The following is a 55,907-nucleotide window of genomic DNA, read 5'->3' as shown; positions in this document are numbered from 1 at the left end:
CGCCCCGTGAGGTGTCCGTGGCCGCTGCTACTGCCGGGGATTCGGATCCCGCCGCGAGCGCCCGCGAAGGTCCATAGCCTGGCAAGCGGAGGCACATCGGGACGTTGACGGAGGACACCGTGACCAAAGCCGTCAGGGAAGCGCTTGAGGGCGTCAACGAGGTCGAGCTGACCGTGACCGGCCGGAAGACCGGACGGCAGATCTCGCGCCCCGTGTGGTTCGTGCAGGAGGAAGAGAGCATGTTCCTGATGCCGATCACCGGCTCGGACAGCCACTGGTACAAGAACGTACGGCAGACACCGATGGTGCAGGTGGCCGCGAACGGAATGGCGTTGAACACGACCGCCACACCGATCACCGAGCCGGACCGGGTCCACCACGTGGAAGCGATGTTCCGCGACAAGTACGGCCCGGATCAGGTGGAGCAGCACTACCCGAAGCGCGACGTCGCAGTTCAGCTCTCACTCATGTAACCGCTCACCTGCGCACCCCTTCGACGTCCACCGGGAGCGTTCGGGAAGGCGCGGCTGGCGTCGCCGGCATCAGTTCAAAGTGGACCGTACGACCGGTCCTGCTTCGCCCGAGCCGGTGCATCGCGGGCACGAGCACCCCGTGCAGCATCGGGTGCTTGCGCACCAGCGCCCGGCTGGCGGCGTCGTACTCCGCTCCGGTCAGCCGGCGGGCGGTGGCCTCGATCGCCGGGCCGGTCGGCGTGCCGCGCCCGGTCGACGGCGCCACGGTGACCCGGGGGTTGTTGCGCAGACGCCGGGTCTTCCAGGCCTTCTCGAAGCTGCGTACGTACGCCCGCTCGCCCGCGACGGCGATGCTCACCGGCGTGGCGACCGGGGTGCCGTCGCGGCGGAACGTGGTCAGCGCGACGGTCTTCTGCCGGTTGAAGGGCGCCCAGGCCGGCGAGGACGCCGGGTCGACCTCGCCGACCACCCACCCCCGCTCCCGGAGGCGGATCACCAGCGCCACGAGGGCGAGCAGCGCCGACACCCCGACCACCCAGGTCTGCGCCGGGCTGCCGCCCAGGTCCGCGTCAACGGCGTGCGTCACCGTGTGGGCGATCCCGCCGACCAGGTAGCCGGCGAGGGCCACCGCGAGCGCGTCCGTCCAGATCGTGGCCAGCAGCAGGGTGGCCCCGATGCCGAGCTGGAAGGCGCCGACGTCGTGCACGAAGTGTTCGTGCGGCGGGAAGTTGACTGCCGTGCTGAAGGATTCCGGCCGGAGCAGCGCCCAGACCCCGATGACGACGGCCACCAGGCCGAGCAGGACGGCGACGGCACGAACGATTCGTCTCATGCCACCGAGACGGGACACGATCCGGTCATGTGACGCGCTCGCTTCTGCTGCAGCGTGGCGAGGCGATCAAGGGCGAGCCGCCCGCCGGCGCAGAACGAGCCGGCTCTTGCGCTCCCGAAGCTCCCGCGCCGCCTGACCAAGCTCGAACGCGATCCGGGCGGCATCGTACGCCTCGGCGGCGCCCGGCTCCGCCATCCGGCGCTCGCGCAGGTCGTCCCACTCGGCGTGCTCATCCATCACTCGGCCCCCTCGACCCTGCCGCCCTGCCAGCCATCACTCCTGAGCCCAACGACGGTCGGCGCGCGTGGTCATGTGTGGCCCTGGTCACGTCCTGGTCACATCCTTCTGCGCCATCAAGGACCACATCCGCGGGCTCCGGAAGCAGAGGCTGGATCGACTCTGACGGGCTCGCTTCAGACCAGGTCGCGTCGTTCTGCACTCACCTCGTCAAGGAAGCGGGCGAACAGCCGCCTGACCCTCGGGGAACGAGGTCAGCGCAGCCCGGTCCAGGCAGGCCGGCACGTCGTTGACGTGGAACGGCCGTTCGCTCGGCTCGATGCCGGCGAGGAACATGGCGAAGACGGCGGCGAGGCGCAGCGCGGCGACCGGGCGGAGCAGCGTGACCGCCCGCTCCGGGTCGCAGCCGGGCACGTCCGCGCGCCACCGGGCGGCCCAGGCCTCGAGCAGCGGCCCGGCCGTCGCCGGGTCGAGGGTCTCGGTGAGCCGCAGGATGTCGAACGCCGGGTGGCCGACGAACGAGTCACCCCAGTCGATGATGACCCGCCGCTCGCCGTCGCTCCGCACGTTGCCGGGGTGCAGGTCGCCGTGCACGAGGGTGTCGGGCAGCCCGAAGCGGCGTACCTCCTCGAGGCGGGCGTCGAGCCCGGTCAACAGGTCCGCCACGATGGAGGGATCGTGCGGGGCGAGCGCGGCGCGGATCCAGCGGGCCAGCGCCGAGCCCCGCCGATCGGGTAAGCCGGCCGCGACGAGCCGCGCCACGTCGCCGGCGGCGCGGAGCTGGATGGCGTGGTGGTCGGCGGCGATGGCGGCCCGCTCGTCGCTGCCGGCCTCGTACCGGTCGTCCCCGGGCACGTGGTCGAGCAGCATCCGGCCGGATCCGTCGTCGGCGAGCAGGGTCGGTGCGGTGCCGGGCACCGCGTGGCCGAGCCAGCGCAGCACGGCGGCCTCGTGCCGGAGGAACGCCGGCACCTGCTTGAGCCAGGCGCTGCCGCCGTCGCCGTCGAGCCGCCAGATGGCGGACAGGTTCCAGGCTCGCTGCTGCGCGACGACGGTCGCCGGCCGGCCCAGTCGGCGCAGCTCGGCGGTGGCCCAGGCGAGGCTGCGGGCCGGGCCGCCCGGCTCGGCCCAGGGGGCGCGCAGCGGTTCCGGCGACAGGTCCACCGACACCGGATCCAGCGGCACGGACGGCCGCCCGGGCACCTCACCCAGGTAGGTGACGTGGCCGCCGGGCGGCTCGGGGCGGTCGGCGGCGAGCAGCCGTAGCACCGCCACGTCGAGGCCGTGCCGCCGCCGGGCCTCGGCGACCACCGAGGCCACCTCCTGCCACCAGGGCTCCGGCAGGTCGTACGGCGGGAGGGCACCCAGCGGCACGCCGGCGTGGTCGACCAGGACGAGGGTCACGGTGCGGGACACGGCCGGGACGGTAACGCTGGGCGGCCGACGTGGCGAGCGGTTAACCAGCGGCCGGGCCGGCGGAGGCCGGCGTTCCGAGTCGGACGGGAACCCGTGGGACAGGCCCGGTCAGGCGTCGTAGACGTCCTGCTTGGTGCCGCCGTGGCCGCCGCAGGGTTGGGTCCCCATCCCGGTCATGCTGACCAGGCCGTCGTTGCACAGCACCATGTAGCCGTTGCCTTCCCAGAAGGTTTCGACGCAGGCGAAATAGCTGCACACGTCCGCCTCTGGGTCGTAGATGCGGGACCCGCCGCAGTAGTTGTAGTTGTACGGGTTCTCCGGCGCGCCACAGCGGTCCGCCGGGATCGGGCTCGGCGAGCTGGCGGAGGGGCTCGGCTGGGGGTTGCCGGTGTCGCCGGGATCCGGCGGCTGGGGAGGACTGAAGGAAGGGCCGCCCCTGCCCGGGTTCGGCTCGCCGGAGGCGCCCGGGCCGGCAGTTGGTGCGGTGGTACCCGGATCGGGACGACCGGGCACCGGGGTGCCGGTGGCCCCGGGGCTGATGGTGGGGGTGGAGCTGACCGGCGTCCCGAGGCCGGTGGACGGCGAGGGCTCGCCCGGGTCGGTCGGATCCCCATCGACACCGCCGTCCATCTCCATCCCGACCACCGGCCGGTCCAGCGCGGACCAGCGGACCGCGCCCGCGGTCGCCGCCAGGGCCACCAGCACCGCGACGGCGGCGACCAGCACCGGGCGGGCGAGCCGGGCAGCCGCCGGGGCTTCGGCCGGCGTGGCCGGAGCCGGCACCTCGGGTTGCTTGTGCCAGTGCGCCACCACCGCCTCGTCGAGCCGGTCCAGCAGCGCCTCCCGCTCCCCCACCGCCTCGGCGTACGCCAGGGTGAGCCGCAGCCGGAAGGCGGACGCATTGGCGTGCGGGACCGCCACCCCCTGGATCCTTCCGCGGCCGTGCGGGTGCAGCAGGCTCAGCGGCAGCTTTGCGTGGTGCGCCACGCCGGCCAGCCACTCGTACGGCCACTCTCGGATGCCGCTGCGCCCGACGAGGATCAGCCGGCGGTCGGTGATCACCGCCATGCCGGCGTCGACCACCATGACGCCCTTCGGCAGCCGGGGCGGGCGGCCGGTGTCCTCGACGGGTACCACGGTCAGCTCGGGCGCGGGCAGGCCGGCGGTGTGCCTCGCGGTGACCTCGACGAGTTCCGCCGAGGGCTGCACGGCGACCAGGACCTCGTCGTCGTCCAGTGGCAGCGGCAGCGCCGCCGCCGGCTCCGCCGGCTCCGCCGGCTCCTCGGCCCGCGCGTAGATCCGGCGCAGCTCGTCGTCGCGTCGCCGCCACTCCTGCAGGGCGGCCTCGTACGCCGTGCGCCGCCGCTCGTTCTCCCGTTTCACCCACCGGGCACGCCAGCCGGTAGCCGTCCCGTCCGTCGCCGTCACCGGGTCGCCTTTCATCGCAGAGGGGTTCCGCGTCCACCGTGTACAACCGCCCGGGCCGGCGAAGGTCACGCCGCGGTCACAGAGCAGTTCGGTCGATTCATCGCGGTCGAACGGCGGATGCGGGCGGGTGGGCGTCGGGTACCGGGCGCGGGGAGGCAGGCCGTCAGGTCCAGACGGTGCGGCGGACGCCTTCGTGGCCGGCACAGGCCTCCGGCTGGCCACCGGTCAGGCTGACCACCCCGTCCCGGCACTGCACCAGATAGCCGCGGCCGGACCAGAAGCCGGCGCCGCAGTGGAAGTAGTCGCAGATCCGCTTGGCGGGCTCGCGGATCCGGGAGCCGCCGCAGTAGTCGTACCCGAACGGGTTGACCGGGGCGCCGCAGCGCCGCTCACCCACCGGCTGCGGCTCGGACGTCCGCTTCGGCGGCGCGGTGGTCCGCCGGGGCTTCGGCGTGGTGGTGGCCTCGACCTTGACCATCGGGGCGACCGGTCGGGGCGGGGGCGTCGCGGTGCCCGCCGGGGTGGCCGCGACGGCGACCTCCGAGCCGGGCCGCACCGGCGGGTCGGATTCGAAGAGCATCGCGGGGACCACCAGCGCGAGCGCCGCCGCCACCGCGACCGTGCGCCGGCCGCCCGGCACCAGCGCGGAGCGCCGGGCCTGCGCCGGGCTGACGATGCCGGGCCGGAACGGCCGGGTCTGCGCGTGCTCGGCGATCAGCTCGTCGAGCTGGGCGATCACGGCGGCGCGCTGCTCGATCATGTCGGCGAAGGCCAGGGTCAGCGTGAACCGGAAGTCGGCGACCGCGTCGGCGGGCAGCAGCAGGCCGGAGGTGCGCCGCCGGTCCAGGACCTGGATCAGCGTCACCGGAGCCGCCGGGTCGTGGGCGAGGCCGCGCATCCGCCCGTACGCCCAGTCGCGCCGGCCGCGCCCGCCGAGCAGCAGCAGCCGGCGGTTGGTGAGCACCGCGAGCCCGGCGTCGGTGACCTTGAGCCCGGCGGGGCGGCGCGAGCGCACCGCCGGCGGGCCGGGGTCGACGGTCAGCTCGGGGGCCGGCAGGACGGCGGTGTGCCGCGCCTCGACCAGCTTCGCGCCCGGCAGCGACCAGAAGACGACCTCGCCGGGAGCCAGCTCCAGGGGCAGGCCGGTGCCGGCATCGGCCGAGCCCTGGAAGGACTCGGCGAGGGTACGCAGCCGGTGCAGTTCCTCGCCGCGGTGTCGCCACGCCTCGTCGGCGTCGCGGAAGGTCCGCCGGCGCAGTTCGTTCTGCCGCTGCGCCCACCGGTAACGCCATGTCGAACCCGTCGAATCAGTCTTCGCCACGCCGACTCCTCCGCCGCGCGAGCCACCAACCGGGTGTCATCCACATCAACCGCGGCGGGAGGCCGACAAGAAACGCGCAAGTTGCAGATCTGACCATTCGGTTGATTGGCCGACACGATAGGCGGAATCCGCCGATCGTCGCTACGCCGTGCGAGCGAGCCTCACTCTGGGTAACGTCAGCCAGAGCCGGGGTGCGCCGTCTCCCTCGGCCACCCGCGAGGAGGTGGGCCGGTGAGCGACACGACCACTACCGTCGTGGTCGGCGTGGACATCGGCACCACCAGCACCAAGACGGTCGCGTACGACACCGATGGGCGGCAACTCGCCGCCCACGCGGCCGGCTACCCGCTGGACGAGCCGCACCCGGGCTACGCCGAGCAGGATCCGCAGCGGATCCTCGCGGCCGTGTGCGAGTCCATCCGTGCGGTCGTCGCCGAGCTGCCCGGCCCGATCGCCGGGCTGTCGTTCAGCACCGCGATGCACAGCCTCATCGGCCTCGACGCCGACGGCACCCCGCTTACCCCCTCGCTCACCTGGGCCGACTCGCGCGCCAGCAACCAGGCCGAGCGGCTGCGCGCCGCCCCTTCCGGGCTGGCCCTGCACCGGCGTACCGGCACGCCGGTCCATCCGATGGCGCCATTGCCCAAGCTGGTCTGGTTCGCCGAGCAGCAGCCGAGGCTCTTCGAGCGGGTCGCGCACTGGGTGGGGATCAAGGACTACGTGCTGCTGCGGATGGCCGAGGCGCTGGTCACCGATCACTCGGTCGCCTCCGCCACCGGCCTGCTGAACATCCACCGGCTGGCCTGGGACGCCGAGGCGCTGGGCATCGCCGGCATCACCGAGGAGCAGCTGCCGCAGCTGGTCCCGACCACCACGGTGCTGCCTGGGCTGACCCCGGAGACGGCCCGGGCCGCCGGCCTGCCGGCCGACACCCCGATCGTGGTCGGCGCCGGCGACGGTCCGCTGGCCAACCTGGGCCTCGGCGCGGTGCATCCGGGCGTGGTCGCCTGCTCGATCGGCACCAGCGGCGCCATGCGGGTGATGGTGGAACGGCCGGGCGTCGACCCGCTCGGCGGCGTCTTCTGCTACGCGCTGACCGAGGACCGCTGGGCGGTCGGCGGCGCGATCAACAACGGCGGCATCGTGTTGCAGTGGGCCGGCGAGGCGCTCGCCCCGGAGCTGGGCGAGCACGCCGAGAGCGAGCTGCTCGACCTGGCGGCCCAGGCACCGGTCGGCTCCGGCGGGCTGATGATGCTGCCGTACCTGCTCAGCGAGCGCGCGCCGCACTGGAGCGCGCTGCCCCGCGGCGCGTACGTGGGGTTGACCCACGGCCACCGCCGCGAGCATCTGGTGCGGGCGGCGCTGGAGGGGGTCTGCCAGCAGCTCGCCCTGGTCCTGGCGTCGGTGCGGGCGGCCGGCAACGAGGTCCGCGAGGTGCGGGCCAGCGGCGGCTTCGCCCGCAGCCCGCTGTGGCGGCAGATTCTCGCCGACGCGCTCGGCATGCCGGTCCGCTTCCCCGCCGGGCACGAGGGGTCGAGCTTCGGCGCCGCGCTGCTCGGCATGCAGGCCCTCGGACTGATCGACTCGATCGAGGTCGCCGCCGACCTGGTCAAGATCGAGAAGACGATCCGCCCCGACCCGGCGGCCGCCGCCACCTACGCGGCGCTGCTGCCGCTCTTCTCGGAGCTGTACGACGCGCTCGTCCCGACGTTCGCGTCGCTGCGACGGCTGGCGCCGAGCCTGCCGCCGGAGCCACCACCCACCGCTCCACCGATGTGATCGCCCGTCGCGAAGTCACGGGCGTCTACCGAAGGTTGTGATAGCTGTGGTCACTCTGCTCGCCGCACCGGCGGCACCGCTCACCAACGCCGGTGACGCTCAACTGATCACCGCGGCCGTGCTGGGCATCGCCGCGGTGGTGCTCTTCATCGCCTGGGCCAAGGTGCACCCGTTCCTGTCCCTGATCCTCGGCGCGGCCGTGCTCGGCGTGGTCGCCGCCGTACCCGTCGACAAGATCGTCACCTCGTTCAGCTCCGGCGTCGGGTCCACCGTGGGCGGGGTCGGCCTGCTGATCGCGCTCGGCGCCATGATCGGTGGCCTGCTCGCCGAGTCCGGCGGCGCGGACAGCCTCGTCGAACGGGTGGTCGCCCGGGTCGGCGGCTCGGCCCTGCCCTGGGCGATGGCCGGGGTGGCCGCCCTGATCGGCCTGCCGCTCTTCTTCGAGGTCGGGGTGGTGCTGCTGGTGCCGATCGTGCTGCTGGTCTCCCGGCGGGTGGACGTACCGCTGATGAAGATCGGCATCCCGGCGCTGGCCGGCCTGTCCGTGCTGCACGGCCTGGTGCCGCCCCACCCCGGCCCGCTGGTCGCGATCGACGCCCTCGGCGCCAACCTCGGCCAGACCCTCGCGCTGGGACTGCTGGTCGCCATCCCGACGGTGATCGTCTCCGGCCCGATCTTCGGCAACTTCATCGCCCGCTACGTGCCCGCCGTCGCCCCGGAGGCGTTGCTGCCGACCCGGCGCCCGCTGCTGGTCGCCGGTGGGCGCGGACCGGCGGCCACCGGTCGCGGGCCCGCCGACGCTGACGGCGACCTCGTCGCCGAGGACGACCTGGTCAACCCCGGCACCGGCCGCCCCGGCGAGCCGATCGACGAGCGGGCCACGGCGGAGGTACGGGCGCGCCGCGCGCCCGCCCTGTGGGCCGCGGTGACCACCGTCCTGCTGCCGGTGGTGCTGATGCTGCTGCGCGCGATCGGCGAGCTGACCCTCGACAAGGGCACCGCGGGACGCAAGGCGCTGGACATCATCGGCACCCCGATCATCGCCCTGCTGGCCGGCGTCATCTTCGCGATGATCTTCCTCGGCTACCAGACCGGGTTCAGCCGTACCCAGGTCTCCGGCTTCCTCGGCGGCTCGCTGCCGCCGATCGCCGGCATCCTGCTGATCGTCGCCGCCGGCGGCGGCTTCAAGCAGGTCCTGGTCGACGCCGGCGTGGGAAACCTGGTCGCGGAGTACGCCAAGGACGCCAACCTCTCGCCGCTGCTGCTCGGCTTCCTGGTCGCCGTCGGCATCCGGGTGGCCACCGGCTCGGCCACCGTCGCCACCATCACCGCGGCGGGCATCGTCGCGCCGCTGGCAGCCACGCTCCCGGGACCGGAGGTGGCGCTGCTGGTGCTGGCGATCGGCTGCGGGTCGCTGTTCTTCTCGCACGTCAACGACGCCGGGTTCTGGCTGGTCAAGGAGTACTTCGGGCTGACCGTCGGGCAGACCATCAAGAGTTGGTCGGTGATGGAGACGGTCATCTCGGTCGTCGGCTTCGCCGGCGTCCTCATCCTCGACCTGTTCCTCTAAAGCCCCGCCTCCAAGCCCCGCGCGTCAGGCCCGGCTGATCGCGTTGGCGTGGATGGCCTCGCTCAGGTGCGCGGCCATCCCCGGCCGGATCTTCTCGTAGTGCGCGGTGAACCGCGGGTCGGCCAGGTACATGTCGGCCAGCCCGGTGTGGATCTCGTACGAGCAGTCGTAGAACCAGCGGCTGATGATCTGCCGGTGCTCCTCGGCCAGCGCCATCGCCTCCGGCGAGTCGGCCGGCGCGCCGGACTCCATCACCGCGACGAAGCGCCGCCCCCAGTCCTCGTTCTCCGCCTTGATCCGCAGCCAGTCGTCCTTCGAGTAGCTGGCGGCCCGCCGGCTCGACTCCCGGTACGCCTCGGTGCCACCCCAGCGCTGCTCCGCCTCCTCGGCGTGCGCGTCCGGGTCGAAGTCGCCGAAGACCTCGAACCGCTCCTCCGGCGTGAGCCTGATGTTCATCCTTCTCGCCTCCAGCGCGAGCTCGATCGCCGCGACCATCTCCTGGAGCTTGCCGATCCGCCCGGTGAGCAGGTCGTGCTGCCGGCGCAGGTGCGCCGCCGGGTCCGCGCCCGGGTCGTCGACGATCGCCGCGATCTCTTCCAACGGGAACCCCAGCTCCCGGTAGTAGCGAATGAGCTGCAACCGGTCCAGGTCGGCGTCGTCGTACCGCCGGTAGCCGGCCGCCGTGCGCCCGCTGGGCGACAGCAGCCCGATCTCGTCGTAGTGGTGCAGCGTCCGCACCGTCACCCGGGCGGCCTTCGCCACCTGTCCCACCGTGTACGCCATGGTTCCCTCCCTTCCGCGACCAAGGCTCCCGCCTACCGTTGCGTGAGGGTCAAGCCCGATTCTCCGGCCGGGTCGGGAAGGTGTCCGCAGAAAAGCGGCCGCCCCGGTCTCCTGAGGGGGTGCAGGAGACCGGGGCGGACGGGCCGGGGCCGGAGAAGGTCAGGCGGTGACGGGCTCCTTGACCTTCTTCTCCGGGGCGGCGAACGCCTCGCTGGCCGGGGTCCGCAAGGCGTGCACCAGGCCGGCGATCGACAGCAGCAGGAGCAGCGCCGCGCCGAGGTACATCGCCAGGGCGCCCTGCTCGGCCTTGCGGCCGAACTCGCTGAAGCCGTACGAGGTGAGCAGCATGCCGCGCAGCGTCTCGCCCTTGAAGACGGTCTCCCGCTGGGCGCTGACGTCGGCGAGCTGCTTCTGCAGGTCGGCCAGGTTCGCGGCCTTGGCCTGCTCGGCCTGGGCCACCTGCTCGCGCAGCGCGGCCTGCGGCTCGCCCAGGTCGGCGTAGGTCCTGCCGCCGCCGATCGACTTGAGGTGCAGGCCGATGAACTCGTTCGCGTAGCACTCGGCCTGTTTGCCGGTGGTCAGCGGCTTGCCGGCGTACTCCCGGAGGCAGTCCGACTTCTTCTCCTCGTCGGTCAGCTGGTCCGCCGGCTTGAAGCTGATGTGCTGGGCGCTGAGCTGGTCGTGCACGTAGTTGTTGGCGAAGTTGGCGTTCGTGGTGAGGACGATGCCCACGACGAGCAGCAGGACCGCGAGGCCCAGCCCGCCGATGCTGAACAGCAGGTCCAACGTCCGTCGCTTCATATCCGGCTCCTGAGGGGATGGTCGCGCTTCTCGGTGACGGTTCCATCGTCACCGTCGACGCCTTGCCACAGCAGGGCCGAACCCCCCGTCCTCGTCGGGACCTTCGACCCGATACGGCCGGGCCGGAAGGACTCAGCGCGCGACGTCGACCGGGGTCAGCGCGGCCAGCAGCTCGGGCAGGGCGGCCGGACGCCCGTACCGCCAGCCCTGACCGTGGACGCAGCCGATCGCGGTCACGGCCGCGTGCTGCGCCTCGGTCTCCACCCCCTCGGCCACCACGGCCAGGTCGAACGCGCCGGCGAGCCGGGTGACCATCTCCACCGTCGCGTACGCCCGGGGGGCCTCGGCGCCGAGCCGGGCCACGAAGGAGCGGTCGATCTTCAGCTCGGTGGCCGGGATCCGATGCAGGTAGCTCAGGGAGGAGTAGCCGGTGCCGAAGTCGTCGATGGCGATCCGGACGCCCAGCTCGCGCAGCTGGCGCAACCGGTCCAGCACCACGTCGCTCCCCTCGATCAACGCCGACTCGGTCAGCTCCAGGGTGAGCGCCCGGGGCGAGAGCCCGGCGTCGGCGGTGGCCGCGATGACCGTGGCGATCAGGTCCGGCCGGCGCAGGTGCGCGGCGGCGATGTTCACCGCGACGATGACCCCGGGCGCGTTCTGCCGCCAGGCCGCCGCGGCCCGGCACGCCTCCTGAAGCACCCAGCGGTCGATCGGCAGGATCAGCCCGGTCGCCTCGGCCAGCGGCAGGAACTTCGCCGGGTCGAGCATGCCGAGCCGGGGGTGCCGCCAGCGGACCAGCGCCTCGGCGCTGCGTACCGCGCCGGTGGCCAGGTCGACGATCGGTTGGAACTCCAGCTGCAGTTGCCCCTCGTCGACCGCGCGGCGCAGGTCGGCGATCAGCTCCGCGCGGGACACCGCCGACTCGCGCAGCGCGGGCGTGCACGTCCGGTACGCGGACTTGCCGGCCGCCTTGGCCGCGTACATCGCGATGTCGGCGTCCCGGAGCAGGTCGGTGTGGGAGGTGTGCTGCGGGCCGTACTCCGCGATGCCGATGCTGGCCGACGGGTGCACGCCGAGGTCCTCCTCGCCGGGCAGCGGCTGCAGGGCGGCGAGCAGCCGCTCGGCGAGAGGCTCGGGCGGCACTGGACGGTCGCCCTCGACGAGCACCGCGAACTCGTCGCCGCCGAGGCGGGCGATCATGCCGTCGGCGCCGACGGCGTCCCGCATCCGCTCGGCGATGGTGGTCAGCAGCCGGTCCCCGGTGGCGTGCCCGAAGCGGTCGTTGACCTGCTTGAACCCGTCCACGTCGAGCAGCAGCACGGCGACCCGGACGTCGTCGTACAGCGCCCGGCGCAGCCGCCGGTTGAAGGTCAGCCGGTTGGGCAGGCCGGTGAGCTGGTCGAAGTAGGCCAGCCGGCGCAGCCGGGCCACCAGCCGCAGGATCTCGTTGGCGGCCAGCCCCTGGCGCAGCGCCAGCATCCCGAGCAGGGTCATCATGGCGAGGAAGATCAGGTGCGGGGTCTGCCCGGTGGGCCGGCGGGAGAGCATCACCGCGACGATCGCCCCGCCGACCGGCAGGTAGGGCAGGGCAACCCGCCACCACGGCGGCTGCGGCGACTCGGCCGTCTCGTCCTCGCCGTCGCAGGCCGGCGGGGGTGGACACCTGGTGGCGGCGCCGATCAGCAGGAAGCTCAGCGCCCAGCAGACGTCGATCGGATGGCCCGGCACGTAGCTGTCGTGCGCGAAGAGCGAGACGTAGGTCGTGTCGGCCGCCGCCCGGATGGCCAGGCTCGCCCCGATCACCCTCAGCGGTCGCCACATCGGCCGGGACGGCCCGGCCACCACCACCAGGATGGTCAGCTGCATCAGGTCGAACATCGGGTAGAGCAGCCCGAAGGTGCGCAGCGGATCGGCGAGGGCGACGGCGGCGATGTCACGGAACACCACCACCCAGCCGATCGGGATCAGGGCCAGCCCGACGATCACCCCGTCGAGGAGGGTCCGGACCTGACCGACCAGGCTGCGCGGGGCGGCCAGCGAGCAGAGCAGCGCGGCCGTGCCGGTGACGATGCCCGCGGTGAAGACGACACCGAGCAGCGGCGTGTGCGGCAGCCGGTGGCCGTTCAGCTGTTCCACCGTCCACAGGATGCAGCCGAGCGCGGAGAGCGCCATGGTGACCGCCAGCAGCGACCAGAACCGGCGCAGCGGTGCCGGTTGCCGGCGGGCCACGCGGACGCAGGCGACCGTCGCCCAGGTCGCCACCGCCACCCCGCCCAGGTGGCTGACCAGGGCCGCGCCGGGCAGCCCGACCACCAGCCAGACAGCTTCCCCAAGTACGACGAACGCGGCCGCGACGAGACCGACGCGGCCGGACAGCGTGAGCCGGGCCGGTGCCACGGCGGCACGGCTCACGTGCTGGGGCAGCACAACTATTCGCTCCGGCTCTGTCTCAGACGTGCACCCTCGACCATGAGGACCGGTTGCGGACGGCGAACGGCGCAAGCGTAGTCATCGCCCGGTGCCGCCGCCAGAGCCGCACGGCCCCCGTCACCCTGCCCACTCAGGACGATGACGCACGGTCATCCTGCGGGGTGGCGGCCAGCAGGTAGAGCCGCCGGTCCTAGAGGTCGCGACCGATCGCGTCGGCGGACCGACGCAGGGGTTCGACGAAACTGTGCAGCCGGGACGCGCGCGGGGCGGGCACGCTGGTGGCCAGTGCGGCAACGGCGCGACCGGCATGGTCGCGGATGCACACCGCCACCGCGTGCACCCCGTGCTCCCGCTCACCCCGGTTGATCGCGTAACCGAGCCGGCGCACCTCGGCGAGCTCATCCCGAAGCAGATTGATGTCCGTCAGGGTTCGCTCGGTCATTCGGTCGAGCCCGTTCGGGTACAGCGCCTCGAGCTCGCTGGCCGAGAGCTCCGCGAGCAGCGCCTTTCCGCCGGCGGTCGCGTGCGCGGGTACCAGCAGACCCGTGCGCGCGGTGACCCGGAGCGTCCGGTCACTCTCCACGCCGTCGATGAAGTGGACCTCGGCACCCTCGAGCACCAGGAGGTTCACCGTCTCGCGCAGCTCGGCGGCGAGCTTCTCCATGTGCTGGCGGGCCTTGCGACGGACGTCCAGCTCGCCGACCGCCGCCAGACCGATCTCGACCATCACGCGTCCCACCCGGTACGAGCGGGACACCGTGTCCTGCGCGACGAACCCGTGGTGCGCCAACGTCATGAGCAGGCGGTGCGCGGTGGACCGCGCGACGCCCAGCTCGTCGCTGACGTCGGTCACCCGGACCGTCCCCCGGTGGCGCATGAGCAGGAGCAGTCGCAGCGCCTTGTCGACGGACTCGATGGCGTACGGAGGGAGCGGCTGGGTGTCCCCGCGGTCTGGCATACGGGGACGGTACGGGACACCGGTTGTTCTGGCCAGCGGAATTTTTCCGCGAGGGATTCCTTCTCACGCAACAGGAGTCCTACGGTGGCGGAACTCACCAGCCTCACAAGGAGGAGCGATGCCCCGTTCCCTTCGCCTGGCCGCGTCAGCGACGGCGGCCGCACTCTCTCTGTTCCTGGTTGCCTGCGGTTCGTCGGGCGGTGGATCCTCGTCCACCGGGACGCCGGGCAGCGACGGCAAGCTGACCACCGTCAAGATCGCCGAGACGGCGGGTGTGCCCGCCGCCTTCCTTGAGTACGGCGAGCAGAAGGGCCTGTTCAAGGCCCAGGGGCTGCACCTGGACATCGACACGGCCGCGGGCGGCGCCGCCGTCATCCCTGGCGTGGTGAGCGGCACCTACCAGTTCGGCGGCTCCAACGTCGCCAGCGTGCTGCTCGCCGCGAACAAGGGTCTGCCGATCTCGCTCATCGCGCCCGGCACCTTCGCCACGGAAAAGACCGACGCCGACTTCTCCGCGGTGCTCGTGGCGAAGAACAGCCCGATCACCTCCGCGAAGGACCTGGCGGGCAAGAAGATCGCGGTCAACACGCTGAAGAACATCGGCGACATCACCATCAAGGCGGCCCTGGCGGCCCGCGGTGTCGACACCTCGGGGATCAGCTTCGTCGAGATCGGCTTCCCGGACATGCTGCCGGCCCTGGAGGCCGGTCGGGTCGACGCCGCGTGGGAGATCGAGCCGTTCGTCTCCATCGGCCTCGGGCGGGGATTCCGGCCCGTGCTGTGGCCCTACGTCGAGTCCAAGCCGGGTCTGCAGATCGGCTCCTACGTGGCCAACAAGCGGTATGCGAAGGAGCAGCCGAAGGTCGTCGAAGCCTTCCAGAAGGGCGTCGCTGCGACCGCCGAGGCCATCGCCGCTGACCCGGCCGCGTTCCGGTCGGCCCTGCCCACCCTGCAGAAGGTGACCCCCGAGTCCGCCCAGAAGATGATCCTCCCGGTGTGGCGGGCCAAGTCCGACCTGGGCTCCCTGCGCTTCATCGCCGCGGAGATGCGCAAGTACGGCCTGGTCAACGGCGAGATCGATGTGGATTCGATGGTGGCACCCGGGTCGGCGGCGTGACTCCGCAGGCGTCTCCCCTGCCCGCGGCACGACGCTGCGCGCTGGTCATCGTCGACGTGCAGAACGACTACTGCCACCCCGACGGAGCGCTCGCCCGCGCGGGTGGCGACCTGAGCGACGTCGAGCCGGCCGTGGCCGCCATCGAGGCGCTGCTCGAGGCGGCCCGGGCGGCCGGCGTGCCGTGCCTGCACGTACGGACCGAGCACTCGGACTGGACCGACACGCCCGAATGGCTGGCCCGCGGCGACGCCGGCGCCCTGCTCGACGTACGGAATCACCCGATCGTCCGGCAGGGGTCGTGGGGCGCGCAGCCCTACCGGATCAGCGCAGCCGAGGACGAGCGGGTGGTGGTCAAGCACCGGTACTCCGGCTTCGCCTACACCTCGCTGGAACTGTCCCTGCGGGCCCGCAACCGGGACGTGGTACTGCTCGCCGGAGTGACCAGCGACCTGTGTGTGCGGGCGACCGGACTCGATGCCCTGGCCCGCGGCTTCCAACCGGTACTGGTCGCCGACGCCACCGCGGCCACCGGCCGGGCTCGCCACCGGTCGGCGGTCGAGGAGTTCCGGTCCTATCTGGGCGCCGTCGTCACCGTGGCCGACGTCCGGTCCGGGTGGGCTTCCGCCCCGCGCAACTGATCCAACCTGTGTCAGGAGAAGAAGGAATGAGCGATGTCCGCGGCCGCGACGAGCGCGTGCTGATCGTCGGTGCCGGAATCGGCGGCCTGGTGCTGGCCCTTGAGCTGCACGACGCCGGCATTCCCTGCCGGGTCTACGAGGCCGTGCCGGAGATCCGCCCGCTCGGCGTGGGCGTCAACATCCTGCCGCACGCCTCCCGGGTGCTCTGCCAGCTGGGTCTGGAGGACCCGCTCACCCGGGCTTCGGTGACCACCCGGGAGTCCGTCTTCTTCAACCGCTTCGGTCAGCTCATCTACCGCGAGCCCAGCGGCCGGTACGCCGGGTACGACCATCCGCAGTTCTCCATCCATCGTGGTGATCTGCAACGGGTGCTGCTGGACGCGGTCCGCGAGCGGTTGGGGGCGGACGCGGTCGTCCTCGATCACCGGTGCACCGGCGTGACGCAGGACGACCGGGTCGCGCAGGTGCGGTTCCGCAGCTCCAGCACGGGTGAGACGCTGCCGGCCGTCGCGGCGGACGTCGTGGTCGCCGGTGACGGCATCCACTCGGCAGTTCGCGCACAACTGCACCCGAACGAAGGCCCGCCGCGATACTCCGGCATCAACATGTGGCGCGGTACGACCGTGGGGCAGCCGATCCTGACCGGAGCGAGCATGGTCCGAGCGGGGTGGCTGGACCGCGGAAAGATGGTCATCTACCCGATCCGCGACAATGTCGACGGGCGGGGCAACCAGCTGATCAACTGGGTCGCGGAGATCGAGACGCCGCGGCACGTCGAGCGGGACTGGGGTCGTCCGGGCAGGCTGGAGGACTTCATCGGCGCCTTCGAGGACTGGCACTTCGACTGGCTCGACGTTCCGGCGATGCTCCGCGGCGCGGAGCAGGTGCTGGAGTACCCGATGGTCGATCAGGATCCGCTGGACCGGTGGACCTTCGGCCGGGTGACGCTGCTCGGTGACGCCGCGCACCCGATGGTGCCGCGCGGCTCCAACGGCGCCGGGCAGGCCATCCTCGACGCGCGTGCGCTGCGTCATTCCCTGTCGACCATCGACGACCCGCAGGCCGCGCTCCAAGCGTACGAGAAACGGCGTCTGCCGGTCACCACGCAGGTGGTACGCACCAATCGCAGTACCCCACCCGACGTGATCATCCGCGAGGTCTGGGAGCGCACCGGGGACCAGCCGTTCGAGCGCATCGAGGACGTGATCAGCCGGGCCGAACTGGAAGCGATCTCGCGGCGTTACAAGGAGATCGCCGGCTTCGCGCCGGAGGCCCTGCGCACCGGCGACTGAACCGGCGGCAAGCGGTTTCAGTGCTCGGCGGCCGAGGCGGGGACCGTCGGAGACCGCAGGTCGGTGTCGGCGCCCCGGCGGCGGACCAGCACGGCGATGGCCACCGCGGCGGCCAGCGCCAGCGCGGCCATCGACCAGAGCACGGTACGCAGACCGCCGGTGAAGCCCGGGTCGGCGAGCCGGCCGGCGGTGGTGCTGGCCAGCACCGCACCGGCCACCGCGATGGCGACGGTCTCGCTGGTCAGCCGCGCCGTGTTGATCATCCCGGCGCCGGTCGCCGCCCGGGCCGGCGCGACGCTGCCGATCGCGATCGCGTCGAGCAGCCCGATGGAGAGTCCCACCCCGACGCCGATGGTCAGCAGCGGCCCGGCCAGCGTCGCGGTGTCCGCGTCCGGCCTGAGCACGGTGGCCCAGGCCGCGCCGACGGCGACCACGACCACCGAGACCACGGTGACCGCGGTGGCCGGGACCAGCCGGGTCAGCGCGCCGCTCAGCAGTGGCAGCACCAGGGTGGGGGCGGTGAGCAGGATCAGTGTCGCCCCGGCCGCGCCCGGACTCAGCCCGACCACCGTGGTCAGGTACGCCGGCAGGTAGACCAGCAGCGGCACCAGCACCGCGACGATGGTGGCCGCCGCCAGGCAGATGCCGAGGAACCGGGGGCTCGCCAGCAGGGCCAGGTCGAACATCGGTTCGGCGCGGCGGCGTTCCACCCGGACGAAGACCACCAGCAGCGCCAGCGCGGCGGCGAACGCGGCGAGGATGACCGGCGCCGCCCAGCCGTACTCGGGGCCCTGGACGAAGCCGAAGATGAGCAGCAGCAGCGCGGCGGTGAACGAGACCGTGCCGGCCCAGTCGACCCGCCCCGGGTGCGGCTGGCGGGACTCGGGCAGCAGCGGGACAAGGACGAGCACCAGGCACGCGGCCAGGGCCGGGACGGCGAAGACCGCCCGCCAGCCGAAACCCTCGATGAGCAGCCCGGCGATCGACGGACCGAAGGCGAGGCCGACGCCGATCGTCGTACCGAAGACGCCGAAGGCGCGGGCCCGGGCGCGGCCCTGGAACGCCCCGGCGAGCAGGGCGGAGGCGCTGGTCGCGGCGGCGGCCGCGCCGACACCCGCGAGGGCCCGGGCGACGTCGAGGAGCACGATGCTGTCGGCGATCGCGGCGAGCAGCCCGCCGGCGGCGAAGACCACGACGCCGACGGCGTAGACCCGGCGGCGGCCGAACAGGTCGGCAAGCGCTCCGGTGGCCAGCATGAAGCTGGCGAAGGTGGCGTTGTAGCCGTTCACCACCCACTGCACGCCGGCCAGCCCGGCGTGGAGGTCCCGGCCGATGTCGGGCAGCGCGACGGACGCGCCGGTCAGCGAGACCGGCAGCGACAGGGTGGACAGCAGTACGGCCACCAGCACGACGGCCGGGTGATTGCGCACGATTCTCCCCGTTCGGACGGCGGCCCCAGCCTAGTTGGCGCGAACAGGGATGGAGCCCGATCGGGGTCGAAGATCACAGGGCCGGCCGGGTCAGCGGTCGGCGGAGCGGTTCCAGGGGGAGCGGGGCGACCGGGCACCGGCGGACGGTCGGCTGCGGCGGCGGTGCCGGCGGCCGGGCGTGCACGGCGGCCGGGAGACGGTGTGCACCGGGGCCGGGGTGACCGGCCGCCGACCGATCAGCCAGTAGAGGAAGGGGGCCTGGTCGCGGCAGTTGCGACATACCTGGGTGACGACGCCGGACCGGTCGACCTTGGTACGCAGCCCGAAGATGAAGAACATCGCCCGGCAGTACCCAACCACGCTACGGATATCACTCCGAATTTCGCCGAGAAAATTTGGTATGCAGGTGTCCGGAACCGCCGACCCCGTTCGTCACCCAGGTGGAATCACGACACCGAGGAGCGAAGCATGAAGTACATGATGTTCGTCTGCACCGACACCGAGCCGGACACCGACCCGACCGCGGCGCCCGACATCGACGACTGGGTTTCGGAGCGGGACGCCCGGGGTCAGCGGCTGACCGGCGACGCGCTGGCACCGCCCTCGGCGGCCACGACGGTCCGCGTTCGCGGCGGCGAGCTGCTCGTCTCCGACGGCCCGTTCGCCGAGACCAAGGAGGTGATCGTGGGCTTCGACCTGCTCGAATGTGCCGACCTGGACGAGGCGATCGAGGTCGCGCGGAGCCACCCCATGGCCTACCGGGGTCGGATCGAGCTGCGCCCCTTCGCCAATCCGGATGCCTGAGTGACCAAGGCGGCCGACGCGGTGGCCGTCGCGGGCCGGGAGTCGTACGCCCGGATCGTGGCCGCGCTGATCCGCGTCACCGGGGACTGGACGCTCGCCGAGGACTGCGCCCAGGAGGCGTTGACCCTGGCCGTGGAGCGCTGGCCCCGCGACGGCGTACCCGCGAATCCGGGCGGCTGGCTGATGACGACCGCCCGGAACCGGGCCGTGGACGTGCTGCGCCGAGCCACCGTGGAACGCCGCAAGCTGCGGGACCTGGCGCTGCTCACTGAGCCGGAGCCGGCACCGGCCGGGACGGAGGGGGACGTGGTGGACGACCGGCTCCGGCTCATCTTCACCTGCTGCCACCCGGCGCTGGCCCTTGAGGCACGGGTCGCGTTGACCCTGCGCACGGTGGCCGGGGTGCCGACCGCCGACATCGCCCGCGCCTTCCTGGTCACCGAATCCACCATGACCCGGCGGCTCACCCGGGCCAAGACAAAGATCGCCACGGCCGGCATCCCGTACCGGGTGCCGACCGGATCCGCGCTGGTCGAGCGGCTGCCGGGCGTCCTGGCCGTGCTCTACCTGCTCTTCACCCGCGGGTACGACGCCGACGGCGAGCCCGCCTTCGCCGACGAGGCGATCCGGCTGACCCGGCTGCTCGATCAGCTGATGCCCGAGCAGCCCGAGGTGGCCGGGCTGCTCGCGCTGTTCCTCCTGCACGACTCCCGCCGGGCCGCCCGCCGCGACGCCGACGGCAATCTGCTCACCCTTGATGAGCAGGATCGCTCCCGCTGGGACCAGGCCGCCGTCGCCGAGGGGCTGTCGCTGCTCGACCGGGCCGGCCACGGCCCGTACGCCCTCCAGGGCCGGATCGCCGCCTGCCACGCCACCGCGCGGACCGCCGCTGACACCGACTGGCCGGCCATCGCCGGCTGGTACGACCAGCTGGCGCTGATCCGCCCCACCCCGGTGGTCCGGCTCAACCGCGCGGTGGCCCACGGGTTCGCGTACGGCCCGGCGACCGGCCTGGCCCTGGTCGCCGAGGCCCGCGCCGGCGGGGGGCTCGACGGCTACCCGCCGGCGCTGGCCGCGGAGGCCGAGCTGACCGCCCGCCAGGGCGACCCGGTCCGCGCCGCCGCGCTGTTCCGGGCCGCCGCCGACGTGGTGGGCTCTGCGGCGGAGCGATGCGCACTGCTCCGGCGCGCCGCGGGCCTGGCCGGTTGACGACCCCGCTGTCGGCTACCCCCAGCTCGCGGTCGCGGCCGATGACGGCGCCCCGGTCAGTCGTCGTCGTCGCTGTTGATCTGGCCCCTGATCTCGCCCCCCGTGCGCACCGCGGTGTGCACGTTGGCGTACGTGACGCCGGCCTCGATCGCGTCGACGAGCTCGTCGAACTCTCCGGCATCAATGCCCTGGTTAGGGGCGGTGACGACGTCAGCGGGGGTGATGGTCCCCGTGATCGTGGCTGGAGCGGGTGGGCAGGTCTGAGTGCCAGCCGGCCCGTTGCCGAGGTTCGTGCAGAGGAAGGCGACGATACCGCCGCTCTGGTGTCTCCCCCCGAAGTGGATGTGCGCCTGCTGGACAGCTGACTCGAGGTTCTCGTAGCTCAGTCGATACGAAATCTCCTGACGCTTTTCGTCGATGTGCGCCACGAACCGGCCCGTGCCCGGCGTCGAGATCGTCAGCGGATCCTCCTCGTAGCCGCTGAGCTCCGCAAATACGGTCTTCCCCTGCCGCGCGTCGTGAGAGTCGTGCGAGTCATGGCCTCCGTCGTCACCCATGGCCGCGGTGCCCACGGCGGCGCCGGCCACCGCCGCGCTGACCGCCACCGCTGCCGCCCACAGTCGAGAACGTCTCATCATCACTGCTACTCCTTCCTAGGTAAGGCCTGGGCCCACGCTCGGCGACGGCGATTGGCCATCCATTGGGGACACAGGCAGGAAGGCGCCGTTCAGCGAAGAACGAGAGTCGTGATGGCACTCGGGCTGAAACAGGCGCCCCTATGGCGAAATTGTCCCAGATTCGCCCGATGTCGTAGTCTTCTTCGCCGATCCGACCGCGAGAGATCTTCGGAACCCGTTGAGCGACTTCGACCAGCAACGGACCCCCTGTACCCGATTGGGTGACAGGGGGCCCTTACTGAGGTCAGCTGGTGGAGCCGGCGGTTGCCGGCATCTCCACCGAGAGCCAGATCGGCTGCCAGTTCTCGACCTCGTGGTAGCGGCGCAGCTCGGCCAGCCCGGCCACCGACCCGCTCCACGCCGCGTACGGCGGGCGGCCCTCGTCGAAGCCGCTCTGCACGAAGGTCAGCTTGGTCTTCCCGTCGGACTCGGCCAGCTCCCAGGTGATGATCCCGGTCGGCCCCCAGTCGACGGACACCTTGCGACCCGGCTCCAGGTCGATCACCTTGGCCGCGTACCCGGACTCGAAGCCGCCCATGGCGTACCGGCCGCCGACCCAGGGCTCGATGCCGATCGGGTGACCGAACCAGGCGCTGGCCTGGTCGGAGTCGGTCAGCGACGCCCAGACCCGATCCATCGGGGCGGCGATCAGCAGCTCGCCGCGCAGGTCGGACGAGGTGAAGTCGGTACGGGGCAGCAGCGGGCGGCTCTCCAGGTGGGCGGCGAGGTTGGCGATCGCCAGCCCCCAGAAGGTCTGCAGCACGCCGCGGATGCTGCTGCCGCTCATCGCCTCGGCGAAGTCGAAATGGCTCTGCCGCAGCGTGATGACGGTGGTCCCGCCCTCGGGCGTCAGCTCGACCTCGGTGGTGGTCTCCACGCCGTCGAGCAGCCAGGCGAAGCGCAGTATGTGCTCGTCGACGTGGAGCAGCCGCTGGTGCGGCGCGTCGCCCTCCGGGGTGAAGCGGCCCCAGAACGCGTACCGGTGCGGCAGCTCGACCTCGGCGTGCTCGGCCAGCCAGACGCGCAGCTCGGCCGGGTCGGTCAGGGCGCGGCGCACGGTCTCGGCCGGGGCGGCGAGCCGGGCGCGCAGGGTCAGCAGGTCACTCATGGTTCTCGCCTTTCGGGTAGCAGGCCACGGCGAGCTTGAAGGCGTCACCCTCGGCGCCGCCGTAGCGGGTGAACAGGTCCCGCAGGGTCGACTGCAGGTCGTGCAGGAACTCCTGGCGCCGCTCGGCCGGCACCCGGATCTCGCCGGAGACGCCGATCGACGGCAGCTCGGGCGCGTTGCGGTCGAGCGCCGCGACGTCCGCCTGGACCTCCTCCATCAGGTCCAGCAGGTGGCCGAGGCTCAGCTCGTCCCGCGCCCGGCGCAGGCCGCCGATCCGCCCGACGAGCCGGGGTGAGAGCCAGTACGACCGGGCGGCGGCCTGGTAGATGCCCTCGGAGATGCCGCGCACCCGGCGCTCGGACACCTGCTCGGCCAGGCCGGCGGCGACGAGCTGCTTGACGTGGTAGTAGACGCGCTGCGGCGTCTGCCCCAACCGGCCGGCGACCTCGGTGCAGGTGCGCGGCTCGGCCAGTTGCCGCAGCACCTCGATGCGCTGCGGCTTGAGCAGGACCTCGGCCTGCTCGCGCTCTTCCAGGTACAGGACGTCTCTCATGGCAAAATCAGTTTGTACGTACAAAACTTCTTTGTCAATGGGTTCGACGAAAGGCCGCGCCTCCGCGCGGCCTTTCGATCGGTCAGGGGGTCCAGTCCGGGCGCAGCGGGTAGCCGTTCACGCCGTCCGGGCCATCGTGGGTGGCCAGCACCTGGTGCAGCTCGATGTCGTTGCGCTCGAAGGCGAGCCGGGAGCCGGCCATGTAGAGGCCCCACACCCGGGCGGTGCCCGGACCCACCTCCGAGACGCAGAAGTCCCAGTGCTCGGCCAGGTTGCGGCACCAGCCGGCCAGGGTCAGCGCGTAGTGCTGGCGAAGGTTCTCCTCGTGGTGCACCTCGAGGCCGGCGTCGTGGATCTCGCTGATCAGCCGTCCCGGCCCGGCCAGCTCGCCGTCGGGGAAGACGTACCGGTCGATGAAGGCGCCGGAGCGGTGCGGGGCCCGGTTGTCCGCCCGGGTGATGCAGTGGTTGAGCAGCCGGCCGCCCGGGCGCAGCCGGTCCCGGAGTGCACCGAAGTAGGCCGGGTAGTTGCGCACCCCGATGTGCTCGGTCAGCCCGATCGAGGAGATCGCGTCGAACTGCTCCCGGGGGGCGTCCCGGTAGTCCAGGTGCCGCACCTCGGCGAGCTCGCCCAGCCCCTCCCGCTCGATCGCCGCCTGCGCCCACTGCGCCTGCGCCTTGGACAGGGTCACCCCGAGCGCCTTCACGCCGTACTCCCGGGCCGCGTGCCGGACCATGCCGCCCCAGCCGCAGCCGACGTCGAGCAGCTTCATCCCCGGCTTGAGCGCCAGCTTGCCGGCGACCAGGTCGTACTTGGCCGCCTGGGCCTGCTCCAGCGTGTCGCCCGAGCTGTGGAAGACCGCGCAGGTGTACGTCATGGACGGACCGAGCACCTTCTCGTAGAAGGCGTTCGAGACGTCGTAGTGGTGGGAGATCGCGTTGCTGTCCCGGGTGCGGGAGTGCCGCAGCCCGTTCACCACCCGCTTCCAGCGCGGCGCGGCCTCCTGCGGCGGGGGCGGCGGCGGCAGCAGCCGCTGCCAGCCGAGGCCGCGGACCAGGGCCAACGCCTCGGGCACCGACGGCAGCCGCAGCTGCAGCTCGTCCCTGAGCACCCGGAACGCCTCGTACGGGTCGCCCGGGTGCACCCCGCTCAGCGCGAGGTCACCGCTGACGTACGCGCGGGCCATGCCCAGGTCGCCCGGGGCGGTGAGCAGGTAGGACAGACCCCGCTCGGTTCGGATCGACAGGGTGATGCCGGCGTCGGCCGGGCCGACTGCGCTGCCGTCGTACCCGGTGATGCGGATCGGCAGGTCGCCGGCGGTGACCGCGCGGACCACGTCCGCCACGGTCTTGCCCGTGCGCCGGCCTCCCGCCGGCGGGCTGGACGGGGCGTTCGCCGCCCCCTGTTCACGGTCGGTCAGGCTCATTGTCGTGCTACCGCCTTCTCGTACAGTCCGGTGAGCCGGTGGTCCGGGTCGTAGCGGTCCTTCACGGCGCGCCAGGTCTCCCCGCCGTAGAGCCGGTCGAACGCCTCCCGGTCGTAGTACGCGTCGGAGTAGAGCGACTTGTGCCCGCCCGCCTCCGACACCGCGCGCTCGACCGCCCGGTTGACGTCGCCGTCGGCGGCGCCGTCGGCGATCGGCACGCTTCCCCAGAAGCCAATGTTCACATAACTTTCGCCCGGTTTGAGGGGATAAAGCGGCCAGGACCGGGCGGACCCCGGGCCGGCCGGCTCGCGCAGCCTCAGCGGGCAGAGCCAGACCGGCGTCATCCCCACGTGGCGGGCGAACCAGCGCAGGAACTCGGCGGTGCCGTCGAGCGGGATCTCCACGTCCTGCACCACCCGCTCCCGGGGCGGCTGGCCGCGCCAGCGGTCGATCCGGGCGGCCACCTGGTGCCGGTGCTCCAGCCGGACCAGCCGGTGGTAGACGTCGCTGCGCCGGTACCGCGCCGGCCAGAGCCGGCGGATGACGGGGTGCTGCACCCCGAACGCCGCGGAGCACCAGAACCAGTCGGTGTCCCAGCGCCACAGATAGTCGTACGCGGTGAGGGCGTCCCGGGTGCACTGGCGCAGGGATCGGTAGTAGATCTCCTGCCCGGTGTAGTCGCTGGGTCGCTCCGCGTCGTCGGTGAACGTGCCGAGCACCAGGTACGCCTCGCCGGGGCTGAACATCACCCCGTCCATCGCGTCGACGGGGTCGCCCGCCCAGGAACCCTTGGTGATCACCTCGCCGATCGCGTCGGTCAACTCCTCCAGCCGGGTGAACCGGATGTTGCGCAGCGCCACGTACCGGCGGACCGGCTGGAGTTCGATCCGTAGCCGGGTGGCGTAGCCGAGGCTGCCCAGCGAGTTGGGGAAGGCGCGGAAGAGGTCGGCGTGCTCGCCCTGCGGGCGGGCGGTCACGATCTCGCCGGCGCCGGTGAGCAGGTCCATCTCAAGCACCGACTCGTGCGGCAGGCCGTTGCGGAAGGAGGTGGACTCGATGCCCAGCCCGGTCACCGCGCCGCCCAGAGTGATGGTGCGCAACTGCGGCACCACCAGCGGCATCAGCCCGTGCGGCAGGGTGGCGTCGACCAGGTCCTCGTAGCTGCACATGCCCTGCACGTCGGCGGTCCGGGCAGCCGGGTCGACGGAGAGCACTCCGTCGAGGCCGCTCACGTCCAGCCCCGGGGTGCGGGGCGCCGACCTCGGGCGGAACAGGTTGGAGGTGCGTTTGGCCAGCCGTACGGGCTCGCCGGCGGGCACCGCGGCGTACGACCGCCGCAGCGTGTCCACCGCTTGATCATGGTCAACCGGATGATCCACACGCTCCGCGCGCATGTGATCACCTTACGCCTCGCCCATGACATTCGTGGGATGTCCACGGTGGCCATTTCGCGTCCGGCGGCAGCACTGCGGGTTACCGTGGCGGTCATGTCGTCCCCCGCCCTCGCCGCCCTCGACGCCGCCGGACTGCCGTACCGGGTGATCCGGCACGGCCCGGTCCGCAGCCTCCCCGAGGCGGCCGCCGCCCGCGGCGTGGCGGTCCCCGACGTGGTCAAGACGATCGTCGTACGCCGGGGCGAGGACGACCACCTCTTCGTGCTCACCCCCGGCGACCGGGTCATCGCCTGGCCCAAGCTGCGCGCCCTGCTCGGGGTGAGCCGGCTGTCCATGCCGGACGCCGCGGCCGCCAAGGCCGCCACCGGCTACGAGCGCGGCACCATCACCCCGTTCGGTTCGACCACCGCCTGGCCGGTAATCGCCGACGAGCGGCTGCGCGGCCGGGAGATCACCCTCGGCGCTGGCGAGCGCGGCGTGGCCGTCGCGGTGGACGCGGACGCCGCCGTCGCGGCCCTGGGGGCCACGGTCGCCGACGTGACCGAGCCCGAGCCCGCCCCCTGAAGTGGTCGGCGCCGGCCGGGCGGCATAGCGTGGGGGAATGCCGAAAGCCGTCTGGAACGACCTGATCGTCGCGGAGAGCGACGACACCGTGGTGGTCGAGGGTAACCACTACTTCCCCCGCTCGGCGCTGCGCGACGACCTGATCCGCGACTCCGACACGCACACGGTCTGCCCGTGGAAGGGCACCGCGTCGTACTACACGTTGGAGCACGACGGGAAGACCAGCGCCGATGCCGTCTGGTACTACCCGGAGCCCAAGCCGGAGGCGGAGATGGTGCGCGACCGGGTGGCCTTCTGGAAGGACGTCCGGGTCGTCGACTGAGTCACCCGGGGCCGGGGCGGCTGGCCATCGACTCCGCTGGTGAGCCAGGATGCCCCCATGTCCGACCCCGAGCTGCGCACCGATCCGCCCGGCACCGTCTACGGCGCCCGCCGGGCGGTCCGCCCCACCCTGCCGCGGGACCCGCTGATGCGGATCGCGCTGGCCACCGCGCTGGTCGGCGTACTGCTGGGAGTCTTTTTCGCCACCGGTGTGCTGGGCGGCGAGGACGAGCCGGTGGTGCCCGCGGCGGTCGGGCCGACCACGGCGGCCAGCGGGCCGGCCCCGGCCGCGCCGACCACCGAGCCCGCACCCACCACCCCGGCCGAGCCGTCGCCGACGGCCGCGGCCACCACCCCGCCGGCACCGACCGGCGGACCGAAGGTCTTCCGGGCGGCCGCCTCCGGGCTCTGCGTCGGGGTGACCGACGACGATCCCGAGGGCGCGGACGCCGCGCTGGCCGACTGCACCGGCGGACCGGAGCAGCAGTGGATGGCGACCCCGGTCGCCACCGACGTGTTCACCCTGATCAACGCGGCCAGCGGCAAGTGCCTGGACGTGGACGGGCAGCGCACCGACGACGGCGTGGACGTGCAGCAGTGGTCCTGCAACGGGCAGCCCAACCAGCAGTGGCGGCTCACCCCGACCGGCGCCGGCCCGGTGCTGCTGGTCGCCGTGCACAGCGGCAAGTGCGCGCAGGTCGACGACGCCGGCACCGAGGCCGGTGACCAGCTCGAACAGGCCCCCTGCTCGGGCGCGCCCGAGCAGCAGTGGACGGTCGGCTGAGCGTCGCCTCAGCCCCGGTAGCTCCACGCCCGCCGACCGGCGGCCACAGGAAGCGCGACCGGCTCGACCGGCACGGTGAGCGGCCGGCGCCGGCGCAGCAGCAGGGAGAGCCCGGCCGCACCGATCGAGAGCGCGCCGGCCACGTACCAGGCCAGGGCGTAGTCGCCGAGCTGGTCCCGGACCAGCCCGGCCCCGGTGGCGGCGACCGCCGCGCCGACCTGGTGGGCGGCGAAGACCCAGCCGAAGACCACCGCTCCGGACGCGCCGAAGTACTCCCGGCACAGCGCCACGGTCGGCGGCACGGTGGCCACCCAGTCCAGGCCGTAGAAGACGACGAAGACCAGCATGCTCGGCTCGGCGGTGCCGGCGAAGAGGCCGGGCAGCACCAGCAGCGACGCCCCGCGCAGCGCGTAGTAGGCGCCGAGCAGGAGCCGGCTGTCCACCCGGTCGGTGAGCCAGCCGGAGGCCACCGTGCCGACGATGTCGAAGATCCCGACCAGGGCGAGCAGCCCGGCCGCGGTGGTCTCCGGCAGGCCGTGGTCGTGGGCGGCCGGCACGAAGTGGGTGCCGACCAGGCCGTTGGTGGTCGCGCCGCAGATCGCGAAGCCGCCGGCGAGCAGCCAGAACGGCCGGGTCCGCGCGGCCTGGGCCAGCGCGCCGACCGCCCGGGCCGCCGCCCCACCGGTCGGCGGCGCCGGGGCCACCACCTCGGTCGCGCCGTAGGCGGGCAGGCCGAGATCCGCCGGGTGCTCGCGCAGCAGCCACGCCGCCAGAGGTACGACCGCCAGCGCCGCCCCGGCGACGACGAGCGCGGCCACCCGCCAGCCGTGGTCGCGGACCAGGACAGCCAGCAACGGCAGGAAGACCAGTTGGCCGGCCGCCCCGCCGGCGGTCAGCACGCCGGTCACCAGGCCCCGGCGGCGGACGAACCAGCGCCCGGTCACCGTGGCCACGAAGGCCAGCGCCATCGAGCCGGTGCCCAGCCCGACGAGGACGCCCCAGCAGAGGATCAGCTGCCAGCTCGCGGTCATGAACACGGTCAGGCCGCTGCCCGCCGCCACCAGCGCCAGCGCCCCGGCGACCACGCGCCGGATGCCGAACCGGTCCATCAGCGCGGCGGCGAAGGGCGCGGTCAGCCCGTAGAGCATGAGGTTGACCGAGACGGCGGCGGAGATGGTGGCCAGTGGCCAGCGGAACTCGGCGTGCAGCGGGTGCAGCAGCACTCCCGGCGTGGCGCGGAAGCCGGCCGCGCCGACCAGCGCCACGAAGGAGACCGCGGCCACGGTCCAGGCCGGATGGAGACGGCGGTATCGGGTCACGGTCCGAGTCTCGGCGGCCGGAGGGCGCCCGACGAGTGGCCGGAAAGCCATCATGCGCAATAATCGGGCCATGGCCCTCGTCCCGCACCGGATCGCGGTGCTCGCCCTCGACCAGGTCGTCGGCCTGGACCTTGGCACCCCGTCCCAGGTCTTCGGCACCGCCCGCACCGAGGACATGCAACAGCTCTACACGGTCGACACCTGCACCGCCGGCCGTCTGCCGGTGCGCAGCACCGCCGGTTTTCAGGTCCTCCCCGACCACGGGCTGGAGCTGGTCGAGGCCGCCGACACGGTGGTCGTCCCCGGCATCCACGGCGGTTCCCCGCTGGTCGACGGCACGGTCGACCCCGCCGTCGCGGCGGCGCTGCGGGCCGCCCACGACCGGGGCGCGCGGATCATGTCGATCTGCACGGGGGCTTTCGTGCTGGCCGCCGCCGGGCTGCTCGACGGCCACCGGGCCACCACCCACTGGGCCCACGCAAGCTCGTTCCGCCGGCTCTACCCGAACGTCGAGCTGGATCCGGAGGTGCTCTTCATCGACGACGGGGTGCTCACCTCGGCCGGGGTGGCCGCCGGCCTCGACCTCTGCCTGCATGTGATCCGCAGGGACCACGGCAGCGAGGTGGCCAACCGGTCGGCCCGGCGCTGCGTGGTGCCGCCGTGGCGGGAGGGCGGGCAGGCGCAGTACATCGAGCGGCCGGTCCCCCGCGGATCGGAGATCGGCACCGCCGCCACCCGCGAGTGGGCCCGGCAGCGACTGCACGAGCCGGTCGCACTGCGCGACCTGGCCGCGCACGCGCGGATGAGCATCCGCACCTTCACCCGGCACTTCCGCTCCGAGACCGGGCTCAGCCCGGCCCAGTGGCTGCTCCAACAGCGCACCGAGCACGCGCGACTGCTGCTGGAGACCACCGACCTGACCGTCGACCAGGTGGCCCGCCGCTCCGGCTTCGGCACCACCGCCGCCCTCCGCCAGCACTTCCAGCACCGCGTCGGCGTCGCCCCCTCGGCGTACCGCCGCACCTTCCACCCGCGCCCCTGACCCACTGCGGCTCGGGCTGCGACCCCCTGCTCGCTCCGGCTGCCACCGCCGCTCCGGGTCCCGCGCCCGCTGCCCGCTCCGCGCTGACTCACCGCAAGGAGCGATATGCCTCTCCGTCATATTTATGACTCACAGGCATATCGCTCACGAAGGCGATGCCGGGCACCAGCGTCACGGTCGGTAGCCGGCTCGGCCGGAACGTCTGCACGAGCAGGAGATCGGCGAGCCGGGAAAGCAAGCGTGGGGTCGTCGGCCCGCTGCTGCCGACCCCACCTCCCGCAGCAGGAACTGGAAGCTCGGCGAGGACGGGCCGACCGTCGGGCGGCGCCGGGCGGGAGCGGGTACGGACGGGCGAAAGCCGCCGGAGCAGACCCGCCCGCAGGCGCGACACGCCGCCGCGGGTGGGCGCGGCGCGCCACTTGACGGCGGCGGCGCTCAGGCGGGGTGCGGGTGAGGGCGGAGGGCGCGGAGCTGGGCGAGGTGCATCGGGACGTGGACGCGGGCGTGCAGGTCGAGGGTGCGGCCCCAGGGCATCGGCTCGGTGACGGTCAGGTCGAAGCCCTCGCGCAGGTGGGTGTCGACCGGGGTGGCGGCGGCCGCCGGGTCGAGGCGGTCGGCCAGCACGCAGAGCTTCTGGCTGGTGGCCCGGAGCAGGGTGGCCAGCGCGTCCAGACCGCCGCACTGGGAGACCAGCGCGTCTAGCTGCGGCCGGTGGATGGTCTCCAGGTCGTAGTACGCGAACGGCGACCCGGCCAGCACGGCCTCGGTCGCCTCGCTCATCAGCTCGTCGTTGGCGGCCAGGTGCGCGACGATCTGCTCGGCGCTCAGCTCCCCCTCCGGCGGCGCCCCGAACCCGCCCGCGTCCACCTCCGCGAGCACCTGGTCGTAGACCCGCCGCAACTCCCCGCTCTCCACCCCGGCAGTCAACCCCGACCACCCGCGTCGATCATGGAGTTATGGCGCCCGGTTCACCCGGATGGGCCGACTTCGTCCCCGATCACAACTCGATGATCGGCGGGCCGAGGCGGGGCGGGGCGAGCGGGGTCAGCGGCGGCCGCGGCGGGCGCGGAGGTAGTCGGCGACTACGTACTCGCCGAGGTCGTCCAGGTCGGGGGTGAACATCCGGCCCTGGGAGCGCCGGGCCACGGCGTCGACGAAGCGGCGCAGGCCCGGGTCGTCGCCGAGCATGAACAGGTTGAGCGTGGCACCGTAGCGGGTCAGCCGGTCCACCTCGCGGATGGTCGCCTCGACGGTCTCGGGCAGCGGCGGCCAGTGGAACAGCGCCTCGCCGTCGTCCGGGTCGAGGTGGGCGGTCGGCTCGCCGTCGGTGACCACCAGCACCACCGGCTCGGCGCCGGGGTGCCGGCGCAGGTGCCGCCCGGCCAGCCGCAGCGCGTGCTGCAGGTTGGTGCCCTGCTGCAGGTCCGGCTCCACCGCCGCCAGCTCCTGCTGGGTCAGCGGCAGCGCCTCCCGCCCGAAGCCGATGATCTGCAGGGCGTCCTGCGGGAACCGGGTCGCCACCAGATGCGACAGGGCCAGCGCCGTCTGCTTCATCGGCCCCCAGCGCCCCTGCGAGATCATCGAGTACGACAGGTCGACGCAGAGCGCCACCGCCGCCGACGCCCGTCGCTCGGTCTCCACCACCTCGAAGTCCTCGACCGCCAGCTGCACCGGCACGGTCGGGCCGGCCCGGCGTACCGCGCGGGTGAGGGTGCGCACCACGTCGAGGGGCTGCTCGTCGCCGTACTCCCAGGGCCGGGACCCACCGCTGACCTCGCCGGCGGCGCCCGCCGAGCGCAGGTCGTGCTGGCCCCGCGGCCCGGCGGTCAGGTCGGCGAAGACCCGGCGCAGCGCGGTGCCGGCGAGCCGGCGCAGCGCCTTCGGGCTCAGGGTCAGCCCGTCCGCGTCCCGGCTCACCCAGCCCTGCCGGCGCAGCTCCCGCTCCAGCTCCTGCAACCGGCGTACGTCGTCGGCGGCGTCCCGGCCCAGCGTCCGGGTCACCGCGTCGACGTCGATGTCGTCCAGGGTGGCGCCCGCGTGCTCCTGGTCGAGCTGATCCAGCAGCTCGTCCAGCTCGGCGAGCTCGCCGAGCGCGCCGGTCGCCTCGCCGTAACCGAGCGGCTGGTCCCCACGGACCCGGTCGCCCCGCTGCCAGTTCAGGTCGGGGCGCAGCGCCCGCAGGTGCGCGTCCAGCGCGGACAACTCGCCGGCCAGCTGCTCGCCCAGCGACTGGCGCATCAGCCCAGCCAGCTCCTCGCGTTGCCGGTCCGACAGCGACCGCATCAGCCGCTCGCCGGCCGCCGCCCGACGGGCCAGCACGTCGACCAACTCGTCCACGTCCTTCGGCCGCTCCGGGAAGAACTCGCCGTGCCGGCGCATGAACTCGGCGAACGCGTCGGTGGTGTCCTCGGCCCGGGCGTGCCGGGCCAACAGGTCGTTGAGGTCCCGCATCATCTCGGCGAGCTGCCGCTGGGCCGCCGGGTCGGCGGCGGCCCGCGCCGCGTCCCGCAGCCCGGCGAAACGCTGCTCCAGCACCTCGCCCCGCAGCCCGTCGAGGATCCGCTGGTACGTCTGCCGCGCCTCGTCGCTCGCCCACCGGTACTCGGCGAGCTCCTCCACCGCGCGGGCGGTGGAGCGGGGCAGGTTGTCCAGCACCGCCTCGGCGAAGCGGGCGTCGTCGTCCTCGCGCCCGCCCAGCTCGTCCCGCTCGGCGGCGAGCGCCTGGTCGAGCAGCGCCCGCGCCCGGGTCACCGCGCCGTCCAGGTCGCCCCGGCGCAACGCCTCCCGGCGCAGCCGCCGGGCCCGGGCGGCCAGGTCGTCCAGGCCGCCCCGCCCCTGCGGGCCCCGGCGCAGCAGGTCGCGCAGCGCCTCCCGCAGGCTGCCGCCGGCCAGCACCTCCGCGCCGACCGCGTCCACCGCCGCGCGGACGTCGTACGGCGGGGCGAGCGGGTCGGGTCCGCCGCGCCACTGGCCGTACCGGAACCGGTTGCCGGCCACGGTCAGCCCCGGCCGCCGTAGACGGTCCGGCCCGACTCGGTGACGTCCTTGCCGAGCCGGCGGGTCAGGTGCAGCCCTTCCAGGACGAACTCGACCCCGGCCGCCGCCTCCTCCGAGGTGGGCGCGTCGCCCAGCCCGAGCCGGTCGAGCACCTTGGCCAGCCCCGGCACGGTCCCGACCTGGCGCAGCAGCTCGGCCGAGGAGACCAGCTCGCCGGTCTCGATCACCGAGCCCTCGGCGACCAGCCCGGTGAACCCGGAGAGGTCCAGCCCGGCCAGCCGGGCCCGGAACGTCTCGGCGGTGGCGGTACGCAGCAGGTGGGCGAGGATCTCGATCTCCCGCCCCTCCTCGCCGCTCTCGAACTCCACCTTGCCGCGCAGGGTCGAGGTGACCGAGACCGCATCCCCCACCCGCGCCACCGCCGCCTCGGGTGAAAGGAAGGGCCCCCTGTTAACGCCTTCGGTTGTATAGGGGCCCCCTGCTAACACGTCGCCCGGGGCGGAGCCCGCGGCGAGCAGGCCGGCGCGGCGCAGCGCGGCGGCGGCGACCGTCTCGGCGGCGGCGATGGCGAACCGGGCGGAGACCCCGGAACGCGGGTCCACCGACGGCGACTCGCGGACCGCCCGGGCGAACCGCGCCAGCACCTCCAGCACGTGCTCCGGCACCTCGGCGACCAGGTCGGCCTCCTGCCGGATCAGCGCCAGCTCCAGCTCCAGGTCGACCGGGTAGTGGGTGCGGATCTCCGCGCCGAACCGGTCCTTGAGCGGGGTGATGATCCGGCCCCGGTTGGTGTAGTCCTCCGGGTTGGCGCTGGCCACCAGGAGCAGGTCCAGCGGCAGCCGCAGCTGGTAGCCGCGGACCTGGATGTCCCGCTCCTCCAGCACGTTGAGCAGCGCCACCTGGATCCGCTCGGCCAGGTCGGGCAGCTCGTTCACGGCGAAGATGCCCCGGTTGGTGCGCGGCACCAGTCCGAAGTGGATGGTCTCCGGGTCGCCGAGGGTACGCCCCTGGGCGATCCGGATCGGGTCGACGTCGCCGATCAGGTCACCGACGCTGGTGTCCGGGGTGGCGAGCTTCTCGCCGTACCGCATCGAACGGTGCAGCCAGCCGATCGGCAACCCGTCGCCGGCGTCCGCGACCAGCGCGCGGGAGGCCGGGGTGAGCGGGTGCATCGGGTGCTCGTTGAGCGCCGAGCCGGGGATCACCGGGGTCCACTCGTCCAGCAGCGCGCCCAGCGCGCGGATCAGCCGGGTCTTGCCCTGGCCGCGCTCACCGAGCAGCACCATGTCGTGGCCGGCGAGCAGGGCCCGCTCGACCTCGGGCAGCACCGTGTCCTCGTAGCCGACGATGCCGGGGAAGCGCTCCTCACCGGAGCGCATCCGGGCGAGGAGGTTGTCGCGGATCTCCTGCTTGACCGTGCGGTAGTGGTGGCCGGACGCCCGCAGTTCGCCGAGCGTGCCGGGCAGGTCGACGGACGGGACCGGGGAAACCTGGGCAGTCACCCGGCCTACGCTAGCGCGGCCCGGTGACGATCCGCCCCTTTCCGGCCGCTCAGCCGGTCGGCACCACGAATCCCGACTCGTACGCGGCGATCACCGCCTGGGTGCGGTCGCGGACGCCGAGCTTGGCAAGCACGTTGCCGACGTGCGTCTTGACCGTCTCCACCCCGACCACCAGCTGCGCGGCGATCTCGGTGTTGGACAGGCCGGTGGCCATCAGCCGGAGCACCTCCGCCTCCCGCTCGGTGAGCCGGGCGGAGCGTAGCCCGTCCCCGCCCCGCCCGCCGTACGCGCCGACGAGCTGCCGGATCGCCGCCGGGAAGAGCAGCGACTCGCCGGCCGCCACCACCCGGATCGCCTCCACCACCTCGGTCGGGCGGGCCCGCTTGAGCAGGAAGCCGCTGGCTCCGGCGCGCAGCGCCTCGTAGACGTACTCGTCGTTGGCGAACGTGGTGATCACCAGGACCCGCGGCGGGTCCGCCGAGGTGGCGAGCAGGCGCCGGGTGGCCTGGATGCCGTCGATGGCCGGCATCCGGACGTCCATCAGCACCACCCGGGGGCGCAGCTTCGCCACCAGCGGCGGCACCTCGGCGCCGTCGGCGGCCTCGCCGACCACCCGCAGGTCGGGCTGGGCGTCGATGATCGCCCGCAGCCCGACCCGGATCAGCTCGTCGTCGTCGACGATCAGCACGTCGATGCTCACCCGGTCTCCTTCCGGGCCACCGGCAGCCGCACCCGGACCCGCCACCGGTCGTCCTCCGGACCGGCGGTGATCCGCCCGCCGAGCAGCAGCACCCGCTCCCGCATGCCGTCCAGGCCGCGCCCGCCGCGCCCCGGCCCGGTCGCGCCGCGCAGATCATTGACCAGCTCGATGTCCAGCCAACGACAACTCCGGCTCGGCACGGCCGGCGCCGCGGAGCGACCTGGAGCCGTCGCCTCCGGGGGTACGTCGACCCGCAGCGTCACCGGGCCCCGCCCGTACCGGGCGGCGTTGGTCAGCCCCTCCTGCACGATCCGGTAGCCCTCCCGGGACACCGCCGCCGGCAGCTCCCCCACCGCCCCGGTGACCTGCGACTCCACGGGCAAGCCGGCGGCCCGGGTCTCGTCGACCAGCCGCCCCAGCTGGGCCAGGGTGCGCTGCGGCGCGGTCCCGCCCGGCGGGCGGACGCCGCCGGTCCCCCGGCCGCCGGTCTCCCGGCCGTCGGTCTCGCGGAGCAGGCCGAGCACGTGGTCCAGGTCCTCCATCGCGTGCCGGCCGGTCTCCTCGATGGCTGCCAGCGCCCGCCGGACGAACTCCGGGTCGACGTCAAGCAGCTCGCGTGCCGCGCCGGCCTGGAGGGTGGCCACGGTCAGCGCGTGCCCGACGGAGTCATGCAGCTCCCGGGCCAGCCGGTTCCGCTCGGCGAGCCGGGTGGCCCGGGCCTCCAGGGCGGCGATCCGCTCGCCCTGGGACGGGCCGAGCAGCACCGGCGCCATCGAGGCGGCGAGCGCCCCCAGCCCGGCGACCGCATAGCCCAGCCCGACCAGCAGCACCACCCCGGTCAGCGTCATCCAGCGCGGGTCCCGGCCGGTCAGTGGACCGAACCCGGCGCCCTGCACCGGCCCGGTGTCGACGCCGAACTGCTGGGCGATGAAGACCAGCGCCATCGGGAACGCACTGATCGCCGCGAACAGCACCAGCCCACCGGTGACCAGGTGCAGGGTGATCCAGAGCGCGGACCGCAGTCGGGTCTCCCGGTCGATCCGGTGCCCGACGGCGGGCTCGGGCAGGTCGACCCCGAGCAGCGCGCGAGCTGCGGCGACCTCCAACGCTCGGCTACCGCCGAGGAACACCGGCACGGCCGCGAGCACCACCGCGACCAGCAACAGCCCGAAACCCACCGGCCGGGGCACCTCGGACCGGGTCAGCAGCTGCGCGAAGGCCGCTGCGATCAGCGCGTACGGCAGCGCGAGCACGCCGCCGAGCAGCAGGAACACGCCGCGCCGCCAAGTGCTCGCCCGCACCAGCGGCCCCAGCATCGCACGGACCCTCACCCCGCCATTCTTGCGCCGCCCAGCACCCCACCGACTCCCCCGGGCTGGGGAGATCCCACCCCGAGACGCTCACCCGACCCATTTCGCCAGCGCGGCCACCCCGCGCGCTGCGACAACTTCAGCGGTGCTCTTCGACGTACTTCTCGGGGTCCTTGTCCAGGAAGGGCAGATTCCGGCCGTTCTTGTGCTCGCCGTAGAACCTGAGCCAGCGCGCCCCCAGCTCCGCCCGCAACTCGACGCTGGCGTGCCGGCGGAAGTCCGGCAGCGCCTCGTCCTCCTCCTCGGCCAGGTGTTCGCTGTTCTCCCGGCGGGCCTTCCACACCGCCGCCCACCACACCTCCGAGCCGACCGGGTGCAGCTTCGACTCGGCGATCGCGTCCCGGATCTTGTTGTGGTCGCCGATGGCGTCGGTGGTCTCGTCCTCGCCCTCGTCGCCGTGCCGGACCAGGTGCGGGTAGAGGATCGCCTCCTCCGCCTCGGCGTGGATGTCCAGATGCAGCGCGAGCGCGTCCCAGACGGCGAGCAGCTCGGCGTCGTCGCGGGCGTCGTCGAGCCGGGCGAAGCCGCGCCGGAAGGCGGCGTGGTCGTCGAGGATCAGCGCGGTGATGTCGTCCATGTTCGTCACTTCCCTGCGCGGGCGCGGATCAGTCTGGGCACCGCGGCCAGGCCGGTGACCGGCGTGAACTGCCGGGCGGCGGTGGCCAGGGCCGCGTACTCGTCGTCGGTCAGGTCGATCTCGGCGGCGACCGCGTTGCGTTCCATCTGCTCCACGCTGGACGCGCCGGGAATGGCCACCACGTTCGGGTGGCGCAGCAGGTAGGCCAGGGCGATCTGGCTGGGGGTGGAATCGTGCGCGTCGGCGACCCCGCGCAGCGTCTCGATGAGTCGCGCACCGCGTTCCAGGTTCTCCGGCAGGAAGTACGGGTTGGCCCGGCGGACCGCCCCGCTGGGCCGATGCTTCGCGTCGTACCGGCCGGAGAGGAAGCCCTGCGCCAGCGGGCTGTACGCCATGACGATCCGGCCCTCCCGCTCCGCGTACGGAATCAGGTCCTCCTCGGGGCCGCGGTCGACCATGCTGTAGCGGACCTGGTTGCTCAGCACCCGCCGGCCGAGGGCGTCCTCGGCGGACCGCCAGCGGCGCAGGTTGTAGTTGCTGACCCCGACCTCGCCGACCAGCCCGACGTCCTGCAGGGCCCGCATGCCGCGCATGGTGGTGGTGTCGGGGACCACCGGGTTGGGCTGGTGCACCTGGTAGAGGTCGATGCTGGTGACGCCGAGCCGGGCGGCGGAGGCCACCGCCCGCTGCTGCACCACCGGGGCGATCGGCAGCACCGGGAAGATCTTGCTGGCCACCACCACCTTGGCCCGGTCGTCGCCGAGCGCCGCGCCGAGGATCCGCTCGCTGCGGCCGAAGCCGTAGAGCTCCGCGGTGTCGAAAAGGGTGACGCCGAGGTCGAGCGCCCGCCGGACGATGTCCACCGCCCGGCGCTCGTAGTCGGCCCCGTAGCCCCACTCCTTCGAGCCGAACTGCCAGGTGCCCAGGCCGATCTTGGAGATCGGCTTGGGGGTGTCGAGCTGCACGAAGCGCATGGCCCTGAAGCTACCCGGCACGGCGCGACGCCACGCCCGTTCCGATCCCCCGGCACACTGGCCGCGCAGCTCTCCCCATCCCGGTTGATCATGAAGTTGCTGTCACGACTCGCCGGCAGGGGTGGCAACAACTTCATGATCAACGAGCATGGGGGGTGGGGGTGCGGTGGACGGTGGGCGGATAGGGTCGGAGCGTGAGTTACCTTGCCGCGGATGAGCGCTACGACACGATGACCTACCGGCGAAGCGGACGCAGCGGGCTACGACTGCCCGCCATCTCGCTCGGGCTGTGGCACAACTTCGGGCCCGACCGGCCGTTCGAGCGGCAGCGGGACATCGTCCGACGCGCCTTCGACCTCGGGATCACCCACTTCGACCTGGCGAACAACTACGGCCCGCCGCCCGGCTCCGCCGAGGAGAACTTCGGCCGGCTGCTCGCCACCGACCTCAAGCCGTACCGGGACGAGCTGGTCATCTCCACCAAGGCCGGGTATCTGATGTGGCCCGGCCCCTACGGCGAGTGGGGCTCCCGCAAGTACCTGATCTCCTCGCTGGACCAGTCGCTGCGGCGGATGGGGCTCGACTACGTCGACATCTTCTACTCCCACCGGTTCGACCCGGACACCCCGCTGGAGGAGACGATGGGCGCGCTGGACGCCATCGTCCGCTCCGGCAAGGCGCTCTACGTCGGCATCTCCAACTACAACTCGGAGCAGACCACCCGAGCCGCCGCCATCCTGCGTGACCTGGGTACGCCGCTGCTGATCAACCAGCCGTCGTACTCGATGCTCAACCGCTGGACCGAGAAGGACGGGCTGCTGGACACGCTGGAGGAGGTCGGCGCCGGCTGCATCGCGTACAGCCCGCTGGCGCAGGGGCTGCTCACCGACCGGTACCTCGGCGGCATCCCGGCGGACTCCCGGGTGCGCACCAGCGTCTTCCTCAACGAGAGCGACCTCAGCCAGGAGACGATGGCGACGATCCGGGGGCTGGGGGCGATCGCCGAGCGGCGCGGCCAGTCGCTGGCCCAGATGGCGCTGGCCTGGGCGCTGCGCGACCCGCGGATGACCAGCCTGATCATCGGCGCGAGCAGCGTCGCCCAGCTCGAGGGGAACGTCGCCGCGCTGGGCAACCTCGACTTCACCGCCGAGGAGCTGGCCGAGATCGACTTGGCCCTCACCCTGGGCTGACCTCGCTGTCGGAGCGCGCCGCCATGGTCCGTCGCCAGACGGCCGTGGCGGCGCGTGTTGTCCCACTCGCGTACCGCCGTCCCGGCCGCGACCGCAGCGCGGCAGGCCGGCGTCGCCGCCTGGCCACCCTCGGGCCCGCAGGCCGCCGCCCGGCTGCGCGGGCTGGTGGGCGCGCCGTGCGCGGCGGTGAGCAGCAGGGCCGCGACGGCGGCGAGCATTCGGCGTACGGCCATGCGATCGACCGCCCGGGCAAAGGTACGGGCGCCGGAGGTGAACGGTTGGACGGTGACGGAGCGGCGCGACATCGTGACCGGCCGGCTGATGGGACGGCCGATCCGTGCGGGGATAAATTTCCCTGGCTGGATGTCTCCCGAAGGTCCTCGTCGAGGGCAGGGAAGAGGGAATCCCATGTCACGCCCAGCCCGCACCCGTCTCCTGTCCGCTCTCCTGCTCGGCCTGGTCTCCGTCGTGATCCCCGCCGGCCCCGCGCGAGCGGCGGACCCCGTCGACCTTTTCATCTCCGATGTGAGCGACCGGCCGGACCCGGTCTTCGCCGGATCGACCGTCTCCTACTTCGTCTCGGTGGGGAACCGTGGCCCCGGTACGGCGACCGGTGTCCTCCTGACCGCACCGCTGCCCGTCGGGGTGTCGTTCCAATCCTCGGGCGGGGACGACCGGTGCAGCGCCACCTCGACCGCGGTGACCTGCGACCTGGGGACGATGGGTGCGCCGGGAGTGACCTCCCCGTTGATCATCCAGGTCACGCCGACCGAGGCGGGCACGCTGTCACTGACCTTCACGGTGTCCTCCGACGAACCGGACGCGGACCCGTCGGACAACACCCGGACGGCAACCACGACGGTGACGACACCCACGGAGGCCGACGTCGCCCTCCAGTTGAACGCGTCCGCTGGGCCCACCTACGCCGGGACGCAGTTCTTCATCTCCGCGGGCGCATTCAACTCGGGTCCGGCGCCCGCCACGGGAGTCACGGCACGACTGCTGCTGCCGGCCGGCCTCTCGGTCCTCTTCGGCGCGGCCTGCGTACCGGACAGGGTGGGTTCAGTCTGCACCGTCGGTCCGATGGAGCTGCCCTCGCCGGGAGGGTCGATCGCTCTGATCGCGCTGACCGCGTCCGCGCCAGGGGCCTATACGATCTCCGGGTCTGTCACGGCGGACCAGCCCGACCCGCAGCCGGCGAACAACAGCGGGGCCGTCACGATCACCGCCCTCCCCGCCGCCGACCTGGCCGTCACCGTCAGCGAATCCGCCGACCCTGCCGTCCCCGGCCGGCCGCTCACCTACACGCTGACCGTCACCAACCGCGGGCCGTCGCCATCCGTCGTCCACCTCACGGACGAGTGGTCCGGCACGGTTGCCGGTGGTCTCAAGCTGCTCTCCCTCGAGCCGTCGCAGGGCGGGTGCGGGTCGCCCACCGCCGGTCGAGTGGAGTGCGACCTGGGCACACTCGCCAGCGGCGCCACCGCGACCGTCGCGGTCAGCCTGCGACCTCAGGGCGTGGGCACGGTCACGAACCAGGTCCGCGTGACGGGCACCGAGTACGACGGCGAGCCGACGAACAACGCCGCAAGTGAGACCACCGCCGTGGGGTGAGCGATCAGGTCCACCGGCTCTCGGGGCGGCGGGCGACCCGCGCTTGGCCCTACAGTGACGGCACCCTTTGATCAAGGAGCGTTGCTGTGTCCGAGCCGCCATCGGCACCAGATTCCCCCCGGACCGCCCCGGTAACCGGGCCGGCAGGCGACGACGTCCCCGCCGACGCCCCGCCGCACCTGCTTGTCATGCCCGCCGTGGAGGGCGCGCCGCCCGGGATGGTGTGGCCGGGCCCGGAGGGCCAGCCCGCCTGGGCGATCCCGGTCTCCGTTCCGCCCGGCACCCGCGGGTATGCGCTGTTCATCCCGCTGGTGTCCGCCACCGCTGGCGGCGGACAGGAGGCGGCGAGCGCACCGGCCCCGGTGATCCCCGCCCAGGCGAGGGCCGGCACCGCGGCGGCGTCCGGCGCCGACCGCGATGTCCGAGAGGGGACGACTCCCGACACCTCGACTGCGACCGCCGGCGCGGACGCCGCAGCGGCTGCCGGCCCGTCCTCGACCACCGCGCAGCCCTCCACTGCCTCGCCGGACAAGATGTCGGCCGAGGTCCCCGCCGCCACCTCGGCCGAGACGGCCTCCTCCGGACCCGCACCGGCCGCTCCGCAGGAGGAGGCGACCACCGGTCCAGAGGCAGCGCCGACCGCTCCGCAGGAGGGCACGACGTCACGCCCCTGGGTCGCGCCGGGGACCCCGCAGCAGGGCTACTTCCCGCGCCAGCCCGACGCCGCACCGCCGTCGGCGCCGCACCCCGGCGCCACCGGTCCGGCTGCCGGCACCCCGCCGCCCTACCCTGCCCCGCAACCGGCGCCCGCCTGGGCCACGTTCCCGCCCCAGCCGGGCGCGACGTGGACGCCCCGCCCCCGCGAGCCTCGGACGAAGTTCCTCGGGGCGAGGTGGCCGGGACCGAAGCAGGCCAAGGGGCGGGCCACCCCGGCCGCGGTCCTCGCCGGAGCGCTCGGGATCGCCTACTTCGTGCCGCTGGGCCGTACCGGCATCGGCTGGTTCCTCGGCTGGCTCACCCTGACCATCGGCGTGCTCGTCGCGGTCCGCCGGAGCACGGCGGAGCTGCCCCGCGCCGAACGCCTGGCCCGGGGCGGCTGGGCGGTGGCGGCCCTGGCGCTGCTCTCCGTCCTCGCCTTCCGCAACGCCTGGTGGCTGGTGACGTTCTGCGTCCTCGGCGCGCTCGGCTGCGCGACCTTGGCCATCGTGGGCGGCCGGCTGGTCCGGTCGATCCTGTTCAGCCTGGCGGCGGCGCCGTTCGCGGCGTTGCGCGGCCTGCCCTGGGTGCGGAAGCACATCCAGGCCCCCGCGGACGCCGGGATGATCCGGCGGGTGGTCGGGTCGGTGCTTGCCACCGTGGTGGTGCTACTGGTCTTCGGCACCCTGCTCTCCTCGGCCGACGCGGCGTTCTCGCAGGTGCTCAGCGCGATCATCCCCGAGATCAGCATCAGCGCGGTGTTCCGCTGGATCTTCCTGGCGGCGATCGGCGGGCTGATCGCGGTCGCCGCCGTCTACACCATGGCCGCCCCGCCGGACCTGTCCACCGTGGACAGGCCGAGCCGACGCAGCCTCGGCCTGGTGGAGTGGGCCCCGCCCATCGGCGCACTGACGGCGCTCTTCGCCGGCTTCGTGGTGGTGCAGTTCACCGTGCTCTTCGGCGGCCAGCGCCACGTGCTGAAGACGGCCGGCCTCAGCTACTCCGAGTACGCCCGCAGCGGCTTCTGGCAGCTGCTCTTCGTCACCCTGCTCACCCTGGCCGTGCTCGGCGGGGTGACCCGCTGGGCCCGCCGCGAGCGGAAGGTCGAACGCACCCTGCTGCGCGTCCTGCTCGGCCTGCTCAGCGCACTCAGCGTGGTCATCGTGGTGTCGGCACTGTCGCGGATGTACACGTACCAGAAGGTCTACAGCTTCACCGGTGAGCGGATCTTCGTGATGGCGTTCGAACTGCTGCTCGGGGCCGTCTTCCTGATGATCCTGGCGGCCGGGATCCGGTGGCAGGGCCGGTGGATCCCCCGGGTCACCGTGGGGCTCGCCGTGGTGATGCTGCTCAGCCTGGCCGTGCTCAACCCGGAGGACTACGCCGCCCAGCGCAACATGGCCCGGTACAAGCAGACCGGCAAGATCGACGCCTGGTACCTGCGGGCACTCTCCGCCGACGCGACGCCCGCCCTGACCAGGCTCCCCGACCCGGTACGCCGCTGCACGCTGAGCTGGATCGCCGTCGACCTGCAAGACCCGGACCCCTGGTACGCCTGGAACCTGGGCCGGTTCCGGGCGCGTCAGGCGCTCGACCGGGTCGGCGAGGAGGCGATCGGCGGGCCGGACGACTGCGCGGAGGCCGACCGGTTCGATCTGCCCAAGAGCCGAAGCACGCGCTGACGCCCCTCGAGCCGCGCGGCCCCGACCCGGCCGCGCGGCTCGACCGGTCGAGCCTGTTCGCATGATCAGGTGTCGACTGCCGTCTCGCGGCATGGCCGGACTGTTCAACCTTGCCTGGCGTCTCGTGCTGCCCGGTTGACCGCCGGCGCCTCGCCTCGTGAACCGGATGCTGCGGCGATCTGGGGGGCGCTGGGGACGGGTGCCGGCCTGCTGGCCGTGTTGGTTTACGCGGCGGCGGCGCCACTGGTCCGGACCAGGCGCTGACCCTCGCAGGCACGTACGTCGCCATCGCCCATCCACTCGGACACTCCCAACCGGCCTGGGTCGCCGTCATCCTCGGCGGACCCGCGCGGTTCCTGGCCGGTCGTGCCGGCTTCGATTACGCCACCTTCGCCCGCGTGTCCCGGGATCTGCCGATCGGCGTCCTCGTGCTGGTCGCCCTGACACCGCCGATGCTCCACATGCCGCCGCTACTGCCTGCCATCGCCGCCACCGCGGTCCTCACCGGGATCGCCATCGCCGACGCGGCCCGCGGCCGCGCCCGTTGACACCCACCCGAGCCGCCGTCACCACCCGGCTAGTCGGAGGTGTCACCTGTAGCACCGGCCCGACGCCTGGGCCACGTGGACGAGCTGATCCGAACCGGCGGCGACGGCTGCAAGGAACTCATCGACCCCTATCGTCGCCGGGACGTGGGGCGAGGCCGCTCGAGCCCAGGCCATGGCAGCACATCCACATCCACCAACGCTGCCGCGTGGTACGACTGCTGCAAAGACTGATAGAAACGGCAGAAACGGGCGGGCCGATGACAAGTGGGGCAGCCGGGCTCCTGCGACGACCCGAGGAACCACGAGCGACGTACCTGGAACTCTTCTTCGACCTGGTGTTCGTCTTCGCGCTCGCACGGCTCTCACAGGAGCTGCTGGAGCATCTGAACTGGAGCGGCGCGTTCCAGACGCTGGTGTTGCTGCTCGCCCTGTGGGCGGTTTGGGCCAACACGGCGAGGCTCACGGACAGATTGAACCCGCAGCAGCCGCTGATACAGCTGCTGGTGATCGCGACCATGTTCGGCACCCTGCTGATGGCGGCCGCGGCGCCGGAGGCGTTCGGCGAGCAAGGCCTGGTCTTCGCCGGCGTGTACGTCGCCACCCAGATCGGTCGCAACGCCGGTGCTGTGCTCCTGCTGCGGGGCCACAAGGGGCGGCGCGTCTTTGCGCGGCAGCTCTTCTGGTTCGGCGTGTCCGCGGTGCCGTGGATCGCGGGTGCTGTCACGCACGACACGGCCCGCGCGGTCCTGTGGGCGCTGGCGGTGGCCGTGGAGTACGTGTCATTTGCACTCGGCTTGCCCACACCGCGGCTGGGTCGCTCGTTCGAGCGGGTGGCCGAGTTCGCGATCTCCGCCGAGCACCTGGCCGAACGCTACCGGCAGCTGTTCATCATCGGGCTCGGCGAGCTCATCCTGGTCACCGGGCTGACGTTCAGCCGCGGCAGGTTCGAGCCTGACCGGGTTTCCGCGGTCGTGTTCGCGTTCGCTACTACGGCGCTGATGTGGCGGATCTACATCCACCGCGCCGGGGGCCTGCTGGCGGAGGCCATCGCAGCCTCCCCCGACCCGCACCGCGCGGCCGTCACGACGATGCGCGCCCACCTGCTCATGGTCGCCGGCATCGTCGCCATCGCAGTCGGCGACGAGCTAGTCATCGAGCACCCGCTCGGACACACACCATCGGTCTGGATCATCGTCATCCTCGGCGGACCCGCGCTGTTCCTCGCCGGACGGGGCATGTTCGAGTACGAGGTGTTCGGCCGGGTCTCTCGCTCGCGGCCGATCGGGGTCCTCGTACTCGCCGCCATCTCGCCGGCGGCGTTCTTCCTGCCGCCGCTGCTGGTCGCCATGGCACCTGCCCTCGTCCTGGCGGGAATCGCCATATCCGATGCGGCCCGCGCCCGAGGACGCCCACCCGAGCAGCCGTCACCACCCGGCTAGCGCGGTGTCCACTAACGTTTGCAGATATGTTCCGCCTGGTTGTCGGATCCGGTCGCCCGCCGATCGTCTGGTTGGTAGAGGCAATACCACAACCCAGGAGGATCACCATGACGGCGTCAGCCAGTCCCAACCCGATTCCTGAGAGCTACCGCCGCGTCACGCCTTGCCTGGTCGTACGCGGTGCTGCGAAGGCACTGGAGTTCTATGCCGCCGTGTTCGGCGCCACCGAGCGGATGCGCTTCCCCGGCCCGGACGGCACCATCGCCCACGCCGAGATCCAGATCGGGGACGCGGTCGTCATCGTCGAAGATGAGGACCCGCAGCGCGGAACGACCGCCCCGCCGGCCGGTGGGCTGCCCGGCACGCCGGTCTTCCAGTTCATCTACGTCGAGGACGTCGACACGGCGGTGGCGCGGGCCGTCGAGCTCGGCGCAACCATGCAGCGCGCGCCGGAGAACCAGTTCTACGGTGACCGGGACGCCTTCATCGTCGACCCGTTCGGGCACGGCTGGACCGTCGCCACGCACGTGGAGGACGTGACCCCCGAAGAGATGTCCCGGCGGATGGCCGCCCTGTTCGCATAGAACCTCACGGAGGAAGCGATGAAGTATGTACTGATGTTCGCCGACACCGAGCAGTTCGCCGCCGACCTGGCCGCCATGGACGAATCCGAGCGGGAACGCGCCTACGCCCGCGTGCAACAGTGGTTCGCCGACCACCACGACAAGATCACCCACCACTCCCACCTCATGCCGCCGGACACCGCCACCACGCTGCGGCTGGATCGGGGCGAGCCGTTGGTCTCCGACGGGCCGTTCGTGGAAGGCAAGGAGATCGTCAGTGGCTACGCCGAGATCGAGGTGGCTGATCTCGACGAGGCTCTGCGCGTCGCGAAGTCATGGCCGGCCTGCCCGGTGGTGGAGATCCGACCCATCGCCGCATGACCCAGCCGACGCATGCCGAGCTGGCCCGGGTGGTCCGCGACCACGCGGGCCGGCTCGCCGCCTCCCTGGTCCATCTGGTCGGCGATTTCACCGCCGCCGAAGATCTCGTGCAGGACGCGATCGAGGCCGCATTGATGCACTGGCCCGTCGAGGGCATCCCGGACCGGCCAGACGCGTGGCTGTACGCCGTGGCCCGCCGTCGCGGTCTCGACCAGCTCCGCCGGGAGCACCGCCACCGGCAGAAACTCGCCCTGGTGCCGTGGCCGGCCGAGCCGCAACCCGACGACCGGCTCCGGCTGATCTTCACCTGCTGCCACCCCACCCTCCCCCGGACCGCCCAGGTCGCCCTCACGTTGCGCGTGGTGTGCGGGCTGACCACCGCACAGATCGCCAAAGCGTTCCTCGTCCCGGAAAGCACCGTCGGGCAACGCATCACCCGCGCCAAGCGGAAGATCAGCGACGCAGGTATCCCGTACCGGATCCCGTCCGCCGACGACCTCAGCACCCGCCTCGCCGAGGTCCTCGCCGTGATCTACCTGCTGTTCAACGAGGGCTACCTGTCCACCGGTGGCCAGCACGCCCAGTCCCGGGACCTCACCGAGGAAGCCGAGTTCCTGGCCGCGCTGCTGCACCAGCTCATGCCCACCGAACCCGAGGTCGCCGGCCTGCTCGCCCTGATCCGGCTCCACCGGGCCAGAGCCACCGCCCGTTTCGACCACGACAACGAGATCATCCAGCTTCAACACCAGGACCGGGCCCATTGGAACCACGAAGCCATTGCGGAGGCCGGGCGGCTGATCGCCCGCGCCGCCGCGCTCAAGCGCCCCGGGCCGTACCAACTTCAGGCCGCAATCGTCGCCTGCCATGCCGAAGCCACACGGTGGGAGGACACCGACTGGACCCAGATCCTGGTGCTGTACGACATGCTGCTGCACCTGGCACCGTCACCAGTCACCCGGCTCCATCGGGCAATCGCGCTGCGCTACGTCACCGGATCGGCAGCCGCGCTCGCAGAAGTCGACGCCCTTGGCGATGACCTGAACGACTACCACCTCTTCCACGCCACCTGCGCCGAACTGCTCCGCGACCTCGGCGACACCGACCAGGCACGAGCCGCCGATGAACGCGCCCTCGCCCTGACCGCCAACCCGGCCGAACGGTCCCTACTGCATCAACGCCTCAGTTGGGCATGACCGGCGATGAATGCGCCGATGAGTTCCCAATCCCGGTCTAGGCCGGAGGCTGGACGCCGTTGGCGTAGGTCTCGCGCTCGGCCGACTCCAGGCCGCGCTCGGCGTCGAAGTCGCCGACGAGGACGGTGTGCATGGCGTACCCGGCATGCTCGGGCAGCACCTCGATGAACGCATGCTAGGGCTCGGCCGATCTACGCGCCTGTTCGCGCCACTGGTTCACCTCCCGCCCGCCGCGCTGGACGCGCTGATCGAGGAGGCGCGCGCCAAGATCAGCGCCTGATCTGGCACGGTTCTGACCCGCAGTGGCCTACGGAGGAATGGAGACCAAAAAACCTTGGTGAGGGATGTCCTTCACCAAGGCTTTTGGTATGGGTGGAGCTAACCAGCTCGGCGCACCGGCGGGTGCTCGCTGTTACTGCGACACCTGACGGCAGGCGACGTCGTACTGCGAGACGGATTTCGGGTTCTTCGAGTTCTGCCGCTGCTCCCCCGCGTAGACGGTCCCGGCGTGGCCGTTCTCGTTGAACGGGGAACCGGGAGCGCTCGCGGACTTACCGGGCCTCATCGCGAAGTCCTCACACTCCACGTTCGGCTGGCCGGTCTTTGAGGCGGCAAATGCCGAACCGCCGGTCGCTCCGAGCCCGACGGCGAGTACCGCACCGCTGGCGAAGACCAGCGCGGCACGTGCAACAGTTCTCATGGCTTCCTCTCAGGTCGTGGACATCCCGGAGCCAACCCACGCCAACGCGTCACGCGGAACCACCCGTCGTCGCGGCATCACCGTCCGGTCGAGTTCAAACCTATGGCCGTTTTGTCTGCTATACGGCAAATCGCGGATCTCCCTGCTACGGCTGGGTCAAAGACGACAAGGGGCGTCCGACGTGTCTGACGAACGCCCTGGTCGACAAGGGTGGACCCGATGTGGCAGAACCCGAACCGCATTCACGCTGTTCAGGGGCCTGCTGTGGTTGTTTCGGCGGTCCGGCGGCGCGTCGCATAGTCCCGCACCCGCGAGAACGGCGCGACCGAGATGTCGGTCGCTCCGTTCTCATAAGACGATCGGCCGGAGCCACCTGGACTGGTTCGCCAGACATGGACCAGACTAAAGATCGTGACAGATCAAAGCACCTCGGATGCCTTTGACTTCAGGACCTACCAGCGGGCCGCCGCGCGTACCGGCGCGCCGATAGCAACCGATCATCCCATCGTCTATCCCACCTTGGGGCTGGCCAACGAGGCCGGAGAAGTCGCAGGGAAGGTGAAGAAGATCTTCCGGGACCGGCAGGGGGCGATCACCGATGCGGACCGGGAAGCCCTGACCATGGAGCTGGGCGACGTCTTGTGGTACTTGTCCGAGCTTTGCACCAGGCTCGGAATCCGGCTGGAAGATGTCGCCGCGCGCAACATCACCAAGCTCGCCGACAGGGCATCCCGTGGAGTCCTCCTTGGCGATGGCGACCTGCGGTGAGACCCGCAGCCGGGTAATGATCATGAGGGCCGCAACCTCCATGTCCGTACAGACCGCGAGGAGCGATTCATGCTCTTCAGGGGCCTGCGGTGATGGTTGCGGCCGTACGGCGGTCATGCTGATGTCTCAGATTTCAGCCGGGTGGATCATGGCCGCGAGTGCAGTGACCGCCTGCTGATGATGGCTCTATGAACTTGGTGGGGGACGAGTTTCGCGGCCGCCAGCTTCGGACGCGGTGTGAGGATGTCCGTGCCATGCGGTGATCGTTCGTGGTGTGGCTTTCGGATCAGTTAACGCAGAACTCGTTGCCCTCCGGGTCCTGCATGACGAGCCAGAAGCCCTCCTCATTGTCAACCCGCCGGTAGATGGACCCACCAGCAGCCATCAGCCGGTTCCCGACCGCCTCGATCCGTGCCCGGCGCTCGGCGTCCGGTGGCGGGCCGCCGGCCTTCACGTCGAGGTGGACTCGGTTCTTTGTGATCTTCGATTCGACTTCATACTGGAAGAATCGGACATCTTTCCCGAAGTGCATAGGGCAACCTCGACAAACCAAGAACCGAACCAGCTTCAAATTCCGGCCAACGTCAGCACGTGATCGAATCCGCGAAGCTGGGCTGGCGAACTCACCATCGGCAGTACCAGGGCCGGTACCCCGGCGGTCACGGAACCGCCGTCGCCGCTGGGATGGTCACCGACCATCAGCGTTCGATCTGGCTGTGCCGCCAGGGCGTCGAGTGCGGTGCGCCAGATCCGTACATCGGGTTTGACGAAGCCGACCTCGTAGGAAAGAACGAATGCATCGATGTAGCGGTCAAGCCCGTGCCTCGCAAAGCATTTGCGAATGTCCCAGCCGATGTTGCTGACCACGCCAAGGCGAATATCGCGGGCACTCAGTGCGGCGAGGGTGGATAACGTGTCCGCGTACGGCTCGAGTGCTTCGGCGTGGGTTTCGTGCAGCGCTCGCGCAAACGGCAGGTCCACCCCACGGATTTGCTGCAGGACAGCCAGAATCGCCCAGTCCCACACCTGTGGGTCCAAGTCCCTGGCGATGTGAGCAGGGTCCGTAGCCGTCGTCCGCAACAACTCAGCGAAATCCGAGGCGATGCGCTGCGCCTCACCGACGGCCACCTCCCGGCCGACTAAGGCCGCCGCGCTGCCGACCCAGCGGTTGGGGTCGCGGGCGAACAGGGTCCAAGCGAAATCGAACAGGACGGTTGTCACGGGTTTCGAAGGCACCAGGTCACCCTAGATCAGCGGGACGATTGACGTGGGCCATGATGCTTCTGACTGCGCTCGACGCAGAACAGGTTGCCCTCCGGGTCGGCCCTGGTCACCCAACCGGGGCCGTTGGGGCTTGCGATGATCCTCGTACTCGGGTCGCGCCCGAGCCCTTCAGCCGCACGACCTCCTCATCGCGTGTCCCGTCGGTCGGCATGACATCGATATGCATTCGGCGACCGGTTCTTGGTTCAGCGGCTTTCCCCTCCGGAACTCGGAGGAAGAAGATGTCTGGTCGGTGGCCCTGCTTGTCAACCAGGGTCCGGCCGGCGTTGCGCTGCTCCTGGGGGACCTCGTTCGCATCCGCCCACTGCTCCCATGCGGCGAAGCCGTCCGGAGGGCCGTGCGGGAAGTCGTAGCCAGGTAGCGCCACCATCCAGAAACGAGCCAGCCGGTCCGGATCGGCGCAGTCGAACACGATGTGTATGCCGGGAATAATGCCTGCGACCGTAATCCAGACCGCGGGCAGCCGCAGTCCTCGCGGACGGCCATCGCTCATCCGTTGACTCGAGGCTATTCGGGTCGATAGAGGTTCGATCGTCCGTTGTGGTCGTCCGGAGCGGACTGTCCTGTTGAGATACCCGTGACTCTCCATGACCATCTTGTTGTCGAAGCAAGCTGGTCACAACAGAAGAGCCACGGGCATGAACGAGGATACGTCCCGGTTGCTGGGCCTGGCAGGTCTGGCGGTCACCAGGGTTGAGGATGGGCCGGATGGGCCGGTGGTGTATCTGGTCACCGCCGACGATCAGGCCCGCCGGTGTCCGCACTGCGGTACCCGCGCACGTCGGTCGAAAGGCTGGCGGGTGACCCGGCCACGAGACCTCGCGGTGGGCGGACGCCACCCGCGGCTGGTGTGGCGCAAGCACCGGTGGCGCTGCGACGAATCGGGCTGTCCACGCAAGTCGTTCACCGAGACGGTCGCGCAGGTTCCGGCGCGTAAGCGGCTCACGTTGCGCTTGCGGACCTCGGCCGGTGCGGCAATCGCTGACGGCGGTCGCACGATCGTGCAGTCCGCGCGGGACCACCATGTGTCCTGGCCGGTGGCAGCGGCGGCGTTCGCCACCCACGCCGCAGCGGTGCTGCCCGCCCAGCCCGACCCGGTGCAGGTACTGGGCATCGACGAGATCCGCCGGGGCCGTCCGAAATGGGTGTGGGACGAGACCACCGGGACGTGGCAGACGACCGTCGACCGGTGGCACGTCGGATTTGTGGATCTGTCCGGCGGGCAGGGCCTGCTCGGTCAGGTCGAAGGCCGCAACGCTGCGGTCGTCTGCGACTGGCTGGCCGAGCGCACCCAGGCGTGGCGCGACGCGGTACGCTTCGTGGCCATCGACATGTGCACCATCTTCAAATCGGCGGTGCGTCAAGCCCTGCCGGGCGCTGTCCTGGTCGCCGACCACTTCCACATCGTGCAGTTGGCCAATCAGACCGTCACCGAGATCCGCCGGCGGGTCACCGTACAGGTCCGCGGCCGGCGAGGGCGCAAGGGCAACCGGGAATGGGAACTACGGAACCGGTTGACCCGCAACGCATCCCGAATGCACGGCGACCACGTCGCCGACCTGGAAGGAGAACTCAAGGACCTGCCCCCACGCATCGGCACGCCGATCCTGGCCGCCTGGAACGCCAAGGAGGACCTGCTCGATCTACTCGCCCTGGCCCGCACCCACCCCAACCGCGGATCTGCTATTCCGGTTCTACCACCGATGCGCCCAATCCGGCCTGCCCGAGCTGGAACGACTCGCCACCACGGTCGAAACCTGGTGGCCAGAAATCCTGGCATTCATCCACACCGGCATCACCAACGCCGGCTCCGAAGGCACCAACCGGGTCATCAAAACCGTCGCCCGCGACGCCTACGGCTTCCGCAACCCCGCCAACCAGCGATTACGCACCCGCTGCGCCACCACTCGCCGAGCCAGGGGGCACCTCAACCCCCGCTAACTTCGTAGAGCCCTGATGATCCTCGACTGACGGGGGCGCGGTCCGTGGGGGGCACAATCACCGGAGTTGTCCGGCGCTTCTTCGCTGGCATACCCATCCCCCGTCTCCTGGCCGCCGGATGTCCAACGACCGACCCGGCGGCCAAGTCACGGCCGTGCATCCACATCGAGCTAGCAGATAACTCGGGGCGGCCATGCGACCGGTCGGCATGTCGGTGAGCCAGAACTTCCGGGTCAGGTTCGGCTGCTTGATGGGCTGGGGGCGCGTGGACTCAGACATGCAGGGTGGGCCGGTAGATGAGCTCTTGAAGGTTGCCGTCGAGCGTCCGGCTCTCGATCAACTCGAGGTCGAAGTCGGCCGCGCCCTGGAAGATCGGGTCTGCTCCGGTCTGACCGGTGATCACCGGGAAGATCGTTATCTGGAGCCGGTCAACCAGACCGGCGGCCATCAGCGCCCGGTTCATCGACAGGCTGCCATGCGAGCGCAACGGCACCTTGGACTCCTCCTTGAGCCGGGCGACGACGTCGACGGCGTCACCGCTCACGACGGTCGCGTTCGGCCAGTCGATGGCTTCTTGCAGTGTGGTCGACACCACCGTTGCCGGCAGGCTCCTCATCCGGGTGACCCATGGGTCACGCACCTCGGACTCCTCGGTGCTCGAGGCCAGCATCCGCGTGAACGCCCGATACGTGTTGGCCCCGAAGACCATCCGCTGCTCCTCGCCATACAGGGCGAGGCGGTGTTCGAGGAGCTCGGGGCCTTGCTTGCCCCAGTAGCCGGTCCAGTTGCCGCTGGCGGCACCGAAGCCGTCGAGGCTGGAAAAGACGTCGAAGGTGTAGGTAGCGGTCATGATGCTCTCCTCCGGTGCGGTCTCCGAGTTTGTGTATAGAGACTGGAAGCCACGGCGAAACTCATCGCCGGTGGACTCCTGGACGACTGGCCATGGCGGCTGGCCTTGCCCGTCGGCCAGTCGGGCGGTTCGGTGGTCGCCGTGGCGCCCCGTGTGAGCTGGGTAACTACCGTTCATGGGGGGCCGGGCCGTCTCGTCTCTGTTGGTAAGCACGAATGAACGGAGACGTCATGAAGATCTTCATCGCCGGAGCGTCTGGCGCAATCGGCAGCCATCTGGTTACCCAGCTCGTGGCGCGCGGCCACGAGGTCGTCGGCACGACCCGCTCGGCCGCCAAGACCGGCGCTCTGCGTGCGCTGGGTGCCGAACCGGTCATAGTCGACGCGCTGGACCCCGACTCGGTGGCCGATGCCGTGGCCAAGGCCGAGCCGGAGGTGGTCGTGCATCAGCTGACCGCGTTGAGCGGACCGGCGGACTTTCGGCACCACGTGGCGCAACGCGGCGACAGCCTCCTCGGCATCCGCGGGCGGGTTCGGCTCGATCCGGCCGTCTTCGTCAGCGACCGGCCCGCCGGTGCGCTCCATCCACATCGCGTTGCTCTGCGCCACGAACCTGCGCACCCCGACGACACGCGCAGCGGCCAACAGGTGGTCAGTACCGACGGTGCGCAGCCGGTTGGTAGCGGCCGCCATCCGCTTGGCATTTCCTAGCAAGGTTTCAGTACCGCCCCTGTAGGTACTCCAGCGTCAATGCGAGCATCTACCTGGATGGGGGCCACTCATGCCGATCGTCCCGACCTGCTCACGGACGGGACATCCTGTTCAGGCTGCCGGTGAAGGCGGAAATGGGTGATCGCCGCCATGGCTACTTGTTCGGGTGTCAGGTCGGTGTTGTTGATGCGCAGGTAGTCGGCGCGGTCGTCGAACTGGCCGATGGAGTTGAGTTGGTACTGCCGGTCCAAGTCGAGCAGGTCGCGCCGGGAGGCCGATACGTCGCGCTTGGACGGCTTCTCGGCGAGCCGGGAGGTGCTCTCGTTGCGGCGGAGTCGTTCCTCCTGGGTGGCCTCTAACTCTAGGAAGAGCACGCGGCCGCCGCGGCGGCGGAAGGGGTGCGCGAATCGCTGCACCGCCTGCTCGTCCTCTGGGAGGTCGAACGCCCACACGTACGTGAAGATCAGTCCGGGGAGGTCGCTGGCCGCCACCTCCTCGATCAGGTCGCAGCGAAACCGGTCGACGAGCCGCCCGAACGGCGGGCTGCCGAAGGGGAAGAAGCGCAGCACCGGCTCGATCGCCAGGTGGTTATGGAACAGTCGCAGCCCCGTTCGGGCCGCGATCTCCTCGCCGACGGTCATCTTGCCGACGGCCGGTGGGCCGATGATGAAGAGCAACGTCCCGGTCACGCCGGAGAGGCTAACCGGCGCCGATACGGCAAGCGACGACTTATCTGACCGGTGGTGCAGGAAGTAGACGGCGGGGGCGCGCGGCTCCCAGTGTCGACCGTCGGGGGATCGGCAGGAACCAAAGTGTGTCTCGATTCCGCCGATCCCCAACTCGCCCCAACTACTGCGGTATGTCGTCCAGTTCGCAGGGCTGCACCGGGCCTTGCGCAACGCCGTAGCCGACCACCAGGCCGGCCGCGGTGCCGATCGACGCATTCTCCGCGACGGAGAGTTCGAGTACGAGTGTCTCCGTCGCGGAGGACACCGGGCTTGACCGTGAACACGGTAACGCCTGGGTTCTGGAAAGAGATGTGGTTGGCGAAGTCGACCACCAGCCGGGCCTTGTTGCTCGGCATCGGTGTGCGGGTGCTCGACCCAGCCTCGGTCGCCCGGCTGTCAGGGACGTGGGTGTATCTGGGCCGGTTCGTGCACACCTTTCCGACCGGGATGTAGTCGACCTCCGCCGGGATTCCGGCTTCCTTGAGCCGGCGCTCGAGGCCTTCGGCGTCGCGCATCTGGTTGATCCGCACGGTCACCGAGCCGCGTCGTGGGGGCGGCCATCCGCAAACCCCTTCCTGTTGCTGGCACCCGCTCTTGGCTCGATAGCCCGAGGCGTTTCAGAAAGACCTGCAGAAGCCATGGGCCGACGATCTTCTCACCCCTGGCTGGCACAGCTCGGCGGACAGCGTGAAGGATGTCGGAGCTGGCCGGCCCTGTTGAGGACACCTCAGGGTCAGGATGCTGTGCTGCTGGTCCAGGTGGGTGGGGAGGACTTCCGGTGGACGCCCGGCGGCGTGCTGTCACTCCAGGCCACCCGCCGGCGCGGCGACCGCTCGGTTCCGATCCCCTGCGGTGACGGGTAATCGCTGCCAACGAGTAGCGTGCCATGCTGAACGGCACCGCTGTTCGTTCCCGAAGCCAGGTGATCCGTTGAGTCTCCACGAACTTGAGCAAGTACTGCCGGCGCTGCTTCCGCACAGGGCGAGCGCAACCCGTCGGATCGACTGGGACTTCATCGCCGAGGAGACAGGGACGAGGTTTCCTCCGGACTTCATTGCGCTCGCCGAGGCGTACCCCCCTCTCACCGTTGACGACTTTCTCGGCATCCACATACCTAACCCCGGAGAAGAAAAATACTTCGTCCGAGGCATGCGGGAGATCCTTGAGAGCCTTAGCGACCTCCGCGATTCTGGGATGTCGCACGGCTATGTTCCGTTTCCGGAGCCCGGAGGTCTGATCTGCTGGGGAGATTCCTGCGAAGGAGACAGGTTCCACTGGCGCACCACAGGGGGAGGGCCCGAAACCTGGACCATCCTGGTCGAGTGCTGCAACGACGACTGGTGCGAATTCGGAGGAAGTCTGACCGAATACCTGTCCGGGCTCGCATCGGGAACGGTGCCCCCCGACGGCCTTCCGCCGGATTTTCCGGGGCGGACGCCCAGCATCGAGGCTTATTGAGCCTTCCGGCGGCTTGATCAGCGCGCCTGACTGTCCGGTGTGCTCAAGCACCCGCACCCGACCGATCCTCAGCCGGAACTCTCGTCCGCAGGAAGCGGTGGCCTGCCCGGCGTTCGGCTACACGACCTGCGGAACACCGTCGTCGCGCTGCCAATGGAGGTGGGCGTCTCGCCGCATGCCGTCCAAGCCATCGCTCGGCACGCCGACGTGAGGGTCGCGCTCAAGGTCTACGCCCATGCGGACCTGGCCGGCGCGCCCCCAGCTCCTGGTCCTAGTCGGAGTCCTGAACCTATGGATTACCGGCGAGGCGGTCGCTGACGGTCCGGTAGGCAGGTC

General features: G+C 71.6%; 57 protein-coding genes and 2 pseudogenes. 26 read left to right on the top strand and 33 right to left on the bottom strand.

Annotation, left to right across the window (positions count from 1 at the left end; translation table 11 throughout):
* The first annotated feature begins 104 nt into the window (after positions 1-104).
* Positions 105-473: a nitroreductase/quinone reductase family protein gene (locus GA0070624_RS09565; protein ID WP_245718720.1), complete on the top strand. Its 369-nt coding sequence runs from the start codon at positions 105-107 to the stop codon at positions 471-473.
* 4 nt (positions 474-477) lie between these two features.
* Here GA0070624_RS09565 and GA0070624_RS09560 read toward each other — a convergent pair whose 3' ends face one another.
* The 5 genes from GA0070624_RS09560 to GA0070624_RS09540 all read right to left on the bottom strand — a co-directional run bounded on the left by GA0070624_RS09560 (position 478) and on the right by GA0070624_RS09540 (position 5,707).
* Entirely contained in the window at positions 478-1,305 is an 828-nt protein-coding gene (locus GA0070624_RS09560) for a PPOX class F420-dependent oxidoreductase (RefSeq protein ID WP_091339126.1), read from the bottom strand.
* A 66-nt stretch (positions 1,306-1,371) separates the two neighbouring features.
* Positions 1,372-1,542, bottom strand: a complete 171-nt coding sequence (locus GA0070624_RS09555) for a hypothetical protein (RefSeq protein WP_218105132.1) — start codon at positions 1,540-1,542, stop codon at positions 1,372-1,374.
* A 210-nt stretch (positions 1,543-1,752) separates the two neighbouring features.
* Complete coding sequence (locus tag GA0070624_RS09550) at positions 1,753-2,958, bottom strand: aminoglycoside phosphotransferase family protein (protein ID WP_091339123.1); 1,206 nt, start codon at positions 2,956-2,958, stop codon at positions 1,753-1,755.
* Positions 2,959-3,066: 108 nt separating this feature from the next.
* Positions 3,067-4,386 (bottom strand): hypothetical protein, encoded by a 1,320-nt coding sequence (locus GA0070624_RS09545; RefSeq protein ID WP_141714968.1) that lies wholly within the window; start codon positions 4,384-4,386, stop codon positions 3,067-3,069.
* Positions 4,387-4,549: 163 nt separating this feature from the next.
* Entirely contained in the window at positions 4,550-5,707 is a 1,158-nt protein-coding gene (locus GA0070624_RS09540; protein ID WP_091339117.1) for a hypothetical protein, read from the bottom strand.
* A 231-nt stretch (positions 5,708-5,938) separates the two neighbouring features.
* Between GA0070624_RS09540 and GA0070624_RS09535 the strand changes: the two genes are divergently transcribed.
* Complete coding sequence (locus GA0070624_RS09535; RefSeq protein ID WP_091339114.1) at positions 5,939-7,486, top strand: gluconokinase; 1,548 nt, start codon at positions 5,939-5,941, stop codon at positions 7,484-7,486.
* 46 nt (positions 7,487-7,532) lie between these two features.
* Positions 7,533-9,056 (top strand): GntP family permease, encoded by a 1,524-nt coding sequence (locus tag GA0070624_RS09530; RefSeq protein ID WP_091339111.1) that lies wholly within the window; start codon positions 7,533-7,535, stop codon positions 9,054-9,056.
* Between the two features lie 24 nt (positions 9,057-9,080).
* Here GA0070624_RS09530 and GA0070624_RS09525 read toward each other — a convergent pair whose 3' ends face one another.
* The 4 genes from GA0070624_RS09525 to GA0070624_RS09510 form a co-directional block, all read right to left on the bottom strand.
* A complete protein-coding gene (locus GA0070624_RS09525; RefSeq protein WP_091339108.1) occupies positions 9,081-9,839 on the bottom strand; it encodes a MerR family transcriptional regulator in 759 nt (252 codons plus the stop codon).
* 159 nt (positions 9,840-9,998) lie between these two features.
* Positions 9,999-10,640 (bottom strand): hypothetical protein, encoded by a 642-nt coding sequence (locus tag GA0070624_RS09520; protein ID WP_091339105.1) that lies wholly within the window; start codon positions 10,638-10,640, stop codon positions 9,999-10,001.
* A 132-nt stretch (positions 10,641-10,772) separates the two neighbouring features.
* Entirely contained in the window at positions 10,773-13,052 is a 2,280-nt protein-coding gene (locus GA0070624_RS09515; protein WP_176731642.1) for a putative bifunctional diguanylate cyclase/phosphodiesterase, read from the bottom strand.
* Between the two features lie 208 nt (positions 13,053-13,260).
* Positions 13,261-14,028 (bottom strand): IclR family transcriptional regulator, encoded by a 768-nt coding sequence (locus GA0070624_RS09510; RefSeq protein WP_091339102.1) that lies wholly within the window; start codon positions 14,026-14,028, stop codon positions 13,261-13,263.
* A 118-nt stretch (positions 14,029-14,146) separates the two neighbouring features.
* Between GA0070624_RS09510 and GA0070624_RS09505 the strand changes: the two genes are divergently transcribed.
* Genes GA0070624_RS09505 through GA0070624_RS09495 form a run of 3 tightly spaced genes read left to right on the top strand, consistent with a single transcriptional unit; the run spans position 14,147 to position 17,075 of the window.
* Positions 14,147-15,145 carry an ABC transporter substrate-binding protein gene (locus GA0070624_RS09505; protein ID WP_176731641.1) on the top strand — a complete coding sequence of 333 codons (999 nt, stop codon included), beginning with the start codon at positions 14,147-14,149 and terminating at the stop codon, positions 15,143-15,145.
* Complete coding sequence (locus GA0070624_RS09500; protein WP_176731640.1) at positions 15,142-15,783, top strand: cysteine hydrolase family protein; 642 nt, start codon at positions 15,142-15,144, stop codon at positions 15,781-15,783. Before GA0070624_RS09505 ends, GA0070624_RS09500 begins: the two co-directional genes overlap by 4 nt.
* A 26-nt stretch (positions 15,784-15,809) precedes the next feature.
* Positions 15,810-17,075, top strand: a complete 1,266-nt coding sequence (locus GA0070624_RS09495) for a flavin-dependent oxidoreductase (protein WP_091339094.1) — start codon at positions 15,810-15,812, stop codon at positions 17,073-17,075.
* Positions 17,076-17,092: 17 nt separating this feature from the next.
* Here GA0070624_RS09495 and GA0070624_RS09490 read toward each other — a convergent pair whose 3' ends face one another.
* Positions 17,093-18,505: an MFS transporter gene (locus GA0070624_RS09490; RefSeq protein WP_091339091.1), complete on the bottom strand. Its 1,413-nt coding sequence runs from the start codon at positions 18,503-18,505 to the stop codon at positions 17,093-17,095.
* Between the two features lie 90 nt (positions 18,506-18,595).
* Positions 18,596-18,844, bottom strand: a complete 249-nt coding sequence (locus GA0070624_RS35630) for a hypothetical protein (RefSeq protein ID WP_245718719.1) — start codon at positions 18,842-18,844, stop codon at positions 18,596-18,598.
* Between the two features lie 129 nt (positions 18,845-18,973).
* Between GA0070624_RS35630 and GA0070624_RS09480 the strand changes: the two genes are divergently transcribed.
* The gene (locus GA0070624_RS09480) at positions 18,974-19,309 is read left to right on the top strand and encodes a YciI family protein (RefSeq protein ID WP_091339088.1); all 336 of its coding nucleotides are present in this window, start codon (positions 18,974-18,976) and stop codon (positions 19,307-19,309) included.
* Positions 19,310-20,518, top strand: coding sequence for an RNA polymerase sigma factor (locus tag GA0070624_RS09475; protein ID WP_091339085.1), 1,209 nt, complete (start codon positions 19,310-19,312; stop codon positions 20,516-20,518).
* 56 nt (positions 20,519-20,574) lie between these two features.
* Here GA0070624_RS09475 and GA0070624_RS09470 read toward each other — a convergent pair whose 3' ends face one another.
* The 5 genes from GA0070624_RS09470 to GA0070624_RS09450 all read right to left on the bottom strand — a co-directional run bounded on the left by GA0070624_RS09470 (position 20,575) and on the right by GA0070624_RS09450 (position 25,676).
* Positions 20,575-21,156, bottom strand: coding sequence for a CHRD domain-containing protein (locus tag GA0070624_RS09470; RefSeq protein WP_245719136.1), 582 nt, complete (start codon positions 21,154-21,156; stop codon positions 20,575-20,577).
* 283 nt (positions 21,157-21,439) lie between these two features.
* Complete coding sequence (locus GA0070624_RS09465) at positions 21,440-22,303, bottom strand: SRPBCC family protein (protein ID WP_091339076.1); 864 nt, start codon at positions 22,301-22,303, stop codon at positions 21,440-21,442.
* Positions 22,296-22,856, bottom strand: a complete 561-nt coding sequence (locus GA0070624_RS09460; RefSeq protein WP_091339073.1) for a winged helix-turn-helix domain-containing protein — start codon at positions 22,854-22,856, stop codon at positions 22,296-22,298. Before GA0070624_RS09460 ends, GA0070624_RS09465 begins: the two co-directional genes overlap by 8 nt.
* A gap of 82 nt (positions 22,857-22,938) precedes the next feature.
* Positions 22,939-24,282 (bottom strand): class I SAM-dependent methyltransferase, encoded by a 1,344-nt coding sequence (locus GA0070624_RS09455; protein ID WP_091339070.1) that lies wholly within the window; start codon positions 24,280-24,282, stop codon positions 22,939-22,941.
* Complete coding sequence (locus tag GA0070624_RS09450; protein ID WP_091339067.1) at positions 24,279-25,676, bottom strand: FAD-binding oxidoreductase; 1,398 nt, start codon at positions 25,674-25,676, stop codon at positions 24,279-24,281. Before GA0070624_RS09450 ends, GA0070624_RS09455 begins: the two co-directional genes overlap by 4 nt.
* Positions 25,677-25,769: 93 nt before the next feature.
* On the opposite strand from GA0070624_RS09450, the gene GA0070624_RS09445 reads away from it, so the two are divergent.
* From GA0070624_RS09445 to GA0070624_RS09435, 3 genes are read left to right on the top strand one after another with little or no spacing between them, the layout of a single operon-like run.
* Positions 25,770-26,240 (top strand): aminoacyl-tRNA deacylase, encoded by a 471-nt coding sequence (locus tag GA0070624_RS09445; protein WP_245718718.1) that lies wholly within the window; start codon positions 25,770-25,772, stop codon positions 26,238-26,240.
* A gap of 37 nt (positions 26,241-26,277) precedes the next feature.
* A complete protein-coding gene (locus GA0070624_RS09440; protein WP_091339060.1) occupies positions 26,278-26,562 on the top strand; it encodes a DUF427 domain-containing protein in 285 nt (94 codons plus the stop codon).
* Between the two features lie 57 nt (positions 26,563-26,619).
* The gene (locus GA0070624_RS09435) at positions 26,620-27,345 is read left to right on the top strand and encodes an RICIN domain-containing protein (protein WP_091339058.1); all 726 of its coding nucleotides are present in this window, start codon (positions 26,620-26,622) and stop codon (positions 27,343-27,345) included.
* 8 nt (positions 27,346-27,353) lie between these two features.
* On the opposite strand, the gene GA0070624_RS09430 is transcribed toward GA0070624_RS09435, so the two are convergent.
* On the bottom strand, positions 27,354-28,664 hold the full coding sequence (locus GA0070624_RS09430) for an MFS transporter (protein ID WP_091348473.1): 1,311 nt from the start codon (positions 28,662-28,664) through the stop codon (positions 27,354-27,356).
* Between the two features lie 52 nt (positions 28,665-28,716).
* Here GA0070624_RS09430 and GA0070624_RS09425 point away from each other — a divergent pair, with 52 nt between their 5' ends.
* On the top strand, positions 28,717-29,706 hold the full coding sequence (locus GA0070624_RS09425) for a GlxA family transcriptional regulator (protein WP_091339055.1): 990 nt from the start codon (positions 28,717-28,719) through the stop codon (positions 29,704-29,706).
* 435 nt (positions 29,707-30,141) lie between these two features.
* Here the strand turns inward: GA0070624_RS09425 and GA0070624_RS09420 are convergent, their stop codons facing one another.
* From GA0070624_RS09420 to GA0070624_RS09390, 7 genes are all read right to left on the bottom strand, one after another.
* Positions 30,142-30,621 (bottom strand): hypothetical protein, encoded by a 480-nt coding sequence (locus tag GA0070624_RS09420; RefSeq protein ID WP_091339053.1) that lies wholly within the window; start codon positions 30,619-30,621, stop codon positions 30,142-30,144.
* A gap of 129 nt (positions 30,622-30,750) precedes the next feature.
* Complete coding sequence (locus tag GA0070624_RS09415; RefSeq protein WP_091339050.1) at positions 30,751-32,703, bottom strand: VWA domain-containing protein; 1,953 nt, start codon at positions 32,701-32,703, stop codon at positions 30,751-30,753.
* A 2-nt stretch (positions 32,704-32,705) separates the two neighbouring features.
* Positions 32,706-34,205, bottom strand: a complete 1,500-nt coding sequence (locus GA0070624_RS09410) for a magnesium chelatase ATPase subunit I (RefSeq protein ID WP_091339048.1) — start codon at positions 34,203-34,205, stop codon at positions 32,706-32,708.
* A gap of 49 nt (positions 34,206-34,254) precedes the next feature.
* Positions 34,255-34,905 carry a response regulator gene (locus GA0070624_RS09405; RefSeq protein WP_091339045.1) on the bottom strand — a complete coding sequence of 217 codons (651 nt, stop codon included), beginning with the start codon at positions 34,903-34,905 and terminating at the stop codon, positions 34,255-34,257.
* Entirely contained in the window at positions 34,902-36,236 is a 1,335-nt protein-coding gene (locus GA0070624_RS09400) for a sensor histidine kinase (RefSeq protein ID WP_091339042.1), read from the bottom strand. The genes GA0070624_RS09405 and GA0070624_RS09400 overlap by 4 nt, the downstream gene beginning before the upstream one ends.
* Positions 36,237-36,354: 118 nt before the next feature.
* Positions 36,355-36,852 carry a hemerythrin domain-containing protein gene (locus tag GA0070624_RS09395; RefSeq protein WP_091348468.1) on the bottom strand — a complete coding sequence of 166 codons (498 nt, stop codon included), beginning with the start codon at positions 36,850-36,852 and terminating at the stop codon, positions 36,355-36,357.
* Between the two features lie 5 nt (positions 36,853-36,857).
* Positions 36,858-37,826 (bottom strand): aldo/keto reductase, encoded by a 969-nt coding sequence (locus GA0070624_RS09390; RefSeq protein WP_091339039.1) that lies wholly within the window; start codon positions 37,824-37,826, stop codon positions 36,858-36,860.
* Positions 37,827-38,020: 194 nt separating this feature from the next.
* Between GA0070624_RS09390 and mgrA the strand changes: the two genes are divergently transcribed.
* Positions 38,021-39,016: an L-glyceraldehyde 3-phosphate reductase gene (gene mgrA / locus GA0070624_RS09385; protein ID WP_091339036.1), complete on the top strand. Its 996-nt coding sequence runs from the start codon at positions 38,021-38,023 to the stop codon at positions 39,014-39,016.
* A gap of 32 nt (positions 39,017-39,048) precedes the next feature.
* Here the strand turns inward: mgrA and GA0070624_RS36595 are convergent.
* Positions 39,049-39,234: pseudogene (locus tag GA0070624_RS36595) on the bottom strand (lytic polysaccharide monooxygenase); the annotation flags it as partial.
* Positions 39,235-39,424: 190 nt separating this feature from the next.
* On the opposite strand from GA0070624_RS36595, the gene GA0070624_RS09380 reads away from it, so the two are divergent.
* The 7 genes from GA0070624_RS09380 (at position 39,425) to GA0070624_RS09355 (ending at position 47,132) form a co-directional block, all read left to right on the top strand.
* Entirely contained in the window at positions 39,425-40,630 is a 1,206-nt protein-coding gene (locus GA0070624_RS09380) for a DUF11 domain-containing protein (protein WP_176731639.1), read from the top strand.
* Between the two features lie 86 nt (positions 40,631-40,716).
* Positions 40,717-43,008 carry a DUF4153 domain-containing protein gene (locus GA0070624_RS09375; RefSeq protein WP_091339031.1) on the top strand — a complete coding sequence of 764 codons (2,292 nt, stop codon included), beginning with the start codon at positions 40,717-40,719 and terminating at the stop codon, positions 43,006-43,008.
* Positions 43,009-43,406: 398 nt separating this feature from the next.
* A complete protein-coding gene (locus tag GA0070624_RS37085) occupies positions 43,407-43,556 on the top strand; it encodes a hypothetical protein (protein ID WP_483819067.1) in 150 nt (49 codons plus the stop codon).
* Positions 43,557-43,813: 257 nt separating this feature from the next.
* Entirely contained in the window at positions 43,814-44,995 is a 1,182-nt protein-coding gene (locus tag GA0070624_RS09370) for a low temperature requirement protein A (RefSeq protein WP_091339026.1), read from the top strand.
* A gap of 107 nt (positions 44,996-45,102) precedes the next feature.
* Positions 45,103-45,579, top strand: coding sequence for a VOC family protein (locus tag GA0070624_RS09365; RefSeq protein ID WP_091339024.1), 477 nt, complete (start codon positions 45,103-45,105; stop codon positions 45,577-45,579).
* Between the two features lie 18 nt (positions 45,580-45,597).
* Positions 45,598-45,939: a YciI family protein gene (locus GA0070624_RS09360; protein ID WP_091339020.1), complete on the top strand. Its 342-nt coding sequence runs from the start codon at positions 45,598-45,600 to the stop codon at positions 45,937-45,939.
* Positions 45,936-47,132: an RNA polymerase sigma factor gene (locus tag GA0070624_RS09355; protein WP_091339015.1), complete on the top strand. Its 1,197-nt coding sequence runs from the start codon at positions 45,936-45,938 to the stop codon at positions 47,130-47,132. The genes GA0070624_RS09360 and GA0070624_RS09355 overlap by 4 nt, the downstream gene beginning before the upstream one ends.
* Before the next feature lie 37 nt (positions 47,133-47,169).
* On the opposite strand, the gene GA0070624_RS36350 is transcribed toward GA0070624_RS09355, so the two are convergent.
* Positions 47,170-47,292 (bottom strand): hypothetical protein, encoded by a 123-nt coding sequence (locus GA0070624_RS36350; protein WP_281180958.1) that lies wholly within the window; start codon positions 47,290-47,292, stop codon positions 47,170-47,172.
* On the opposite strand from GA0070624_RS36350, the gene GA0070624_RS36345 reads away from it, so the two are divergent.
* The gene (locus GA0070624_RS36345; protein ID WP_281180957.1) at positions 47,278-47,412 is read left to right on the top strand and encodes a hypothetical protein; all 135 of its coding nucleotides are present in this window, start codon (positions 47,278-47,280) and stop codon (positions 47,410-47,412) included. The genes GA0070624_RS36350 and GA0070624_RS36345 overlap by 15 nt on opposite strands.
* 132 nt (positions 47,413-47,544) lie before the next feature.
* Here the strand turns inward: GA0070624_RS36345 and GA0070624_RS34650 are convergent, their stop codons facing one another.
* On the bottom strand, positions 47,545-47,832 hold the full coding sequence (locus GA0070624_RS34650) for an adenylate cyclase (RefSeq protein ID WP_176731638.1): 288 nt from the start codon (positions 47,830-47,832) through the stop codon (positions 47,545-47,547).
* A gap of 411 nt (positions 47,833-48,243) precedes the next feature.
* On the opposite strand from GA0070624_RS34650, the gene GA0070624_RS09340 reads away from it, so the two are divergent.
* Positions 48,244-48,600, top strand: coding sequence for a nucleoside triphosphate pyrophosphohydrolase family protein (locus GA0070624_RS09340; protein ID WP_091339013.1), 357 nt, complete (start codon positions 48,244-48,246; stop codon positions 48,598-48,600).
* A 286-nt stretch (positions 48,601-48,886) separates the two neighbouring features.
* Here the strand turns inward: GA0070624_RS09340 and GA0070624_RS09335 are convergent, their stop codons facing one another.
* The 3 genes from GA0070624_RS09335 to GA0070624_RS33850 all read right to left on the bottom strand — a co-directional run bounded on the left by GA0070624_RS09335 (position 48,887) and on the right by GA0070624_RS33850 (position 50,377).
* A complete protein-coding gene (locus GA0070624_RS09335) occupies positions 48,887-49,132 on the bottom strand; it encodes a VOC family protein (protein ID WP_089015480.1) in 246 nt (81 codons plus the stop codon).
* A gap of 35 nt (positions 49,133-49,167) precedes the next feature.
* A complete protein-coding gene (locus GA0070624_RS09330) occupies positions 49,168-49,836 on the bottom strand; it encodes an HAD family hydrolase (RefSeq protein ID WP_245718717.1) in 669 nt (222 codons plus the stop codon).
* Between the two features lie 94 nt (positions 49,837-49,930).
* Complete coding sequence (locus GA0070624_RS33850; protein ID WP_141714964.1) at positions 49,931-50,377, bottom strand: VOC family protein; 447 nt, start codon at positions 50,375-50,377, stop codon at positions 49,931-49,933.
* 145 nt (positions 50,378-50,522) lie between these two features.
* Here GA0070624_RS33850 and GA0070624_RS09325 point away from each other — a divergent pair.
* Positions 50,523-51,825 (top strand): annotated as a pseudogene (locus GA0070624_RS09325) (ISL3 family transposase).
* 271 nt (positions 51,826-52,096) lie between these two features.
* Here the strand turns inward: GA0070624_RS09325 and GA0070624_RS09320 are convergent.
* On the bottom strand, positions 52,097-52,852 hold the full coding sequence (locus tag GA0070624_RS09320) for a dihydrofolate reductase family protein (RefSeq protein WP_245718716.1): 756 nt from the start codon (positions 52,850-52,852) through the stop codon (positions 52,097-52,099).
* Positions 52,853-52,905: 53 nt separating this feature from the next.
* Between GA0070624_RS09320 and GA0070624_RS35235 the strand changes: the two genes are divergently transcribed.
* A complete protein-coding gene (locus GA0070624_RS35235) occupies positions 52,906-53,385 on the top strand; it encodes an SDR family oxidoreductase (RefSeq protein WP_218105130.1) in 480 nt (159 codons plus the stop codon).
* 68 nt (positions 53,386-53,453) lie between these two features.
* Here GA0070624_RS35235 and GA0070624_RS33840 read toward each other — a convergent pair whose 3' ends face one another.
* Both GA0070624_RS33840 and GA0070624_RS35230 read right to left on the bottom strand, forming a co-directional pair.
* Positions 53,454-54,062 (bottom strand): AAA family ATPase, encoded by a 609-nt coding sequence (locus GA0070624_RS33840; protein ID WP_218105129.1) that lies wholly within the window; start codon positions 54,060-54,062, stop codon positions 53,454-53,456.
* A gap of 172 nt (positions 54,063-54,234) precedes the next feature.
* Positions 54,235-54,378, bottom strand: coding sequence for a hypothetical protein (locus tag GA0070624_RS35230; protein ID WP_218105128.1), 144 nt, complete (start codon positions 54,376-54,378; stop codon positions 54,235-54,237).
* Positions 54,379-54,428: 50 nt separating this feature from the next.
* Here GA0070624_RS35230 and GA0070624_RS34645 point away from each other — a divergent pair, with 50 nt between their 5' ends.
* Positions 54,429-54,566 (top strand): hypothetical protein, encoded by a 138-nt coding sequence (locus tag GA0070624_RS34645; protein ID WP_176731637.1) that lies wholly within the window; start codon positions 54,429-54,431, stop codon positions 54,564-54,566.
* A gap of 477 nt (positions 54,567-55,043) precedes the next feature.
* Positions 55,044-55,571, top strand: a complete 528-nt coding sequence (locus tag GA0070624_RS09305) for a hypothetical protein (protein ID WP_091339005.1) — start codon at positions 55,044-55,046, stop codon at positions 55,569-55,571.
* The last annotated feature ends 336 nt before the right edge of the window (positions 55,572-55,907 follow it).

Source organism: Micromonospora rhizosphaerae, assembly GCF_900091465.1.
GTDB lineage: Bacteria > Actinomycetota > Actinomycetes > Mycobacteriales > Micromonosporaceae > Micromonospora > Micromonospora rhizosphaerae.
The sequence above is the reverse complement of the archived record's forward strand: the minus strand, read 5'-3'. Positions and strand labels throughout refer to the sequence as shown.

Coding starts and splice junctions, on each gene's coding strand:
- GA0070624_RS09560 (WP_091339126.1), bottom strand. CDS start 1,305: ATGAGACGAATCGTTCGTGCCGTCGCCGTCCTGCTCGGCCTGGTGGCC.
- GA0070624_RS09555 (WP_218105132.1), bottom strand. CDS start 1,542: ATGGATGAGCACGCCGAGTGGGACGACCTGCGCGAGCGCCGGATGGCG.
- GA0070624_RS09525 (WP_091339108.1), bottom strand. CDS start 9,839: ATGGCGTACACGGTGGGACAGGTGGCGAAGGCCGCCCGGGTGACGGTG.
- GA0070624_RS09520 (WP_091339105.1), bottom strand. CDS start 10,640: ATGAAGCGACGGACGTTGGACCTGCTGTTCAGCATCGGCGGGCTGGGC.
- GA0070624_RS09510 (WP_091339102.1), bottom strand. CDS start 14,028: ATGCCAGACCGCGGGGACACCCAGCCGCTCCCTCCGTACGCCATCGAG.
- GA0070624_RS09505 (WP_176731641.1), top strand. CDS start 14,147: ATGCCCCGTTCCCTTCGCCTGGCCGCGTCAGCGACGGCGGCCGCACTC.
- GA0070624_RS09495 (WP_091339094.1), top strand. CDS start 15,810: ATGAGCGATGTCCGCGGCCGCGACGAGCGCGTGCTGATCGTCGGTGCC.
- GA0070624_RS35630 (WP_245718719.1), bottom strand. CDS start 18,844: ATGTTCTTCATCTTCGGGCTGCGTACCAAGGTCGACCGGTCCGGCGTC.
- GA0070624_RS09480 (WP_091339088.1), top strand. CDS start 18,974: ATGAAGTACATGATGTTCGTCTGCACCGACACCGAGCCGGACACCGAC.
- GA0070624_RS09470 (WP_245719136.1), bottom strand. CDS start 21,156: ATGATGAGACGTTCTCGACTGTGGGCGGCAGCGGTGGCGGTCAGCGCG.
- GA0070624_RS09465 (WP_091339076.1), bottom strand. CDS start 22,303: ATGAGTGACCTGCTGACCCTGCGCGCCCGGCTCGCCGCCCCGGCCGAG.
- GA0070624_RS09460 (WP_091339073.1), bottom strand. CDS start 22,856: ATGAGAGACGTCCTGTACCTGGAAGAGCGCGAGCAGGCCGAGGTCCTG.
- GA0070624_RS09455 (WP_091339070.1), bottom strand. CDS start 24,282: ATGAGCCTGACCGACCGTGAACAGGGGGCGGCGAACGCCCCGTCCAGC.
- GA0070624_RS09450 (WP_091339067.1), bottom strand. CDS start 25,676: ATGCGCGCGGAGCGTGTGGATCATCCGGTTGACCATGATCAAGCGGTG.
- GA0070624_RS09445 (WP_245718718.1), top strand. CDS start 25,770: ATGTCGTCCCCCGCCCTCGCCGCCCTCGACGCCGCCGGACTGCCGTAC.
- GA0070624_RS09440 (WP_091339060.1), top strand. CDS start 26,278: ATGCCGAAAGCCGTCTGGAACGACCTGATCGTCGCGGAGAGCGACGAC.
- GA0070624_RS09435 (WP_091339058.1), top strand. CDS start 26,620: ATGTCCGACCCCGAGCTGCGCACCGATCCGCCCGGCACCGTCTACGGC.
- GA0070624_RS09425 (WP_091339055.1), top strand. CDS start 28,717: ATGCGCAATAATCGGGCCATGGCCCTCGTCCCGCACCGGATCGCGGTG.
- GA0070624_RS09395 (WP_091348468.1), bottom strand. CDS start 36,852: ATGGACGACATCACCGCGCTGATCCTCGACGACCACGCCGCCTTCCGG.
- GA0070624_RS09390 (WP_091339039.1), bottom strand. CDS start 37,826: ATGCGCTTCGTGCAGCTCGACACCCCCAAGCCGATCTCCAAGATCGGC.
- GA0070624_RS09380 (WP_176731639.1), top strand. CDS start 39,425: ATGTCACGCCCAGCCCGCACCCGTCTCCTGTCCGCTCTCCTGCTCGGC.
- GA0070624_RS09370 (WP_091339026.1), top strand. CDS start 43,814: ATGACAAGTGGGGCAGCCGGGCTCCTGCGACGACCCGAGGAACCACGA.
- GA0070624_RS09365 (WP_091339024.1), top strand. CDS start 45,103: ATGACGGCGTCAGCCAGTCCCAACCCGATTCCTGAGAGCTACCGCCGC.
- GA0070624_RS09360 (WP_091339020.1), top strand. CDS start 45,598: ATGAAGTATGTACTGATGTTCGCCGACACCGAGCAGTTCGCCGCCGAC.
- GA0070624_RS09355 (WP_091339015.1), top strand. CDS start 45,936: ATGACCCAGCCGACGCATGCCGAGCTGGCCCGGGTGGTCCGCGACCAC.
- GA0070624_RS36345 (WP_281180957.1), top strand. CDS start 47,278: ATGCTCGGGCAGCACCTCGATGAACGCATGCTAGGGCTCGGCCGATCT.
- GA0070624_RS34650 (WP_176731638.1), bottom strand. CDS start 47,832: ATGAGAACTGTTGCACGTGCCGCGCTGGTCTTCGCCAGCGGTGCGGTA.
- GA0070624_RS09335 (WP_089015480.1), bottom strand. CDS start 49,132: ATGCACTTCGGGAAAGATGTCCGATTCTTCCAGTATGAAGTCGAATCG.
- GA0070624_RS33850 (WP_141714964.1), bottom strand. CDS start 50,377: ATGAGCGATGGCCGTCCGCGAGGACTGCGGCTGCCCGCGGTCTGGATT.
- GA0070624_RS09320 (WP_245718716.1), bottom strand. CDS start 52,852: ATGAACGGTAGTTACCCAGCTCACACGGGGCGCCACGGCGACCACCGA.
- GA0070624_RS35235 (WP_218105130.1), top strand. CDS start 52,906: ATGAAGATCTTCATCGCCGGAGCGTCTGGCGCAATCGGCAGCCATCTG.